The organism is Agrococcus sp. TSP3-2-1, from assembly GCF_049897585.1.
Classification (GTDB): domain Bacteria; phylum Actinomycetota; class Actinomycetes; order Actinomycetales; family Microbacteriaceae; genus Agrococcus.
The window spans coordinates 1-55,155 of sequence record NZ_JAFCWN010000007.1; the positions used below are offsets into that span (position 1 = coordinate 1).

At 72.5% G+C, this 55,155-nt stretch carries 54 protein-coding genes; 20 read left to right on the plus strand and 34 right to left on the minus strand.

The annotated features are described in order from the left end of the window. Nucleotides 1-160 precede the first annotated feature (160 nt). Nucleotides 161-403 carry a PspC domain-containing protein gene (locus tag ACP7BI_RS10735; protein WP_425846051.1) on the plus strand — a complete coding sequence of 81 codons (243 nt, stop codon included), beginning with the start codon at nucleotides 161-163 and terminating at the stop codon, nucleotides 401-403. Between the two features lie 6 nt (nucleotides 404-409). Here the strand turns inward: ACP7BI_RS10735 and dinB are convergent, their stop codons facing one another. Continuing rightward, a complete protein-coding gene (gene dinB, locus ACP7BI_RS10740) occupies nucleotides 410-1,654 on the minus strand; it encodes a DNA polymerase IV (protein ID WP_425846054.1) in 1,245 nt (414 codons plus the stop codon). Between the two features lie 83 nt (nucleotides 1,655-1,737). Here dinB and ACP7BI_RS10745 point away from each other — a divergent pair, with 83 nt between their 5' ends. After that, nucleotides 1,738-2,550, plus strand: coding sequence for an SGNH/GDSL hydrolase family protein (locus tag ACP7BI_RS10745; RefSeq protein WP_425846057.1), 813 nt, complete (start codon nucleotides 1,738-1,740; stop codon nucleotides 2,548-2,550). Here ACP7BI_RS10745 and ACP7BI_RS10750 read toward each other — a convergent pair. Together ACP7BI_RS10750 and ACP7BI_RS10755 are read right to left on the minus strand one after the other, a co-directional pair. Next, nucleotides 2,547-3,806, minus strand: coding sequence for a D-alanyl-D-alanine carboxypeptidase family protein (locus tag ACP7BI_RS10750; protein ID WP_425846059.1), 1,260 nt, complete (start codon nucleotides 3,804-3,806; stop codon nucleotides 2,547-2,549). The two genes, ACP7BI_RS10745 and ACP7BI_RS10750, sit on opposite strands and share 4 nt — an antisense overlap. After that, nucleotides 3,803-4,600 carry a TrmH family RNA methyltransferase gene (locus ACP7BI_RS10755; RefSeq protein ID WP_425846061.1) on the minus strand — a complete coding sequence of 266 codons (798 nt, stop codon included), beginning with the start codon at nucleotides 4,598-4,600 and terminating at the stop codon, nucleotides 3,803-3,805. Before ACP7BI_RS10755 ends, ACP7BI_RS10750 begins: the two co-directional genes overlap by 4 nt. Before the next feature lie 54 nt (nucleotides 4,601-4,654). On the opposite strand from ACP7BI_RS10755, the gene ACP7BI_RS10760 reads away from it, so the two are divergent. Further along, nucleotides 4,655-5,467, plus strand: a complete 813-nt coding sequence (locus tag ACP7BI_RS10760) for a Sir2 family NAD-dependent protein deacetylase (protein ID WP_425846062.1) — start codon at nucleotides 4,655-4,657, stop codon at nucleotides 5,465-5,467. A 21-nt stretch (nucleotides 5,468-5,488) separates the two neighbouring features. Here the strand turns inward: ACP7BI_RS10760 and ACP7BI_RS10765 are convergent, their stop codons facing one another. Beyond that, the gene (locus ACP7BI_RS10765; protein WP_425846064.1) at nucleotides 5,489-6,568 is read right to left on the minus strand and encodes a glycosyltransferase family 4 protein; all 1,080 of its coding nucleotides are present in this window, start codon (nucleotides 6,566-6,568) and stop codon (nucleotides 5,489-5,491) included. After that, entirely contained in the window at nucleotides 6,568-7,464 is an 897-nt protein-coding gene (locus tag ACP7BI_RS10770) for an alpha/beta fold hydrolase (protein ID WP_425846067.1), read from the minus strand. The genes ACP7BI_RS10765 and ACP7BI_RS10770 overlap by 1 nt, the downstream gene beginning before the upstream one ends. A gap of 48 nt (nucleotides 7,465-7,512) precedes the next feature. Between ACP7BI_RS10770 and ACP7BI_RS10775 the strand changes: the two genes are divergently transcribed. Further along, nucleotides 7,513-8,250, plus strand: a complete 738-nt coding sequence (locus ACP7BI_RS10775; protein ID WP_425846070.1) for an exonuclease domain-containing protein — start codon at nucleotides 7,513-7,515, stop codon at nucleotides 8,248-8,250. A 334-nt stretch (nucleotides 8,251-8,584) separates the two neighbouring features. Here the strand turns inward: ACP7BI_RS10775 and ACP7BI_RS10780 are convergent, their stop codons facing one another. From ACP7BI_RS10780 to glgA, 3 genes are all read right to left on the minus strand, one after another. Beyond that, entirely contained in the window at nucleotides 8,585-8,833 is a 249-nt protein-coding gene (locus ACP7BI_RS10780; protein ID WP_021009443.1) for a type B 50S ribosomal protein L31, read from the minus strand. 91 nt (nucleotides 8,834-8,924) lie between these two features. Next, nucleotides 8,925-9,710 carry an ABC transporter ATP-binding protein gene (locus tag ACP7BI_RS10785; protein WP_425846073.1) on the minus strand — a complete coding sequence of 262 codons (786 nt, stop codon included), beginning with the start codon at nucleotides 9,708-9,710 and terminating at the stop codon, nucleotides 8,925-8,927. A gap of 10 nt (nucleotides 9,711-9,720) precedes the next feature. Continuing rightward, entirely contained in the window at nucleotides 9,721-10,920 is a 1,200-nt protein-coding gene (gene glgA / locus ACP7BI_RS10790) for a glycogen synthase (RefSeq protein WP_425846075.1), read from the minus strand. 80 nt (nucleotides 10,921-11,000) lie between these two features. Here glgA and glgC point away from each other — a divergent pair, with 80 nt between their 5' ends. Both glgC and serB read left to right on the plus strand, forming a co-directional pair. Beyond that, on the plus strand, nucleotides 11,001-12,236 hold the full coding sequence (gene glgC, locus ACP7BI_RS10795) for a glucose-1-phosphate adenylyltransferase (protein WP_425846077.1): 1,236 nt from the start codon (nucleotides 11,001-11,003) through the stop codon (nucleotides 12,234-12,236). Next, on the plus strand, nucleotides 12,233-12,877 hold the full coding sequence (gene serB, locus ACP7BI_RS10800; RefSeq protein ID WP_425846079.1) for a phosphoserine phosphatase SerB: 645 nt from the start codon (nucleotides 12,233-12,235) through the stop codon (nucleotides 12,875-12,877). Before glgC ends, serB begins: the two co-directional genes overlap by 4 nt. A 26-nt stretch (nucleotides 12,878-12,903) precedes the next feature. Here serB and fabG read toward each other — a convergent pair whose 3' ends face one another. Continuing rightward, nucleotides 12,904-13,611, minus strand: coding sequence for a 3-oxoacyl-ACP reductase FabG (fabG, locus tag ACP7BI_RS10805; RefSeq protein ID WP_425846081.1), 708 nt, complete (start codon nucleotides 13,609-13,611; stop codon nucleotides 12,904-12,906). A 95-nt stretch (nucleotides 13,612-13,706) separates the two neighbouring features. On the opposite strand from fabG, the gene ACP7BI_RS10810 reads away from it, so the two are divergent. From ACP7BI_RS10810 to ACP7BI_RS10820, 3 genes are read left to right on the plus strand one after another with little or no spacing between them, the layout of a single operon-like run. Further along, nucleotides 13,707-14,081, plus strand: coding sequence for a DUF3099 domain-containing protein (locus ACP7BI_RS10810; protein ID WP_425846083.1), 375 nt, complete (start codon nucleotides 13,707-13,709; stop codon nucleotides 14,079-14,081). Beyond that, complete coding sequence (locus ACP7BI_RS10815) at nucleotides 14,078-14,329, plus strand: hypothetical protein (RefSeq protein WP_249295831.1); 252 nt, start codon at nucleotides 14,078-14,080, stop codon at nucleotides 14,327-14,329. Before ACP7BI_RS10810 ends, ACP7BI_RS10815 begins: the two co-directional genes overlap by 4 nt. Then, entirely contained in the window at nucleotides 14,329-15,126 is a 798-nt protein-coding gene (locus tag ACP7BI_RS10820; RefSeq protein WP_425846086.1) for an SURF1 family protein, read from the plus strand. The genes ACP7BI_RS10815 and ACP7BI_RS10820 overlap by 1 nt, the downstream gene beginning before the upstream one ends. A gap of 21 nt (nucleotides 15,127-15,147) precedes the next feature. On the opposite strand, the gene ACP7BI_RS10825 is transcribed toward ACP7BI_RS10820, so the two are convergent. From ACP7BI_RS10825 to ACP7BI_RS10835, 3 genes are all read right to left on the minus strand, one after another. Continuing rightward, nucleotides 15,148-15,810 carry a trimeric intracellular cation channel family protein gene (locus ACP7BI_RS10825; RefSeq protein WP_425846087.1) on the minus strand — a complete coding sequence of 221 codons (663 nt, stop codon included), beginning with the start codon at nucleotides 15,808-15,810 and terminating at the stop codon, nucleotides 15,148-15,150. Between the two features lie 29 nt (nucleotides 15,811-15,839). Beyond that, entirely contained in the window at nucleotides 15,840-17,450 is a 1,611-nt protein-coding gene (locus ACP7BI_RS10830; protein ID WP_425846090.1) for an ABC-F family ATP-binding cassette domain-containing protein, read from the minus strand. 112 nt (nucleotides 17,451-17,562) lie between these two features. Further along, nucleotides 17,563-18,318 carry an isocitrate lyase/PEP mutase family protein gene (locus ACP7BI_RS10835; RefSeq protein ID WP_425846092.1) on the minus strand — a complete coding sequence of 252 codons (756 nt, stop codon included), beginning with the start codon at nucleotides 18,316-18,318 and terminating at the stop codon, nucleotides 17,563-17,565. 37 nt (nucleotides 18,319-18,355) lie between these two features. Here ACP7BI_RS10835 and ACP7BI_RS10840 point away from each other — a divergent pair, with 37 nt between their 5' ends. Next, nucleotides 18,356-18,976, plus strand: coding sequence for a biotin transporter BioY (locus tag ACP7BI_RS10840; protein WP_425846095.1), 621 nt, complete (start codon nucleotides 18,356-18,358; stop codon nucleotides 18,974-18,976). Between the two features lie 30 nt (nucleotides 18,977-19,006). On the opposite strand, the gene pnuC is transcribed toward ACP7BI_RS10840, so the two are convergent. Beyond that, entirely contained in the window at nucleotides 19,007-19,705 is a 699-nt protein-coding gene (pnuC, locus tag ACP7BI_RS10845) for a nicotinamide riboside transporter PnuC (RefSeq protein WP_425846097.1), read from the minus strand. Between the two features lie 51 nt (nucleotides 19,706-19,756). On the opposite strand from pnuC, the gene ACP7BI_RS10850 reads away from it, so the two are divergent. Both ACP7BI_RS10850 and ACP7BI_RS10855 read left to right on the plus strand, forming a co-directional pair. Next, on the plus strand, nucleotides 19,757-21,547 hold the full coding sequence (locus tag ACP7BI_RS10850) for a DEAD/DEAH box helicase (RefSeq protein ID WP_425846099.1): 1,791 nt from the start codon (nucleotides 19,757-19,759) through the stop codon (nucleotides 21,545-21,547). After that, a complete protein-coding gene (locus ACP7BI_RS10855; RefSeq protein ID WP_425846102.1) occupies nucleotides 21,544-21,900 on the plus strand; it encodes a tryptophan synthase subunit alpha in 357 nt (118 codons plus the stop codon). The genes ACP7BI_RS10850 and ACP7BI_RS10855 overlap by 4 nt, the downstream gene beginning before the upstream one ends. Nucleotides 21,901-22,103: 203 nt before the next feature. Here ACP7BI_RS10855 and ACP7BI_RS10860 read toward each other — a convergent pair whose 3' ends face one another. From ACP7BI_RS10860 to sufB, 5 genes are read right to left on the minus strand one after another with little or no spacing between them, the layout of a single operon-like run. Then, a complete protein-coding gene (locus ACP7BI_RS10860) occupies nucleotides 22,104-22,436 on the minus strand; it encodes a metal-sulfur cluster assembly factor (RefSeq protein ID WP_211449163.1) in 333 nt (110 codons plus the stop codon). Beyond that, the gene (gene sufC / locus ACP7BI_RS10865) at nucleotides 22,436-23,194 is read right to left on the minus strand and encodes a Fe-S cluster assembly ATPase SufC (RefSeq protein WP_211449161.1); all 759 of its coding nucleotides are present in this window, start codon (nucleotides 23,192-23,194) and stop codon (nucleotides 22,436-22,438) included. Before sufC ends, ACP7BI_RS10860 begins: the two co-directional genes overlap by 1 nt. A gap of 31 nt (nucleotides 23,195-23,225) precedes the next feature. Then, nucleotides 23,226-23,552, minus strand: a complete 327-nt coding sequence (locus ACP7BI_RS10870) for a non-heme iron oxygenase ferredoxin subunit (RefSeq protein WP_211449159.1) — start codon at nucleotides 23,550-23,552, stop codon at nucleotides 23,226-23,228. Continuing rightward, entirely contained in the window at nucleotides 23,549-24,763 is a 1,215-nt protein-coding gene (sufD, locus tag ACP7BI_RS10875; RefSeq protein ID WP_425846107.1) for a Fe-S cluster assembly protein SufD, read from the minus strand. Before sufD ends, ACP7BI_RS10870 begins: the two co-directional genes overlap by 4 nt. A gap of 1 nt (nucleotide 24,764) precedes the next feature. Continuing rightward, nucleotides 24,765-26,183 (minus strand): Fe-S cluster assembly protein SufB, encoded by a 1,419-nt coding sequence (sufB, locus tag ACP7BI_RS10880; protein ID WP_425846109.1) that lies wholly within the window; start codon nucleotides 26,181-26,183, stop codon nucleotides 24,765-24,767. Between the two features lie 184 nt (nucleotides 26,184-26,367). On the opposite strand from sufB, the gene ACP7BI_RS10885 reads away from it, so the two are divergent. Together ACP7BI_RS10885 and ACP7BI_RS10890 are read left to right on the plus strand one after the other, a co-directional pair. Further along, nucleotides 26,368-27,282 (plus strand): COX15/CtaA family protein, encoded by a 915-nt coding sequence (locus ACP7BI_RS10885; protein ID WP_425846111.1) that lies wholly within the window; start codon nucleotides 26,368-26,370, stop codon nucleotides 27,280-27,282. Next, a complete protein-coding gene (locus tag ACP7BI_RS10890; RefSeq protein ID WP_425846113.1) occupies nucleotides 27,279-28,253 on the plus strand; it encodes a Ppx/GppA phosphatase family protein in 975 nt (324 codons plus the stop codon). Before ACP7BI_RS10885 ends, ACP7BI_RS10890 begins: the two co-directional genes overlap by 4 nt. A 78-nt stretch (nucleotides 28,254-28,331) precedes the next feature. Here ACP7BI_RS10890 and ACP7BI_RS10895 read toward each other — a convergent pair whose 3' ends face one another. Then, entirely contained in the window at nucleotides 28,332-29,276 is a 945-nt protein-coding gene (locus ACP7BI_RS10895) for a heme o synthase (RefSeq protein ID WP_425846115.1), read from the minus strand. Between the two features lie 177 nt (nucleotides 29,277-29,453). Here ACP7BI_RS10895 and tkt point away from each other — a divergent pair, with 177 nt between their 5' ends. From tkt to pgl, 6 genes are read left to right on the plus strand one after another with little or no spacing between them, the layout of a single operon-like run. Next, entirely contained in the window at nucleotides 29,454-31,568 is a 2,115-nt protein-coding gene (gene tkt / locus ACP7BI_RS10900; RefSeq protein WP_425846118.1) for a transketolase, read from the plus strand. 23 nt (nucleotides 31,569-31,591) lie between these two features. Further along, on the plus strand, nucleotides 31,592-32,707 hold the full coding sequence (tal, locus tag ACP7BI_RS10905; RefSeq protein WP_425846121.1) for a transaldolase: 1,116 nt from the start codon (nucleotides 31,592-31,594) through the stop codon (nucleotides 32,705-32,707). Continuing rightward, entirely contained in the window at nucleotides 32,704-34,299 is a 1,596-nt protein-coding gene (locus tag ACP7BI_RS10910; RefSeq protein ID WP_425846122.1) for a glucose-6-phosphate isomerase, read from the plus strand. The genes tal and ACP7BI_RS10910 overlap by 4 nt, the downstream gene beginning before the upstream one ends. Then, complete coding sequence (gene zwf, locus ACP7BI_RS10915; RefSeq protein WP_425846125.1) at nucleotides 34,296-35,855, plus strand: glucose-6-phosphate dehydrogenase; 1,560 nt, start codon at nucleotides 34,296-34,298, stop codon at nucleotides 35,853-35,855. Before ACP7BI_RS10910 ends, zwf begins: the two co-directional genes overlap by 4 nt. Further along, on the plus strand, nucleotides 35,852-36,790 hold the full coding sequence (locus ACP7BI_RS10920) for a glucose-6-phosphate dehydrogenase assembly protein OpcA (RefSeq protein WP_211449141.1): 939 nt from the start codon (nucleotides 35,852-35,854) through the stop codon (nucleotides 36,788-36,790). Before zwf ends, ACP7BI_RS10920 begins: the two co-directional genes overlap by 4 nt. Continuing rightward, the gene (gene pgl / locus ACP7BI_RS10925) at nucleotides 36,787-37,482 is read left to right on the plus strand and encodes a 6-phosphogluconolactonase (RefSeq protein WP_425846127.1); all 696 of its coding nucleotides are present in this window, start codon (nucleotides 36,787-36,789) and stop codon (nucleotides 37,480-37,482) included. The genes ACP7BI_RS10920 and pgl overlap by 4 nt, the downstream gene beginning before the upstream one ends. A gap of 145 nt (nucleotides 37,483-37,627) precedes the next feature. On the opposite strand, the gene ACP7BI_RS10930 is transcribed toward pgl, so the two are convergent. The 15 genes from ACP7BI_RS10930 to ACP7BI_RS11000 form a co-directional block, all read right to left on the minus strand. Continuing rightward, nucleotides 37,628-37,984: an RNA polymerase-binding protein RbpA gene (locus ACP7BI_RS10930; RefSeq protein WP_211449137.1), complete on the minus strand. Its 357-nt coding sequence runs from the start codon at nucleotides 37,982-37,984 to the stop codon at nucleotides 37,628-37,630. Beyond that, nucleotides 37,984-38,232 carry a preprotein translocase subunit SecG gene (gene secG, locus ACP7BI_RS10935; protein ID WP_021009476.1) on the minus strand — a complete coding sequence of 83 codons (249 nt, stop codon included), beginning with the start codon at nucleotides 38,230-38,232 and terminating at the stop codon, nucleotides 37,984-37,986. The genes ACP7BI_RS10930 and secG overlap by 1 nt, the downstream gene beginning before the upstream one ends. A gap of 104 nt (nucleotides 38,233-38,336) precedes the next feature. Beyond that, entirely contained in the window at nucleotides 38,337-39,122 is a 786-nt protein-coding gene (gene tpiA, locus ACP7BI_RS10940) for a triose-phosphate isomerase (RefSeq protein WP_425846130.1), read from the minus strand. Then, entirely contained in the window at nucleotides 39,116-40,327 is a 1,212-nt protein-coding gene (locus ACP7BI_RS10945; protein ID WP_425846132.1) for a phosphoglycerate kinase, read from the minus strand. The genes tpiA and ACP7BI_RS10945 overlap by 7 nt, the downstream gene beginning before the upstream one ends. Next, the gene (gap, locus tag ACP7BI_RS10950; protein WP_425846135.1) at nucleotides 40,327-41,334 is read right to left on the minus strand and encodes a type I glyceraldehyde-3-phosphate dehydrogenase; all 1,008 of its coding nucleotides are present in this window, start codon (nucleotides 41,332-41,334) and stop codon (nucleotides 40,327-40,329) included. Before gap ends, ACP7BI_RS10945 begins: the two co-directional genes overlap by 1 nt. A 76-nt stretch (nucleotides 41,335-41,410) precedes the next feature. Further along, on the minus strand, nucleotides 41,411-42,034 hold the full coding sequence (locus ACP7BI_RS10955) for a superoxide dismutase (RefSeq protein ID WP_425846137.1): 624 nt from the start codon (nucleotides 42,032-42,034) through the stop codon (nucleotides 41,411-41,413). A gap of 93 nt (nucleotides 42,035-42,127) precedes the next feature. After that, entirely contained in the window at nucleotides 42,128-43,108 is a 981-nt protein-coding gene (whiA, locus tag ACP7BI_RS10960) for a DNA-binding protein WhiA (protein WP_021009481.1), read from the minus strand. Nucleotides 43,109-43,122: 14 nt separating this feature from the next. Continuing rightward, complete coding sequence (gene rapZ, locus ACP7BI_RS10965; RefSeq protein ID WP_425846139.1) at nucleotides 43,123-43,986, minus strand: RNase adapter RapZ; 864 nt, start codon at nucleotides 43,984-43,986, stop codon at nucleotides 43,123-43,125. A 13-nt stretch (nucleotides 43,987-43,999) separates the two neighbouring features. Further along, complete coding sequence (gene uvrC / locus ACP7BI_RS10970; protein ID WP_425846141.1) at nucleotides 44,000-45,898, minus strand: excinuclease ABC subunit UvrC; 1,899 nt, start codon at nucleotides 45,896-45,898, stop codon at nucleotides 44,000-44,002. Further along, nucleotides 45,895-48,771: an excinuclease ABC subunit UvrA gene (gene uvrA, locus ACP7BI_RS10975; RefSeq protein ID WP_425846144.1), complete on the minus strand. Its 2,877-nt coding sequence runs from the start codon at nucleotides 48,769-48,771 to the stop codon at nucleotides 45,895-45,897. The genes uvrC and uvrA overlap by 4 nt, the downstream gene beginning before the upstream one ends. A 66-nt stretch (nucleotides 48,772-48,837) precedes the next feature. Then, nucleotides 48,838-50,550 carry an acetyl/propionyl/methylcrotonyl-CoA carboxylase subunit alpha gene (locus ACP7BI_RS10980; RefSeq protein WP_425846328.1) on the minus strand — a complete coding sequence of 571 codons (1,713 nt, stop codon included), beginning with the start codon at nucleotides 50,548-50,550 and terminating at the stop codon, nucleotides 48,838-48,840. Nucleotides 50,551-50,555: 5 nt separating this feature from the next. Next, nucleotides 50,556-52,130: a 5-oxoprolinase/urea amidolyase family protein gene (locus ACP7BI_RS10985; RefSeq protein WP_425846147.1), complete on the minus strand. Its 1,575-nt coding sequence runs from the start codon at nucleotides 52,128-52,130 to the stop codon at nucleotides 50,556-50,558. Further along, nucleotides 52,127-52,945, minus strand: coding sequence for a putative hydro-lyase (locus tag ACP7BI_RS10990; protein ID WP_425846149.1), 819 nt, complete (start codon nucleotides 52,943-52,945; stop codon nucleotides 52,127-52,129). The genes ACP7BI_RS10985 and ACP7BI_RS10990 overlap by 4 nt, the downstream gene beginning before the upstream one ends. After that, nucleotides 52,945-53,712: a LamB/YcsF family protein gene (locus tag ACP7BI_RS10995; protein ID WP_425846150.1), complete on the minus strand. Its 768-nt coding sequence runs from the start codon at nucleotides 53,710-53,712 to the stop codon at nucleotides 52,945-52,947. Before ACP7BI_RS10995 ends, ACP7BI_RS10990 begins: the two co-directional genes overlap by 1 nt. 9 nt (nucleotides 53,713-53,721) lie before the next feature. Then, entirely contained in the window at nucleotides 53,722-55,020 is a 1,299-nt protein-coding gene (locus tag ACP7BI_RS11000) for an NRAMP family divalent metal transporter (RefSeq protein WP_425846152.1), read from the minus strand. Nucleotides 55,021-55,155 lie beyond the last annotated feature (135 nt).

Consider the following 55,155-nt stretch of genomic DNA (forward strand, 5'->3'; position numbering starts at 1 on the left):
GGACGACGAGTTGCTCGCGTTCGGCACGGTTAAGGGTGCCGGAGCAAAGCACGCCCCGAACTCGCCCGAGATTCCGCGGCTAGATCAGGATCCCATCCACACGTTTTGGCCTATAACCCTCTCCCTCCCGCCGTCCAGCCGGCGCGGCTAGCGTGAGACCATGGCCTCCATCTTCGAATCCATCCGCCGGGCTGGCTTCCGCCGCGGCCCGCAGCGGATCCTCGCCGGCATCTGCGGCGGCATCGCCGCGAAGACGCACGTCAACGTGTGGATCGTGCGCCTCATCACGCTGCTGCTGTTCGCGCTGCCGGTCGTCGGCTGGGGCCTCTACGCGGTCGTGTGGGTGCTGACGCCGAACCACCGCGGCTCGATCCCGCTCGAGCGCTGGCTCGGGCGGGGCTGACCCGGCTCAGTCACCGCCGGAGGGGCCCGTGTCGTCGCGCTTCCGCTCGCGGCGCAGCATGCTCGCCGGCGCGACCGCCGCGGCGCCGAAGCGGTCGTGCACGGCGTCCATCGCGCGCTCCGCGCTCCCCCACGTCTCGGTGTCGTCCCACAGCAGCCCGTGATCGGCGGCGTCCTGCACCGAGCTCGCCCGCACGCCGAGGAGCCGCACGGGCGGGAGCTCGCCGAGCGCGTCGAGCAGCGACCACGCCGTCTCGACGAGCACGCGCGTGACGTCGGTCGCCTCCGGCAGCGTGCGCGAGCGCGTGATGGTGCGGAAGTCGTGGAACCGCACGGTGAGCGTCACGGTGCGCGCCTGCACGCCCGCGTCGCGCAGGCGCCGGCCGACGCCCGTCGCGAGCCGCAGGATCTCGCCCTGGAGCTCCGTGCGATCGACGACGTCGTGCGAGAACGTGTGGTTGTGGCCGAAGGTCTTCTCGTGACCTCGCTCGCGCACATCGCGCGGATCCCGCCCCCACGAGAGCTCGTGCAGGTGGCGGCCGGTCGCCTCGCCGAACCACGCCTCGAGCCGCTCGAGGGACGTGCGGGCGACGTCGCCGACGGTGTGGAGCCCGTAGCGCGCGAGGCGCTCCTGCTGCTTCGGCCCCACGCCCCAGATGGCGCTCGCGGGCTGCGGGTGGAGGAAGTCGAGCACGTGCTCGTCGGGCACGACGAGCAGCCCGTCGGGCTTCGCACGACCGGAGGCGAGCTTCGCGACGTGCTTCGTGCTCGCCGCGCCGACGGAGGCGACGAGACCGGTCTCGGCCCGGATGCGCTGCCGGAGCGCCGGTCCGATGCGGTTCGCGCCGCCCGAGAGGCGACGCAGGCCCGCGATGCCGACGAAGGCCTCGTCGATGCCGAGCCGCTCGACGTCGGGCGAGACGTCGTCGAGGATGCCCATCACGTGCTTCGAGAGGCGCGAGTAGAGGTGGAAGTCGGGCTCGAGCACGATCGCGTTCCGGCACAGCCGCAGCGCCCGCCCCATCGGCATCGCGGAGTGCACGCCGTACTTGCGGGCCTCGTAGGTCGCGGCGGTGACGACCGAGCGCGTCGAGTCGTGGCCGATCACGACCGGGAGCCCGACGAGGTCGGGCCTCGCGAGCAGCGACGCCGAGGCGAAGAACGCGTCGAGGTCGACGTGCAGGATCGTCGCGGTCGAGTCGTCGACGTCGGGGCCCGAGACGAGCCGGTTCGACCCATCCTGCTTGCTCACGCATCCATCGTCCCACGCACCGGCGACACGGCTCCGAGACAACGCTCGATCGACGACGGCGGGACGCACGGCAGGATGGAGGCATGCAGCACCCAGGCCTCGAGCACCCGTTCACCCGCTACGTCGCGCTCGGCGACAGCTTCACCGAAGGAGTGGGCGACGAGGAGCCGAACCTGCCGAACGGCGTGCGCGGGTGGGCCGACCGGGTCGCGGAGGAGCTCGCGCGCTCGCGGCCCGACTTCGAGTACGCGAACCTCGCGATCCGGGGCCGGCTGCTGCAGCAGATCGTCGACGAGCAGCTCGAGCCGGCGATCGCGCTGCAGCCCGACCTCGTGACGATCTCGGCAGGCGGCAACGACCTCATCCGGCCTGGCGGGGACCCCGACGTGCTCGCCGTGAGGCTCGACGAGGTGGTCGGCCGGCTCCGCGCGACGGGCGCCGAAGTCGTGCTCTTCAACGGTCCCGACATCGCGATGACGCCGGTGCTGCGCGCGATCCGGGGGAAGGTCGGCATCTACAACGCCAACCTGCACGGCGTCGCGGCGAAGCACGGCGCGGTGATCGCCGACATGTGGTCGGCGCGGCAGCTGCAGCAGCCGCAGATGTGGGCTGCCGACCGGCTGCACTTCTCGGCACTCGGCCACCACGCGATCGCGATCATCGTGCTCGACGCGCTCGGCGTGCAGCACGCGCTCGAGCCCATGGCACCCGAGCCGCTGCCCGTGCGCACGTGGCAGCGCATGCGGCGCGACGACCTGCAGTGGGCGCGCGAGCACCTCGCGCCGTGGGTGCTGCGGCGGCTGCGCGGCCAGTCCTCGGGCGACACCATCTCGCCCAAGCGACCGACCGCGGGGCCGGTGCTGCTCCCTCACGGCGACGAGAGCGCTCGCGACTAGTCGAAGTACCAGCCGAGCACGAGCGGGGCGTTCGTGAGGCGCCACCACGCATCCGGGGGCGTCAGCAGGCTCGCGGTGCGCACGGGCACCGCTTCGTCCCCGCGCTCGAGCGACACCTCGCCGACCGTCTGCGGCACGGCGCCCGGCTCGATCGGCTCGACGGTCGCGCTCCAGTCCGGGACGTCGTCGGCGAAGACGTGCGCGTCGAGCGGGCCGGTCGCGACCGCCCGGGTCGCCGCTCCCCACGGCGTCCGGTACTCGGCGACGACGGTGCCGGCCTCGACGATCGTGCGGGAGGCGAAGTTCGGCCAGACGCTCTCGAGCAGCGCGACCATCGCCGCGTCGGTCTCGTCGGCGGCGATCGTGCCCATGACGATCCCGACGACGCGGCGCGCCTCGCCGTCGACCTCCCTGATGGCGGTGACGAAGAGGTTCCTCCCCCACACCTTGAGCGTGCCGGTCTTGCCGCCGTCGATGTCGTGCTCGCCGAGGATGCGGTTGGTGTTCGGGGCGACGCCGATGCCGGGGATGCGCACCGACTCGAGCTGGATGGTGGAGAGCACGACGGGGTCGCCGACGGCCATGAGCGCCATGCGCGTGAGGTCGCTCGCGCTCGAGACCGAGCGGGCGTCGAGCCCGGCCGGATCGGCGAGCACGGTGTCGTCGAGCCCGTGCCGGTCGGTCCACGCCGCGGCGGCAGCGGCGAAGCCGTCCATGCCGCCGAACGCCCAGCTCGCGAGCGACCAGATGGCGTTGCCGGCCGAGTCGACGAGCGACCACTCGATGAGGTCGCGCTGCGTGACCTGCATGCCGTCGAAGACGGGCGCGATGGGCGCGTTCTCGCGCACCGCCCTCGCCTGCGCGTCGACGTCGTCGCGATCGAGCGTGATGAGCGCGCCGCGCGAGTCGCCCTCGATGGGGTGCGCGTCGAGCACGATGAGCACCGTGACGAGCTTCGCGACGCTCGCCATCGGATGCGCCTCCTCGCTCCCCCACGCCTGCCAGACGTCGGCGCCGCCGTCGATGCCCACGACGCCGTAGCCGGCGGCGCGCGCCGACTCCGGCCACTCGACCTGCGCGGCGGGCAGCTCGGCGGCAGGGGCCTCCACGGGCTCGCCCGCGATCGCCGGGGCCGGCGCCACGAGCACGGCGGCAGCGAGCGCGACGGCAGCGACGAGCGCGATGACGAGGAGCGATCGCAGCAGCACGACGAGCGGATGCGTGCGCCTGGCCGTCGCCGGAGCGCGCGAGCTCACCGCAGCGCCCACATGGCGACAGCGGCCGACGCGGCGACGTTGAGCGAGTCGACGCCGTGGTGCATGGGGATGCGCACGACCCGGTCGGCGGCGGCGATCGCGCGGGCCGTCAGGCCCGGTCCCTCCGAGCCGAACACGAGGGCGACGCGGTCCGCGGGCGCCGCCGCGTACTCGTCGAGGTCGACGGCGTCGTCGCGCAGCGCCATGGCGACGACTTCGAAGCCCGCGCCGTGGAAGACGGGGATGGCGCCCTCGAGCGAGTCGATGCGCGTCCACGGCACCTGCAGCACGGTGCCCATCGAGACGCGCACGCTCCGCCGGTAGAGCGGGTCGGCGCACGTCGACGTGACGAGCACGGCGTCGCCGCCGATGCCCGCCACCGAGCGGAAGGCGGCGCCGACGTTCGTGTGGTCGACGAGGCCGTCGAGCACGACGACGCGACGAGCGCGCTCGAGCAAGGCCGACGCATCCGGGAGCACCGGTCGGTGCATCGAGGCGAGCGCCCCGCGGTGGAGGTGGAAGCCCGTGATCTGCTCGAGCACGCCCTCGTCGCCGACGAAGACCGGCACGTCGAGGCCGTCGACGAGCCGCTCGACGTCGGGCAGCCAGCGCGGCGCGACGAGGACGGAGCGCGGCTCGTGGCCCGCGCGGAGCGCGCGCTCGAGCACCGTCTGCGACTCGGCGATGTAGAGGCCGCGCTCGGGCTCGGTGCGACGCCGCAGCGCGACGTCGGTGAGGCCGACGAAGTCCTCGAGCCGAGGGTCGGCGAGCGAGTCGATCGTCACGACCTGCATGCGCTCCCAGCCTTCCCCCGTCGGGTTCGAGGATACCGGGGCTAGGGTTTCACCGTGCTCGACACAGCCATCGACCTGCTGCGCGGACGCCGCATCGCGGTCGTGACGGGCGCGGGCATCTCGACCGACTCGGGCATCCCCGACTACCGCGGCGAGGGTGCGCCACCGCGCACGCCCATGCAGTTCTCGACCTTCCTCGAGAGCGTCGACGCGCGTCGGCGCTACTGGGCCGGCAGCCATCTGGGCTGGCAGCGGTTCGCCGCGGTGCAGCCCAACGAGGGCCACCGGGCGCTCGCGCGGCTCGAGCGCGCGGGGCTCACGACCGGGATCGCGACGCAGAACGTCGACGACCTGCACGAGCGCGCCGGCTCGACGAACGTCACGCACGTGCACGGGCAGCTGCACACCGTCTCGTGCCTCGATTGCGGCACGACGTTCGACCGGCATCGCATCGCCGACGAGATCGAGCGCCTGAACCCCTGGATCCGCATGCCGGAGCAGGTGCGGCTGCAGCCCGACGGCGACGTCGAGATCGACGCGTCGCAGCGCTTCGAGGTGCCCGCGTGCGCCGTGTGCGGCGGCATCCTGAAGCCCGACGTCGTGTTCTTCGGCGAGCTCGTGCCCGTCGACGTGTTCGCGGCGGCGCGCGACATCGTCGCGGCGGGCGAGGTCGTGCTCGTCGCCGGCTCGTCGCTCGTCGTGAACTCCGGCACGCGGCTGCTCGAGGTCGCGCGGCGCGACGACGTGCCGATCGTGATCGTCAATCGCGGACCGACGAAGTGGGACGGCCGCGCGGCGGCGCGCGTCGAGGGCGGCACGAGCGAGTCGCTCACCGCGATCGCCGACGCGCTCGGCGCCCCCGCCTGAGCCGCGCGGCGGTCGCGCGCGTCAGCGCGAGCCCTTGCGCGGCGACGCCGCGGCGACCTCCGCGAGGAAGGCGCCGAGCCGCTCGGCCGAGGCGCGCCAGCTGAAGCGGGCGGCCTGCTCGAGGGAGGCGCGCGAGACGGCCGCCCACTCGCCCTCGAGGGCGCGCACGGCGCGCGCGAGCGCATCCGCGTCTCCCACCGGGAAGTAGCGCGCCGCATCGCCGCCGACCTCGCGGAAGATCGCCGTGTCGGCGACGACCGCGGGCACGCCGAGGCTCATCGCCTCGAGCAGCGGGATGCCGAACCCCTCCTCGCGCGAGGCGTGCACGAGCGCGGTCGCGCTGCGCAGCAGCTCGGCGTACTCGGCGTCCGTCACGCCGTCGTGGAAGACGACGGATGCGCCTGCCGCGAGCCGGGCGAGCCGCTCGCGCGTCGCGGGATCGATGCGGCTGCACAGGTGGAGCTCGTGCTCGGGCAGCAGGCGGGCGGCGGCGACGAGCGTCTCGACGTCCTTGTAGGGCATGAAGGAGCCCATGTAGACGAGCCGCCGCGTCGGCGGCTCGGCGTGCGCGACGGGCTCGCCGAGCGGCGCGAACGCGTTCGGCACGACCGCGACCGGGCGGCGCGTGAGCCGGTGCCGCTCGATGAGGCCGCGGGTCGTCTCCGAGACCGTCGCGACGCCGTCGACGGCGTTCAGCAGCATCCGCTGCGGAGCGAACGAGCGGTGGTAGAGCCGCCACAGCAGCCGCACGGGCGCCGGCAGGCTCGGCGGCGGCGTCGGGTGGCGGTAGTAGATGAGGTCGTGCACGGTCGTCACGAGCGGCCACGCGCGACCGATCGAGCCGATCGTCTGCATGGGCGAGAACGCGACGTCGGCCCGCACGCGCCGCAGCCGCCACGCGGCGAGCGGCTCGAGCGGGCCGGTCGGCGAGGGGCCGAGCACGTGCGGGAGCCGCGGGAGCATCGCGAGCTGCCGCTCGTCGCTCACGAGCATCGTGACGTCGTGGTCGCGCGCGAGCTCGGCGACGAGCTCGGCCGAGAAGCGCGAGATGCCGTCGTGCCGCTCGAGGCGCACGTAGCGGCAGTCGAACAGGACGCGCATCAGCGCGCGGCGCCCTCGCCGAGGAAGCGCCGGATGACCGCGGCGGCCTCGCGCGGCTGCTCGTAGTGCACGAGGTGGCCGGTGCCGTGGAGCACCGCGAGGCGCGCGTCCGGGAAGCGCGAGCGCAGCCGGTGCTGCTCGCGCAGCGGCGTGATGTCGTCGCGATCGGCGGCGATGAGCTGCACGGGCTGCGCGATGCGGGCGGCGACCTCGCCGACCGTGTGGCGGATGGATGCGTCGAACGCCTCGAGCACCGACTGGCGCGAGGCGTAGCTCGAGAAGTACGCGTCGTGCTGGCCGTGGATCCAGGCGCGCAGGTCCCGGTCGCGCGTCTTGGCCATGAACGCGCTCATGCCGCGCACGATCGGCGGGGCACCGAGCAGCGCGAGACCCGCGCGCTCCGGCAGGGCGGCCGCGGCGCGGTAGTAGCCGAGCGCGAGCGCCGAGCCGAGCCGGTTGGGGCCCGAGAGCGCGGGCGTCGCGATGGGGTTGACGAGCACGATGCGGCTCGCGTCGAGCCCGCTCGCGGCGGCGTGCGCGACGACGATCGAGCCGAACGAGTGGCCGAGCACGGCCGCGCCGGGCGCCTCGCTCGCGACGAGCGCGCGGAGCCACGCCGCGTAGGCGTCGATGGATGCGGTGGGCAGGGCGTCGGAGGCGCCGAAGCCGGGGAGGTCTGGGGCGATGACCCGCAGGCCGGGCAGGTGCGCCGCGATCGGCTCGAGCCCGTGGTGGTCGCCGCGGAAGCCGTGCACGAAGACGATCGGGGCCGCATCCGGCTCGCCGTACTCGAACACGGCCGTCGCTGTGCCGTCCACCTCGACGACGCGCTCGCGCTGCGGGAGCGCGTCGAGCAGCGCCCGGTAGGGCGACGGCGCTCCGCTTTCCACTGGCACCGGTCGAGCCTACCGGCGGGTGTGGGCGGTGCGGGCTACCGTGGGCGCATGACGGAGACGCGCGTGCAGCTGCGACGGCCGATCCTCGAGGTGAGTCCCGAGGCGCCCGATCGCTGGATCGACCGGCTCGCCGTCTTCGACCTCGAGACGACGGGCATCGATCCCGCGCAGTCGCGCATCGTGACCGCGTTCGTCGGCGTGCTCGATGCGAGCGGCGCCGTCATCGAGGGCCGCTACTGGATCGTCGACCCGGGCGTCGAGATCCCGGCCGCGTCGACCGCCGTGCACGGCGTCACGACCGAGCGGGCGCGCGCCGAGGGCGCGCAGGCGCCGCTCGCGGTGCAGGAGATCCGCGAGGAGCTCGCGCGCCACTTCGCCGCGGGGCTCGCGGTGTGCGCGTTCAACGCCGCCTACGACTTCTCGCTCCTCGCCGCCGAGTGCCGCCGCTACGGCATCGAGCCGCTCGACGCCCGCCCGGTCATCGACCCGATGGTCATCGACCGGCAGGTCGACCGCTACCGCCGCGGCAAGCGCACGCTCTCGGTCGCGGCGGAGGTGTACGGCATCGAGCTCGTCGATGCGCACGACGCGAGCGCCGACGCGATCGCCGCGGGCCGGCTCGCGCAGGTGATGACCGTCCGCTACCCCGAGCTGCGCATCGACCCCATCTCGCTCCACGAGCTGACCGAGCGGTGGGCCGACGAGCAGGCGGCGGGCTTCGAGGAGTTCAAGCGCCGCAGCGACCCCACGTTCAGCGCGGGCCGCGGCTGGCCGCTCCGCGCCTGACGTCGTCGCGGCGCAGAGTGCCGCGCACTCTGCGGCCTGCGAGCACCGTCAAGGCAGAGTTCCGACACTCCGCGCGGACGCGGATCGCGGTGCGCTGCCGCGTCAGCGCCTGCCCACCGAGCGGCTCCGCGGAGCCGTTCGCAGAGTTCCGGCACTCTGCGGTTCGCGGACGCCGTCAGCGCAGAGCTCCGGCACTCTGCGGTCCGCGAGGGCGATCGGCGCAGAGGCGCGGCACTCTGCGCGCGGACCGCGTCGAGACTCGGGGCGTCGCTCCCGCGGACAAGCGAGAGGGCGACGAGCCGAAGCCCGTCGCCCTCTGTGCGTGCCGCTGCGATCAGCCGCCGAAGCCCTTGTAGCGGTTCTTGAACTTCTCGACGCGGCCGGCCGAGTCCATGATGCGCTGCTTGCCCGTGTAGAACGGGTGCGACGCCGACGAGATCTCGACGTCGATGACGGGGTAGGTCTCGCCGTCGAGCTCGATCGTCTTATCGCTCGTGATCGTCGAGCGCGTGAGGAACGTCTCGCCCGAGGCGAGGTCGCGGAACACGATCGGGCGGTAGTCGGGGTGGATCTCGGTCTTCATGGGTTTCCTTGGTCGCTCGGGCGCGGAAGTCTTCGGTCGGCGTGCGGGCCGACAGACGAGTGTATCAGGTGGGGACGAGGCCCGGCGAGGCTCAGCGACTCGCGCGCGCCGACCAGCGGCCGCCCTCGTGCGCGACCTCGAGCGGGATGCCGAAGGTCTCGGTGAGGCGCGCATCCGTCAGCACATCGTCGAGCGGCCCCGCCGCGACGATGCCGCCCTCGCGCAGCAGCATCGCGTGCGTGAAGCCCGGCGGGATCTCCTCGACGTGGTGCGTGACCATGACGATCGCCGGCGCGAGCGGGCTCGACGCGTACTCCTCGAGCGAGGCGAGCAGCGACTCGCGCGCGCCGAGGTCGAGGCTGCCGGCGGGCTCGTCGAGGAGCATGAACTCGGGATCCGTCATGACGGCTCGGGCGATCTGGACGCGCTTCCGCTCCCCGTCGGAGAGCGTACCGAACTGGCGCGTGGCGAGGGAGCTCAGGTCCCACGCGTCCATGACCTCGGCGGCGCGCTCGAGGTCGAGCGACTCGTACTGCTCGCGCCAGCGGCCCGTCACCGCGTAGGCCGCGGTGAGCACGACGTCGCCGACCCGCTCGGCGGCCGGGATGCGGCGCGCGAGACCCGTCGCCGCCAGGCCGATGCGCGTGCGGAGCTCGAAGACGTCGACCTTGCCGATGCGCTCGCCGAGCACGTGCACCTCGCCGGTCGTCGGGTGCGTCGCGGCGGCCGCGAGCTGCAGGATCGTCGACTTGCCGGCGCCGTTCGGGCCGAGGATCACCCAGCGGTCGGCCTCGTCGACGCTCCAGGAGATGCCATCGAGGATCCGATTCCCGTTCCGGACGAAGGAGACATCGCGGAGCTCGAGCACGTTCGCCATGCCAGCGAGCCTATCGACCGGCGCGCTCGGCGATGACGCGCTCGTAGACCTCGCGCGTCTCGGCCGCGATGCGGTGCCAGTCGAAGTGCTCGGCCGCGCGCGCACGGCCCGCCTCGCCCATCCGGTTGGCCGACTCGGGATCGGCGACGATGCGCGTGAGGGCCTCGGCGAGGTCGGCGACGAAGCGATCGGGGTCGGTCGGTGTGCCGGTGCCGTCCTGCACCTGGTCGATCGGCACCAGGTAGCCGGTCTCGCCGTCGACGATGACCTCGGGGATGCCGCCGGTCGCGCTCCCGACGACGGGCGCGCCGCACGCCATCGCCTCGAGGTTGACGATGCCGAGCGGCTCGTAGACGCTCGGGCAGACGAAGGTCGTCGCGTGGCTCAGCAGCACGCGCACGTCGTCGCGCGGCAGCACGTCGTCGATCCATACGACGCCACCGCGCGCGGAGCGCAGCTCCTCGACGAGCCCCTTGACCTCCGCGAGGATCTCCGGCGTGTCGGGAGCGCCCGCGACGAGCACGAGCTGCACGTCCTCCGGCAGCGCCCTCGCGGCGCGCAGCAGGTGCGGCAGACCCTTCTGCCTCGTGATGCGGCCGACGAAGACGACGGCCGGCAGGTCGGGGTCCATGCCGAGCTCGCGAGCGCGGTCCGCGTCGGGCAGCGGCGCCCACGCCTCGAGGTCGATGCCGTTGTGGATCGTGACGACCCGCTCGGGGTCGAGCGACGGGTAGGAGCGCAGGATGTCGGCGCGCATGCCGTCGGAGACGGCGATCACGCGATCGGCCGCCTCGTAGGCGCGCCGCTCGATGTCGCTCGAGATGCGGTAGCCGCCGCCGAGCTGCTCCGCCTTCCAGGGGCGCAGCGGCTCGAGCGAGTGCGCGGTGACGATGTGCGGGATGCCGTGCAGCTCCTGGGCGAGCCGGCCCGCCTCGTTCGCGTACCAGGTGTGCGAGTGCACGAGATCGGCGTCGGCGACCGCGTCGGCGATCTGCAGGTCGACGGCGAGCGTCTGGAGCGCACCGTTCGCGTCGGCGAGCTCGGCCGGCACGTCGAAGGCGGTCACGCCCTCCTCGTCGCGCGGGGCGCCGAAGCAGCGCACGCGCACGTCGATCGACTCCCGCAGGGCCTTCACGAGCTCGGTGACGTGCACCCCCGCTCCCCCGTAGACGTCCGGCGGATACTCCTTCGTGAGCAGGTCGACGCGCATGCCCTCACAGTACGCCAGCGCATCCGCACCCGCCGTTGGGCTCCTGGTCAGCGTGCAGACAAGAACCGTAGTGTGAACCCATGGACAAGAAGGTCTTCGGGATCGTGCTCGCAGGCGGCGAGGGCAAGCGGCTCATGCCCCTCACCGCCGATCGGGCGAAGCCGGCCGTGCCGTTCGGCGGCGCCTATCGCCTGATCGACTTCGCGATCTCGAACCTCATCAACTCGAGCCTGCGGCAGATCGTCGTGCTCACGCAGTACAAGTCGCACTCGCTCGACCGCCACGTCTCGCAGGTCTGGCGCATGTCGTCGATGCTCAACTCCTACGTCACCTCGGTGCCCGCCCAGCAGCGCACCGGCAAGCACTGGTTCGCCGGCTCCGCCGACGCGATCTTCCAGTCGCTCAACCTCATCGCCGACGAGAAGCCCGACATCGTCGTCGTCGTGGGCGCCGACCACGTCTACCGGATGGACTTCCGCGACATGATCGAGGCGCACATCGCCTCGGGGGCGCGCGCGACCGTCGCGGGCATCCGCCAGCCGATCGAGCTCGCGAACCAGTTCGGCGTCATCGAGGAGGACGACGAGAAGGCGGGCTTCATCCGCGCCTTCCACGAGAAGCCCGCCGACGCGACCGGCTTCGCCGTCGCCCCCGGCGAGGTGCTTGCCTCGATGGGCAACTACGTCTTCGACGCCGACGCGCTCGTCGAGGCGGTCATCGCCGACAACGAGCTCGAGGACTCCGACCACGACATGGGCGGCGACATCATCCCGTGGTTCGTCGAGCGCGGCGAGGCCGCGATGTACGACCTCAAGAACAACACCGTGCCTGGCGCGACCGAGCGCGACAAGTACTACTGGCGCGACGTCGGCACGATCGAGTCGTTCTTCGACGCGCACATGGACCTCATCTCGGCGCTGCCGATCTTCAACCTCTACAACCGCGAGTGGCCGATCTACACCCAGACCGTCAACGCGCCGCCCGCGAAGTTCACGAGGGATGCGTGGGGTCGCGCGGCCGACGTCAACGAGGCGATCGTGGGCGCGGGATCCGTCGTCCAGGGTGCGAGCGTCGTGCGCAGCGTCGTCTCGCCGTGGTGCACGATCGACGCGGGAGCGACGGTCTCGGACGCGATCCTGTTCGACCAGGTGCACGTCGGCGCAGGCGCCGTCGTGCGCCGCGCGATCATCGACAAGGCGGTCGAGATCGGCCCGGGCGTGCAGATCGGCGTCGACCACGACGCGGATCGCGCGCGCGGCTTCTCGATCTCGGCCTCCGGCATCGTCACGGTGCCGAAGGGCTCGACGATCCTGTGACGGGGGCATCGCTGCTCGTCGTCACCGACGTCGACTCGACCCTCATCCGCGACGAGGTCATCGAGCTGCTCGCGCGCGCGGTCGGCCCCGACGCCGAGCGGCACGTCGCGGCGGTCACCGAGCGCGCCATGCGGGGCGAGCTCGACTTCGCCGCCTCGCTCGCCGAGCGCCTGCTCATGCTCGAGGGGCTGCCCGTCTCGGTGCTCGACGCGGCCCGCGAGCAGGTGACGGTCACCGACGGCGTGCCCGAGCTCATCGCCGAGGTGCACGCGCGCGGCGGCCGCATCGCGGCCGTCTCGGGCGGCTTCCACGAGGTGCTCGACCCGCTTGCGGCCGGGCTCGGCATCGACCACGCGCGCGCGAACCGGCTCGAGGTCGCGGATGGGCGGCTCACAGGCCGCTCGATCGGTCCCGTCATCGACGGCGCGGCCAAGCGCGACACGCTCGAGTCGCTGCGGCTGAACCTCGGCGTGCCGCGCGAGCGCGTCATGGCGGTCGGCGACGGCGCGAACGACGTGCTCATGATGGAATCGGCCGGCATCTCGGTCGCCTTCTGCGCGAAGCCGCTCGTGCGCGAGGTCGCGACCAACGTCGTCGACGTGCCCGACTTCCGCGAGCTCATCGCGATCCTGCCGGGCTGACGCGCCCCTGCGCGTCGACGGCCGCGCTAGTGGCCCATGCCGAGGCCGCCGTCGACGGGGATGACGGCGCCCGAGATGTAGGCGGCGTCGTCGCCCGCGAGCCAGCGCACGACCCCGGCGACCTCCTCCGCGCTGCCGTAGCGCGCCGCGGGGATCGCCTGCTTGTACTCCGCCTGCGTCTTCTCGTCGAGCTCGGCGGTCATGTCGGTCGCGATGAAGCCGGGCGCGACGACGTTGGCCGTGATGCCGCGGGCGCCGAGCTCGCGCGTGATCGAGCGGGCGATGCCGACGAGGCCGGCCTTCGAGGCGGCGTAGTTGACCTGGCCGGGGCCGCCGTAGAGGCCGACGACGCTCGAGATGAGGATGACGCGACCCCACTTGGCGCGCAGCATGCCCTTCGAGGCGCGCTGCGCGACGCGGAAGGCGCCGCCGAGGTTCGTGTCGACGACGGTCGCGAAGTCCTCCTCGCTCATGCGCATGAGCAGCGTGTCGCGCGTGATGCCCGCGTTCGCGACGACGACCTCGACCGGGCCGAGCTCCTGCTCGATGCGCGTGAAGGCCGCGTCGATCGACGCCGCGTCCGTGACGTCCGCCGCGACCGCGAGCGCGCCCTCGGGGCCGGAGCCGTCGCGGGAGGTGATCGCGACGCGGTGGCCGGCGTCGAGGAAGGACTGGGCGATCGCGCGGCCGATGCCGCGGTTGCCGCCGGTGACGAGAACGGTGCGAGAGGTCATGCGAGCCAGCCTAGAAGACCGGGCCATCCGAGCAGGCAGGGCGAGCCCGAAAGACAGGGCTGGCGCAAAGGGCACGCGCGTAGAGTGGTGCAGCCATGCGAGCAAGGTCCGCGTCGATCACCGACCTCCCGATCTCCCCAGACGAGGATCGTGAGAGGCGCTTCCGCACGTACCTGTACATGATGCTCGTGCGGGTCGGCTGCCTCGGCATCTTCTTCGTCGTGCCCGGCTGGTGGAAGCTCGCGCCCGCGCTCGTCGCCGTGCTCATCCCCTACTTCGCGGTCGTGGTCGCGAACGTCTCGACGCACGCGCCCGGCGAGGTGCGCGAGGCACCGAACGCGCTGCCCGCCGGTCCGTCGGCCGCGAGCGGCGACGCCGATGACGACCGCGTGTGGCGGGGCGGCGCCACGCCCGACCCGCTCGACGGCACCGCGCCCGCCGAGCGCGACGGACCGGGCGCGGCTCGATGAGCCTGCTCGGCATGCTCGACGGCGGCGCCGGCGCGCCGAGCCCGTCGGCGGTGTGCTCGTCGGCCGGGTGCTCGGCAGCGGCCGCCCACGCGCTGCACTGGCGCAACCCGCGCATCCACGACGCGGACCGCGTCAAGACGTGGGCGGCTTGCCCCGAGCACCGCGAGAGCCTCGCCGCGTGGCTGCGCTCGCGCGGCTTCCCCGTGGTCGAGACCGCCTTCGGCGAGACGGTGGAGCGAGTCGCCTGATGCTCACCCTCCTCCGCCAGCCGCGCTGGCTCGGCTACGTCGCGCTGGCGACGATCTTCGCGATCGCGTGCTGCCTGTTCGGCGTCTGGCAGTGGAACCGCCGCGAGGAGGCGCTCGCCGCGATCGAGCGGCTCGAGTCGAACTACGACCGCTCGCCGGCCGCGATCGCCGAGGTCATGCCCGACCCCGCGGCCTTCGACCCCGCGAAGCAGTGGACGCCCGTCGTGCTCGAGGGCGAGTACCTGCTCGATGAGCAGGTGCTGCTGCGGGGCCGCTGGCGCGGGGGCGAGGTCGGCTTCGACGTCATCGCACCGTTCCGGACGACCGACGGCACCGTCTTCGTCGTCGACCGCGGCTGGATAGACCAGGCCTCCGGCGCCGAGCGGCCCGTGACCGACCCAGAGACCCCCGCGGGGCCGACGACGGTCGTCGCCCGACTGCGTCCGAACGAGGGCGACATCCCCGGCCGCGGCGCACCCGAGGGACAGATCGCATCCGTCAACCTCCCCTCGCTCGCGGAGGGCATCGATGGCGAGACGTACGTCGGCGCCTACGGGCTGCTCGTGAGCGAGGACGGCGCCGCGCCCGCCGACGTCGCGATCGCCACGCGCCCCGTGCTCGACGAGGGCCCGCACCTCTCCTACACGCTGCAGTGGTTCGTCTTCGCGCTCTTCGGCTACGCCGCCGTCGCGTGGGGGATGCGCGAGGAGCTGCGAGGCGATGCTCCCCCGCCGAGGCCGAAGCGCGAGCGGCCCTCCGATGCGGACGTCGAGGACGACATCCTCGACCGCGCTTGAGCGCTCCGGATCGTCGCGGCGTCAGTCGCGGATCGTCGGGATCGCCTGCGTCCCCAGCGACGGCACGCGCCAGTCGAGCAGCTCGCTCGCGATGCGGAGCGCGCACACGACGAAGGCGATGCCCGTGAGCACGGCCCAGTGCCCCCAGCCGAGCCACTCGGCGGCCGCGGCAGCGCTCGAGCCGAGCAGCGCGGGCAGCAGGTAGAGCCGCGAGTCGCGCCGGAACACGGCGGGGATGTCGTTCGCGAGGGCGTCGCGCAGGATGCCGCCGCCGGTGCCGGTGAGCATGCCGACGAACGCCGCGCCGACGGGGTCGACGCCGTGGTGCACGGCCTTCGTCGCGCCCGCGACGACGAAGATGCCGAGACCGATCGCGTCGAAGATGAGCACCGGCCGGTCGAGCTTGTCCATCCACCGGTGCAGGAGGAAGACGGCGAGCGCGCCGAGCAGCGCGGCGCCGATCATCCACCACTCGCGCAGCACCGCGACGGGCGTCGCGCCGATCAGCAGATCGCGCAGCATGCCGCCGCCGGTAGCGGTGACGACCGCGAGCCCGGCCATGCCGACGAGGTCCATGCGCTTCTGCACCGCGAGCAGCGCGCCGGAGATCGCGAACGCGACGATGCCGATCGCGTTGAGCGCGCCGCCGACCGCCGACAGCCAGCCGACCGGCTCATCGAGCATGCGGGCCTCCCTCGCGACCTGCCGTCACGCTAGGCCAGGCCGATGAGGTCGAGGTACTCGGGGCTCCAGAGGTCCTCGGTGCCGTCGGGCATGATCAGCACGCGCTCGGGGTCGAGCGCCTCGACGGCGCCCTCGTCGTGGCTCACGAGGATGACGGCGCCCTCGTACGCGCCGAGCGCGCCGAGGATCTCCTCGCGGCTCGCGGGATCGAGGTTGTTCGTGGGCTCGTCGAGCAGCAGCAGGTTGGCGCTCGAGACGACGAGCATCGCGAGCGAGAGTCGGGTCTTCTCGCCGCCCGAGAGCACGCGCGCGGGCTTGTCGGCGTCGTCGCCCGTGAACAGGAACGAGCCGAGCACGCGGCGCGCTTCCGTCGAGGTGATCTCGGGCGACGCCGAGAGCATGTTCTGCAGCACCGAGCGCTCGACGTCGAGCGTCTCGTGCTCCTGCGCGTAATAGCCGACGCGCAGTCCGTGGCCGCGCTCGATCTCGCCCGTGTCGCTCTCGGACACGCCCGCGAGGATCCGCAGCAGCGTCGTCTTGCCCGCGCCGTTGAGGCCGAGGATGACGACCCGCGAGCCGCGGTCGACGGCGAGGTCGACGGCGGTGAAGATCTCGAGCGAGCCGTACGACTTCGACAGGTCGCGCGCCATGATCGGGGTCTTCCCCACCGGGGCCGGCTTCGGGAAGCGCAGCTTCGCCACCTTGTCGACCGCGCGCACGTCCTCGAGCCCGGAGCGCATCCGCTCTGCTCGCCTCGCCATCTGCTTCGACGCGACGGCCTTCGTCGCCTTCGCGCCCATCTTCGCCGCCTGCAGCTCGAGCTGCGTCGCCTGCTTCTCGACGTTCGCGCGCTCGCGCTTGCGACGCTCGGCGTCGGCCTCGCGCTGGCGCAGGTAGAGCTTCCACGACATGTTGTAGATGTCGATGACCTGGCGGTTCGCGTCGAGGTAGAAGACGCGGTTCACCGTCTCCTCGACGAGCTCGACGTCGTGGCTGATGACCATGAGGCCGCCGGAGTAGCCCTTCAGGAACTCGCGCAGCCACGTCACCGAGTCGGCGTCGAGGTGGTTCGTCGGCTCGTCGAGCAGCATCGTGTCGGCGCCCGAGAAGAGGATGCGCGCGAGCTCGATGCGGCGGCGCTGGCCGCCCGAGAGCGTCTCGAGCGGCTGGTCGAGGATGCGGTCGGGCAGCTGCAGGTTCGACGCGATCGCGGCGCCCTCGGCCTCTGCCGCGTAGCCGCCGAGCGCGAGGAAGCGGTCCTCGAGGCGGCCGTAGCGGCGCATCGCCTCGTCGGCGACCGAGCCGCCCTCGCCCATCTGCTCGGTCGCGAGGCGCATGCCCTCGACGAGCTCGCCGAGGCCGCGGGCGTCGAGGATGCGTCGGCGCGCGGTCTGCTTCGGGTCACCCGAGCGCGGGTCCTGCGGCAGGTAGCCGATCTCGCCCGAGCGCTCGATGCGGCCCGAGAAGGTGTGGCCGTCGCGGTCGTCGCTCACGCCCGCGAGCACCTTCGTCATGGTGGTCTTGCCGGCGCCGTTGCGGCCGACGAGGCCGATCTTGTCGCCCGCGTCGATGCGGAACGAGACGTCGCTCATGAGGGTGCGGGGGCCCACCGAGAGCTCGAAGCCTGACACGGCGATCATGCGCGCGGGAGCCTCTCTGGATGGGGGTGGGGGTGGGCCCGACGTGCGGACCAGCCCACCAGCCTACCAGCGACCGGTGCCCGGGCTCAGCGCCCGGCCTCAGCGCCCCGGCTCAGCGCCAGGGGCGCGCGAGCTCCCCGATCAGGTCGGTGAGCGCCGCCTGCAGCAGCGGTCCGAAGCTCACGCGGCGCGCGCCGCCCTCGCGCGTGGCGGCGAGGTCGCCGAGGAGCGAGCCGCGCACGGGGTGCGCCGTGACGTTGACCGGGAGCGAGACGCGCTCGAGGATCGCGCGGAGCGCCGCGCGATCCGTCGGCTTGACCGGGTAGAGGCAGCGCGCGCCGGCCCGCTCCATGAGCTCGCAGCGCGCGATCGCCTCGTCGAGCGGATCGCGACCGTGCAGCTCGGGGCGGGCGAACGCATCCGTGCGTGCATTGATGACGAGGTCGACGCCCGAGGCGTCCGCGGCGGCGCGCAGCCCCGCGATGTAGTCGGCGTGCTCCTGCGGCTCGCGCATGCGGCCCTCGGCGTGCACGGTGTCCTCGACGTTGAGCCCGACGGCTCCGGCCTCGAGCAGCCGCTCGATGAGCTCGGCGGGCTCCGCGCCGTAGCCCGACTCCATGTCGGCGCTCACGGGCACATCGACGGATGCGGTGATGCGCGTGATGCCCTCGAGCGCGTCGTCGAGGCTCATGCCCTCGTTGTCGCGCTGACCGCGCGACTCCGCGAGCGGGTGGCTGCCGATCGTGAGCGCCTCGAAGCCGGCGTCGACGAGGGTGCGGGCCGACCACGAGTCCCACGCGGTCGGGAGCACGACGAAGCCGTCGTGCATGGTGAGGAGGGCGGTGGCCTTGCCGGCGAGATCGCTCATGCCGGGATCCTACGAGCCGCGGCCCTATGGTGGTTCCATGACCGCTGTCGCTCTCCCGCTCCCCCGCCGCACCGTCCTCGCCGACGCGCTCGTCGGGCACCGCTCGCTCATCAAGGACGTCCTGCTCGTCGCCGCCGGCATCACCGTCGTCGCGGCGCTCGCGCAGCTCGAGATCCCGATGTGGCCCGTGCCCGTCACGGGGCAGACGCTCGGGGTCATGCTCGTCGCCGCGTCGCTCGGCTTCCGCCGCGGCGTCGCCGCGATGGTCGGCTACCTCGCGCTCGGCGTCGCCGGGGCGCCCATCTTCGCCGGCTTCACGGGCGGCCTGCTCGCGGTCGGCAAGCCGAGCTTCGGCTTCATCATCGGCTTCATCGCGACCGCGGCGGTCGTCGGCTGGCTCGCCGAGCGGCGCTGGGACCGCCGCCCGCTGCTCGCGATCGCGCTCTTCGGCCTCGCGAGCCTCATCCCTTTCGCCTTCGGCATCCCCTACATGGCGGCGGTGCTCGCGGCGATGGGCACGCCCGTCGGGCTCGCGGGCGCGCTGCAGCTCGGCTTCGTGCCGTTCATCGTCGGCGGCATCGTGAAGTGGGCGCTCGCGGCCGCGATCATGCCCGCCGCGTGGGCCGGCGCGCGCCGCATCGACCGCTCGATCGACTGACGACGACCGTCCCGGCTCGACGCCGCAGCGTCAGCGGTCGGCGCGCTCGACCCGCGGATCCGGCAGCAGCACCTCGACCGAGGGCTTCCGGCGCGCCCGGGCCCAGACGACGAAGCCCCACACGGTGAACCCGCCGTAGAAGGCGTACATCGCCGCCGTCGCCCAGTAGCCGGCCGAGAGCAGCAGCGGCACGCCGACGAGGTCGACGAGCACCCAGATGAGCCAGAACTCCGTCCAGCCGCGTGCCATCCCGTAGGTCGCGAGGAGCGAGCCGACGAAGGTCCAGGCGTCGGCCCACACGGGCTCGTAGGAGCCGAGCGCCGCGAAGAGCGGCGTGAGGGCGACCGTGCCGACGACGAGCACGACGGCGAGTCCGGTGCGCTGCCGCCACGTGGCCCAGCGCGGAACGATCTGCCCGTCGGCGGCGCGCGCCTTCCGCCAGCGCACCCAGCCGTAGACCGCGAGCGCGATGAACATCACCTGCCGGCCGGCCTGGCCGAGCAGCGTTGGCAGGGTGTGGGCCGGTTCGAGGATCGCGCCGAGGAAGACCGTGAGCAGCAGCACGTTGCCGACGATGCCCACGGGCCATGCCCAGACGCGCCGCAGCATGCCGCCCACGGCGCTCCCGAGCCCGAAGGCGTTCCCCACGACCTCGCGCAGCAGCAGCTCCTGCCCTCCGCCCACGGGGATCGTCGCGCCGTAGATCGCGGCGAGCCAATCGAGGTCCATCCCACGAGCGTAGGTCCGCGCGAGGCTCGCGCAGCGCGTAGCGTTGGAGGCATGACCGACACGCAGACCGCGCCCGACACCGACGACGAGGGCGATCGCGCGACGTTCGCCGCACTGGGCCTGCCGCCCGAGATCCTGCGCGCGCTCGACGACGTCGGCTACGAGACGCCCTCCGCGATCCAGGCCGAGACGATCCCGCTCCTGCTCGAGGGACGCGACATCATCGGCCTCGCCCAGACGGGCACGGGCAAGACGGCCGCCTTCGCGCTGCCGGTGCTCGCGGCGATCGACGTCGCCCGGCGCGAGCCGCAGGCGCTCGTGCTCACCCCGACGCGCGAGCTCGCTGTGCAGGTGTGCGAGGCATTCGAGCGCTACGCGGCGCATCTCGGCGGCGTGCACGTGCTGCCGATCTACGGCGGCCAGGGCTACGGCGTCCAGCTCTCCGCGCTGCGCCGCGGCGTGCACGTGGTCGTCGGCACCCCGGGCCGCATCATGGACCACCTCGCGAAGGGCACCCTCGACCTCTCGAGCCTCAGCCACGTCGTGCTCGACGAGGCCGACGAGATGCTCCGGATGGGCTTCGCCGAGGACGTGGACGAGATCCTCCAGCAGACGCCCGGGGAGAAGCAGGTGGCGCTCTTCTCGGCGACGATGCCGCGGCAGATCCGGGCGATCTCGCAGCAGCACCTGCGCGAGCCCGCCGAGGTCACGGTGCGCGCGAGCACGACGACGGCCCCGAGCATCACCCAGCGAGCGCTCATGGTCTCGTACCAGCAGAAGCTCGAGGCGCTCACGCGCGTGCTCGAGGTCGAGCCGTTCGAGGCGGCGATCGTCTTCACCCGCACGCGCAACGAGACCGAGACGGTCGCGGAGCGCCTGCGCGCGCGCGGCTACGCGGCGACCGCCATCTCGGGCGATGTGGCACAGCCGCAGCGCGAGAAGACGATCGATCAGCTCCGCTCTGGCGACCTCGACGTGCTCGTCGCGACCGATGTCGCCGCGCGCGGCCTCGACGTCGAGCGCATCAGCCACGTCATCAACTACGACCTGCCGATCGACACGGAGTCGTACGTGCACCGGATCGGCCGCACCGGCCGCGCGGGTCGCACGGGCGACGCGATCAGCTTCGTCACGCCGCGCGAGCGGCGGATGCTGAGCGCGATCGAGAAGGCGACGCGCGGCACGGTGGAGATCATGCCGATGCCGAGCGCGGGCGAGGTGAACGCCACGCGGCTCACGCGCTTCGACGACGCCATCACCGCCGCCCTCGGCGAGACGGAGCGCATCGAGCGCTTCCGCGAGATCATCGCGCACTACGTCGCGCACCACGACGCGCAGCAGGAGGACGTCGCAGCCGCGCTCGCCGTCGTCGCGCAGGGCGACACGCCGCTGCTGCTCGATGCGGAGGCGGACCGCGCGCTCCAGGCGCCCAAGGAGCGCGCCCGCGACCGCGATCGCGACGCGGGCGGCGACCGTCCCGAGCGCAGCTCGCGCCGCGGCCCGTCGGACGCGACGACCTACCGGCTCGCCGTGGGAAGCAAGCGCGGCGTTGAACCGCGGCAGATCGTCGGCGCGCTCGCGAACGAGGGCGGACTCGGCCGCGACGACTTCGGGCGCATCACCATTCGCTACGACTTCACGCTCGTCGAGCTGCCGGAGCTCTCCCCCGGTCAGCTCGAGCGGCTCTCGCAGACGCGCATCCTCGGCGTGCCGATCGACATCCGCGTCGACACCGGCCGTCGCGAGCGCGACGAGCGCGGTCCGCGCCGCGACGATCGGGCGCCCCGCCGGGAGCGCGACGAGCGGCCGCCGCGCAAGCCGCGCCACGGGCGCGATCGGTGACTCCGGAGGCCACCGCCGACCCCTCGCCCCGCAGGCGGGCGAGCCTCGAGGTGCTGCGCGCCGAGGCCGCGGACGAGCGCTCGGTGCTCGTCGAGGAGCGCTTGCGCTCCGGTGAGGACCCCTGGGACTTCATGTCGCAGCTGCCGAGCGTCGACGAGATCGTCGTGCTGCTCCTGCGATCCGAGCGGATCCTCCCGCCGCGCGCCGTGCGCCCCGGTCACGAGGTGAGCGACCGAGTACTCCGGCGCATCGTCGACGACTACCCGCAGCTCGCGCCGACCGTCTGGTCGATGCTCGAGCCGGCCGAGCCGGAGCGGGCGTGGGCGCCGCGCGTGCGGCGCGACGCCGCGTGACCACCCCCGCCGACCGCCCTCTGGAGGAATCTTCAACCGGATAGCCGGTGGGACGCGACACATATCGGCTCGCCCTACCGGCTACCCGGTTGAAGACCGCTCAACTGCCCCGGAGCGCGACGAGGCCCCAGATCGCTCGCTTCCGCTCGCGACGGCGCTCGGCCGGACGGTCCACAGGACCGTCCGCACGATCTGACCGGAGGTCAGATCGTGAAGCCGAGCGCCCTCATCATCTCGCGGCCGTCCTCGGTGATGCGCTCCGGGCCCCACGGCGGCATCCACACCCAGTTGATGCGGAACTGCTGCACGATGCCGTCGAGCTTCTCGGCGATCTCCGACTCGATGACGTCGGTGAGCGGGCAGCCCGCCGACGTGAGCGTCATCGAGATGACGAGCGCGTCCTGCTCGTCATCCCACGCGAGGTCGTAGACGAGGCCAAGGTCGACGATGTTGACGTCGAGCTCGGGGTCGACGACGTCCTTGAGCGCGTCGGTGACCGCGTCGAACTTCGCCGCGTCGATCTCGACGAGTGCCATCAGACGCCTGCCTTGAGGTAGCGGTCGTAGCCCTCCTCCTCGAGCCGGTCGGCGAGCTCGCGGCCGCCCTGCTCGGCGATCCGTCCGTTCACGAACACGTGCACGTGGTCGGGCTGGATGTAGCGGAGGATGCGGGTGTAGTGCGTGATGAGGAGCACGCCGAGGCCCGTCTCTCCCTTGATGCGGTTGACGCCCTCGGAGACGACGCGCAGCGCGTCGACGTCGAGGCCCGAGTCGGTCTCGTCGAGCACCGCGAAGCGCGGGCGGAGCAGCTCCATCTGGAGGATCTCGTGGCGCTTCTTCTCGCCGCCCGAGAAGCCCTCGTTGACGTTCCGCTCGCCGAACGACGAGTCCATGCGCAGCTTCTCCATGGCGCCGCGAACGTCGCCGATCCACTCGCGCACGCGCGGGGCCTCGCCCGAGATGGCGGTCTTCGCGGTGCGGAGGAAGTTCGAGACGGTCACGCCGGGGATCTCCACCGGGTACTGCATCGCGAGGAAGAGGCCCGCGCGAGCGCGCTCGTCGACGCTCATCTCGAGGACGTCCTCGCCGTCGAGCGTGATGGAGCCGCCGTCGACGGTGTAGCGGGGGTGGCCCGCGAGCGTGTACGCGAGGGTCGACTTGCCGGAGCCGTTCGGCCCCATGATCGCGTGGATCTCGTCGGAGTTGATGGTGAGATCGACTCCGCGGAGGATCTCCTTGCTGCCCTGCTCGGTCTCGATCGAGACACGCAGGTCCTTGATGTCCAGGACGCTCATCGCGCTTCCTTCCTTCGCGGCTGCCGCCGCGCTACAGCTTCACGGGGTTCTGGACGTCGACGAGCACGTCGTCGCCGTCGATGGTCACGGGGAAGACCGGCACCGGCTCGTAGGCCGGCAGGTTCTTCGGCTTGCCGGTGCGCAGCTCGAACTGCGAGCCGTGCGCCCAGCACTCGATGGCGTCGTCCTCGACGAAGCCCTCCGAGAGCGAGATCTCGCCGTGGGTGCAGGTGTCGCCGATCGCGTGGATCGCGCCGGCCGAGTCCTTGACGATCGCGATCGCGATGCCGTCGAGCTCGACCCGCACGGCCGCGCTCACGGCGACGTCATCCACGCCGCATGCTCGCTGGGCGGTCATGCCCCCGCCTTCGAGGCCGGAGCGAGGCCGGCACCGCGGCGGAGCTCCTCCTCGATCGCGTCGGCGAGCCGCTCCTCGATCTCGGGCACGCCGATCTTCTGGACGATCTCCATGAGGAAGCCGATCACGACGAGGCGACGGGCCTCCTCCTCCTCGATGCCGCGCGACTGCAGGTAGAAGAGCTGCTCGTCGTCGAAGCGGCCGGTCGCGGAGGCGTGGCCGGCACCGGCGATGTCGCCGGTCTGGATCTCGAGGTTCGGGATGCTGTCGGCTCGCGCGCCGTCGGTCAGCACGAGGTTCTGGTTCTTCTCGTAGCTGTCGGTACCCGTCGCGTCCTGCCCGATGAGCACGTCGCCGATCCACACCGAGCGCGCGCCCTCGCCCTGCAGCGCGCCCTTGTAGAGCACGTCGCCGCGGGTCTCGACGCCCTCGTGGAACATGAAGACCTGGCTCTCGATGTGCTGGCCGCTGTCGGAGAAGGACAAGCCGAACATCTCGCCCTCGGCGCGGTGGCCCGCGAGGCGCATCGACGGGTTGACCCGCACGACGCCGCCGCCGAACGAGACGACCATGTGCTTCAGGTACGCCCCGTCGCCGACGACCGCCTGGTGGGCCGACGCGTGCACCGCGTCGTCCTGCCAGTCCTGCACCGAGATGAGCGTGAGCCGCGCGCCCTCGCGCACGATGACCTCGACGTTCTGCGCGTAGCGCGCGGAGCCCGAGTGGTGCAGCACGATCGTGCCGACCGAGCCGGGCATCGCCTCGACGACGATGTGCGCGTTCGCGTGGCGGTCGGCGCCCGTGCCGTGGAGGCGGGCGATCACGGCCTCCTCCTGCACCTTCCCCTCGGGGAGGCGGATGTGCAGAGCGTTCTCGCAGCGCTTCCACGCGATCGCGCTCACGACGTCCTCGGGGCGGAAGATCTCGCCGCGCGGGGCGGCGTCGTGGCCGGTCGACTCGACGAGCATGCCGGCGGCCTCGAGCTCGGCGAGGCCGTACTCGATCGCGCGCTCGGCGCCCGTCTCGGTCTCCTCGTCGACCAGCAGCGGCGCGAGCCGCTTGAGGTCCGAGAGGCGCCAGTTGACCTCGCGGCCGGTCGGCGTGCCGAAGTCGGCCGGGTCGAACGAGGTCGGCCGCTCCGATCGGGTCTGGATCGGGACGAAGCGGTCCTCCGTCGCGAGGTGGGCGGGGGTGGTCTCAGTCGCGGTCATGTCAGCCGACGGATCCTTCCATGCTCATCTCGATGAGCTTGTTGAGCTCGAGCGCGTACTCCATCGGCAGCTCGCGGGAGATGGGCTCGATGAAGCCGCGCACGATCATCGCCATCGCCTCGGTCTCCTCGAGACCGCGCGACATCAGGTAGAACAGCTGCTCCTCGCTCACCTTCGACACCGTCGCCTCGTGGCCGAGGACGACGTCGTCGACGCGGATGTCGATGGCCGGGTAGGTGTCGGAGCGCGAGATCGTGTCGACGAGCAGGGCATCGCACACGACGCTGTTCGCCGAGTGGTGCGCGTTCGCGTCGACCCGCACCTCACCTCGGTAGCCCGAGCGGCCGCCGCCGCGCGCGATCGACTTCGAGACGATCGACGACGTCGTGTACGGCGCCATGTGGATCATCTTCGCGCCCGCGTCCTGGTGCTGGCCGGGGCCGGCGAACGCGACCGAGAGGGTCTCGCCCTTCGCGCGCTCCCCCACGAGGTAGATCGAGGGGTACTTCATCGTCACCTTGGAGCCGATGTTGCCGTCGATCCACTCCATCGTCGCGCCCTCCTCGGCGATGGCGCGCTTGGTGACGAGGTTGTAGACGTTGTTCGACCAGTTCTGGATCGTCGTGTAGCGAACCCGGGCGTTCTTCTTCACGACGATCTCGACCACGGCGGAGTGCAGCGAGTCGCTCGAGTAGATCGGCGCCGTGCAGCCCTCGATGTAGTGCACGTACGAGCCCTCGTCGGCGATGATGAGCGTGCGCTCGAACTGCCCCATGTTCTCCGTGTTGATGCGGAAGTAGGCCTGCAGCGGGATCTCGACGTGGACGCCCTTCGGCACGTAGACGAACGAGCCGCCCGACCACACCGCCGTGTTGAGCGCGGCGAACTTGTTGTCGCCCGTCGGGATCACGGTGCCGAAGTACTCCTCGAAGAACTCCGGGTGCTCCTTGAGCGCCGTGTCGGTGTCCATGAAGATGACGCCCTGCGCCTCCAGGTCCTCCTGGATCTGGTGGTAGACGACCTCCGACTCGTACTGCGCGGCGACGCCGGCGACGAGGCGCGAGCGCTCGGCCTCGGGGATGCCGAGCCGGTCGTAGGTGTTGCGGATCTCCTCGGGGAGGTCCTCCCACGTCTGCGCCTGGCGCTCGGTCGAGCGCACGAAGTACTTGATGCTGTCGAAGTCGATGCCGGAGATGTCGGCACCCCACGTCGGCATCGGCTTGCGCTCGAACAGCTGCAGCCCCTTGAGGCGGCGCTCGAGCATCCACTCTGACTCGTTCTTGAGCGCGGAGATCTCGCGCACGACTTGCTCGTTCAGACCACGCTTCGCCGTGGCTCCAGCCTCGTCGGAGTCGTGCCAGCCGAACTCGTACTGACCCAGGCTCTCGAGCTCGGGCCGGTCGATCAGGACATCGGACATCGCTCCCCCTTCCATCCACGGATTGCAACCCAGCGGTGCTCCTCGGCATTCCGCGCGACTCGCGAACCGCCGCGTTCGGCCATACTTGAAGGGCCGTCGCACACGCCTCGCCGAAGACCGGCGCAGGGGTTCGGAGCCGATGGGCTCCCCACGATCCTACCGCGAACGGCATGAGAGGTGCACTGTGCTGGAGCGCTCGCGCGGCCTGATGGCCGCCGCCTGGGCCACCCTGGTCTCGCAGATCGTCATCGTCGGCACGGGCGGCGCCGTGCGCCTGACGGGCTCGGGGCTCGGATGCACGACCTGGCCCAACTGCGAACCGGGCTCGTTCGTGCCCGTGCCCGAGCAGGGCATCCACGGGATCATCGAGTTCACGAACCGCGTCTGGGGCGCGGTCGTCGTGGCGATCGCCGTGGTCATGCTCGTGATGGCGATCCGCCGCCGCGTCGACCGCTCCATCGTGTGGCTCGCGGGACTCGTGCTCGGCCTGAGCGTCGCGCAGGCGCTCATCGGCGCCGTCGTCGTGTGGATGGAGCTGCGGCCCGACACCGTCGGCGTGCACTTCTTCCTCTCGGTCATCCTCGTCGCGCTCTCGGCGGTGCTGGTCTGGAAGGTCGTCGTCGGCCGCTCGGGCCCGCGCGTCGTGCCCCGCTGGCAGGCGGCGCTCGTGCACCTCATGACGTTCGTGCTCGTCGTGGTCGTGGTGGTGGGGGTGCTGACGACCGGCTCCGGTCCGCACGCGGGCGACGGGGGCGTGGCCCGGAACGGCCTGGACCCCGCGGTGATGCAGCACGTGCACGCCTGGCCCGGCTACGCGCTGCTCGCGCTCACCGTCGCCGTCGCGGCCGTCGCCTGGCGGCGCGGCCCGCGACTCCACCTGCGCTGGTCGCTCGCCATGCTCGGCGTCATCCTCGCCCAGGTCGTCGTCGGCGTCGTCCAGTCGCGCCTCGGCCTGCCGATCGCGCTCGTCGGCATCCACATGGTGCTCTCGGTCGTCTCGGCCGCGATCGGCGCCGCCGTGGTGCTCTCGCTCCGCCCGCCGCAGCCGACGGACGCGCAGACGACGCGCGCCGACGCATCCGCCGTCGTGCGCGCATGAGCGGCGACCGCCCGGTCGACGGCTCGCTCGGCGACGTGCAGCACGGCGCCAGGCTGGGGGTGCTCGACATCGGCTCGAACACCGTGCACCTGCTGCTCGTCGACATGCGACTCGGCGGCCGGCCGGTGCCGACGCGCTCGCACCGGCTGACGCTGCGGCTCATGCGCTACCTCGACGAGGACGGCGCGATCACCGACGAGGGCGTCGAGGCGCTGCTCGCCGCGATCCGCGAGTGCGTCACGATCGCGCGCGGCGAGCCGCTCGACGACTTCGTCGTGATGGCGACGAGCGCGCTGCGGGAGGCGGCGAACGGCGAGGCGGTCGTCGCGCGCATCGAGCGCGAGGCCGAGGTGACCCTCGACATCCTCTCGGGGCCCGACGAGGCGCGGCTGACGTTCCTCGCGGTGCGGCGCTGGTTCGGCTGGGCGGCCGGGCGCATCCTGCTGCTCGACATCGGCGGCGGCTCGCTCGAGATCGCCATGGGCGACGACGAGGAGCCGGCGATCGCGCTCTCGGTGCCGCTCGGCGCGGGGCGGTCGACGGTCGGCTTCTTCCGCTCCGACCCGCCGTCGCTCGCCGACCAGCGGGCGCTGCGCATCTACGCGAAGGCCGTGCTCGACGACGCGGTCGCACAGGTGCAGCCGTACGGGCGCCCCGACCACGTGATCGGGTCGTCGAAGACGATCCGCTCGCTCGCGCGGCTCGCGGGCAACGCGCTCCCCGGCGTCGGCGACGGCGACCGGGCCGTGCTGACGCGCCGCCAGCTCGACGACTGGGTGCCGCGCATCGCGCGCATGGATGCGGCGTCGCGCACGGCGCTGCCGGGCATCACGACCGACCGGACGTTCCAGATCGTCGCGGGCGGCATCGTGCTGTCGGAGGCCATGCGCGCGTTCCGCGTCAAGGAGCTCGACGTCAGCCCGTGGGCGCTCCGCGAGGGGCGCCTGCTGCAGATGCTCGACCGGGTCTGAGGCTTCGACGCGCTCGGCGCGCTGCGCGCGCGGAGCGGCGGACCCTGAGCCCGTCGAGGGGCTCGCACCGGCTGCGGGTCAGAAGGGCAGCAGCGGGTCGACGCCGACCGCGAGGAAGATGAGCGTCAGGTAGGTGTTCGAGGCGTGGAAGACGCGCATCGCGCGCACCTCCCGCTCGCCCTTGATCGCGCGGTGGTAGAGCCCGTGCGACTCCCCCACGAACCACGCGCCCGCGATGACCGCGACGCCCGAGTAGAGCCAGCCCATCCCGCCCACGGGGATGAGCAGCAGGGTGCACGCGAGCGAGGCCCACGCGTAGAGGATCACTTGGATGCCGACCATCGGCCGGCCGCGCACGACCGCGAGCATCGGCACGTCGGCCGCCTCGTAGTCGTCGCGGTACTTCATCGACAGCGGCCAGTAGTGCGCGGGGGTCCAGAGGAAGACGAGCGTGAAGAGGATCCACGCGGGCCAGTCGAGCGTGCCCGTCACGCCGGCCCAGCCGATGACGACCGGGAAGCAGCCGGCGATGCCGCCCCAGACGATGTTCTGCTCGGTGCGGCGCTTGAGCAGCATCGTGTAGACGAGCACGTAGAAGGCGATCGCGGCGACCGAGAGCGCTGCGGCGAGCCAGGTCGCGAAGAGGCCGAGCACGAGCGTCGAGACGACCGCGAGCGTCCACGCGAACACGCGCGCCTCGCGCACCGAGAGGGTGCCGGTCACGAGCGGCCGGTGCTGCGTGCGGTGCATGACGCGGTCGATGTCGCGATCGAGGATCATGTTGAACGCGTTCGCGCTCCCGGCGCTCAGGAAGCCGCCGACGAGGGTCGCGACGAGCGCTCCGAGCGGGGGCACGCCGCCGGCGGCGAGGAACATCGTCGGGAGGGCGGTGACGAGCAGCAGCTCGATCACGCGCGGCTTCGTCAGCGCGACGTACGCGCCCGCCTTGACCTTCAGGGTCGCCCGTCCGGGAGCCTCCGGCGCCGCGGGGGCCGAGACGCCTGACGAGGTCGCATTCGACATGCAGCGGGGTCCTGTTCGAGTGATCGGGAGCGGGCGAGGGCCAACGGCCACCCTATCTGACTCGCGACGTCACTCGCGGGAATCGCCCGGGACCCGCATGCGCTCGCTCACTATGCTGGGGAGGACGCCCACCGCCCGCATCGCCGCGGCTCCGCGCCGCCGGAAGAAGGAGCCGCCTTGGCATTCGAATGGACCACTGACGACCAGCGCGCCGTCGACACCGCCCGCCTGCTCGCGGCGGACGCCGTCGAGAAGGTCGGCAACGGCCACCCGGGCACGGCGATGAGCCTCGCGCCCGTCGCGCACCTGCTGTACCAGCACGTCATGGACCGCGATCCGGCCGACGACCGTTGGCTCGGTCGCGACCGCTTCATCCTCTCGGTGGGCCACTCGTCCCTCACGCAGTACGTGCAGCTCTACCTCACGGGCTCCGGCCTCGAGAAGAGCGACCTCGAGGCCCTTCGCACGTGGGGCTCCCTCACCCCGGGGCACCCGGAGTACCGCCACACGAAGGGCGTCGAGATCACGACCGGCCCGCTCGGCCAGGGCCTCGCATCCGCGGTCGGCTTCGCCTACGCGCAGCGCTTCGAGCGCGAGCTGCTCGACCCCGGGACGCCCGACGGCGAGAGCCCCTTCGACCACTACACCTACGTGATCGCCGGCGACGGCGACCTGCAGGAGGGCGTCACGAGCGAAGCCGGCTCGCTCGCGGGCCACCAGCAGCTCGGCCGCCTCATCGCGATCTACGACTCGAACGCGATCTCGATCGAGGACGACGTCGACATCGCCTTCAGCGAGGACGTGCGGGCGCGCTACGAGGCATACGGCTGGCAGGTGCTCGAGGTCGCGTGGCGGCAGGGCGACGCGCCGACGGCCGACGAGTACGTCGAGGACGTCGAGGCGCTGCACGCCGCGATCGAGGAGGCGAAGGCCGAGACGGGCAAGCCCTCCCTCATCATCCTCAAGACGATCATCGGGTGGCCCGCGCCGACGAAGCAGGGCACCGGCAAGGCGCACGGCGCGAAGCTCGGCGCCGACGAGATCGCGGCGGTCAAGGAGGTGCTCGGCTTCGACCCGGAGCGCTCCTTCCACGTCGACGACGCCGTGCTCGAGTACACGCGGCAGCACGCCGCGCAGCGCGCCGAGCACGCGCGCGACGCGTGGCAGCGCCGCTTCGACCTGTGGGCGAGCGCCAACCCCGAGCGCAAGGCGCTGCTCGACCGGCTGCTCTCCGGAAGCCTGCCGGACGGCATCGAGGATGCGCTGCCCACGTTCGAGGCGGGCACCGAGGTCTCGACCCGGGCCGCGTCGGGCAAGGTGCTCAACGCCCTCGCGGACGTGCTGCCCGAGCTGTGGGGCGGCTCCGCCGACCTCGCGGAGTCGAACAACACGACGCTCGAGGGCAAGGGCTCGTTCGCGCCCGCCGAGCGCTCGACGACGTCGTGGCCCGAGGCATCGCCCCGCGGCCGCACGATGCACTTCGGCATCCGCGAGCACGCGATGGCCGCGATCCTCAACGGCATCGCGCTGCACGGCCCGACGCGCGCGTACGGCGGCACGTTCCTGATCTTCAGCGACTACCAGCGCCCGGCGCTGCGGCTCGCGGCGCTCATGGGGGTGCACCCCATCCACGTCTGGACGCACGACTCCGTCGCGCTCGGCGAGGACGGCCCGACGCACCAGCCGATCGAGCAGCTCGCGACGCTCCGCGCGATCCCGGGCTTCGAGGTCGTGCGCCCCTCCGACGCGAACGAGACGGCGTGGGCGTGGAAGACGGTCCTGGAGCGGCGCGACCAGCCGGTCGGCATCGCCCTCACCCGCCAGAACATCCCGGTGCTCGAGCGCGGCGACGGCGAGGCGACCGAGGAGACCCTCGCGCACGCGTCGAACGTGGCGAAGGGCGCGTACGTGCTCGTCGAGGCGGCGGGCGGCTCCCCCGACGTCATCCTCATCGCGACCGGCTCCGAGGTGCAGCTCGCCCTCCAGGCGCGCGAGCAGCTGCAGGCCGACGGCGTCGCCGCCCGCGTGGTGGCAGCCCCGTCGCTCGAGTGGTTCGCCGAGCAGCCCGACGAGTACCGCGAGTCGGTGCTGCCGGCCGCGGTGCGCGCGCGCGTCTCGGTCGAGGCCGGCTCGCCGCTCACGTGGCACCCGATCGTCGGCGACGCAGGTCGCTCGGTCGCGATCGACCACTTCGGCGCGAGCGCCGACTGGAAGACCCTGTTCCGCGAGTTCGGCATCACGGCGGAGGCCGTGGTCGAGGCCGCTCGCGCATCCATCGAAGCGGCCCGCTGAGCGGGCCGGCAGGAGGCAAGGACATGAACGAGAACACCCGGGCGCTCTCCGAGGCGGGCGTCAGCATCTGGCTCGACGACCTCTCGCGGCAGCGCATCGAGAGCGGCACGCTCGCCGCGCTCATCACCGAGCGCGACGTCGTCGGCGTCACGACGAACCCGACGATCTTCGCGAACGCGATCGCCCAGGGCGAGTCGTACGAGGCGGCGATCCACGAGCTCGCGGCGGACGGCGCGAGCGTCGACGAGGTCATCACGGCGCTCACGACCCGTGACGTCGCCGACGCGTGCGACCTCTTCGCCGACCTCTACGCATCCACCGACGGCTTCGACGGGCGCGTGTCGATCGAGGTCGACCCCGGCCACGCGCGTGACACCGAGGCCACCGTCGCGCAAGCGGCCGAGCTGCACCGCCTCGTCGGTCGCGAGAACGTGCTCATCAAGATCCCCGCGACGCAGCAGGGCCTCGAGGCGATCGCCGCGACGATCGCGGCGGGCATCAGCGTCAACGTCACGCTCATCTTCTCGCTCGAGCGCTACCGCGACGTCATCAACGCCTACCTCACGGGGCTCGAGCGCGCGCAGCAGGCGGGGCTCGACCTGTCGAAGATCCACTCGGTCGCGTCGTTCTTCGTCTCGCGCGTCGACTCCGAGATCGACAAGCGGCTCGAGGCGATCGGCACCGACGAGGCGCTCGCGCTCAAGAGCAAGGCCGGCCTCGCGAACGCCCACCTCGCCTACCGCGTCTGGCAGGAGTCGTTCGACTCCGAGCGCGCGAAGGCGCTGCTCGACGCGGGTGCGAACACGCAGCGGCCGCTGTGGGCGTCGACGGGCGTCAAGGACCCGTCGCTGCCCGACACGCTCTACGTGACCGAGCTCGTCGCTCCGCACACGGTCAACACGATGCCGGAGAAGACGCTCGAGGCGCTCGCCGACCACGGGCGCATCGAGGGCGACCGGGTCTCGGGCCGCGGTGACGAGGCGGATGCGGTGCTCGAGTCGCTCGAGCGCGTGGGCGTCTCCTACACCGAGGTCGTCGAGCTGCTCGAGACCGAGGGCCTCGAGAAGTTCGACGCGTCGTGGGCCGAGCTCGTCGAGACCGTGCGCGGCCACCTCGAGCAGGCGGGAGCGGAGGCATGACGTTCACGATCACCGCCTCGGGCGCCGCGGCGGAGGCGATCGAGCGGGTCGTGCCGCAGCTCGTCGTCGACGGCGTCGCCGGGAGGCTCGTCTCGGGCGACGCGACGCTGTGGGGCGAAGCGGCCGAGCCCGAGGCCTCCGTGCGGCTCGGCTGGGTCGACGCCGCGGCGTCGACCGCAGGGCTCGTCGACGACATCGAGGCGCTGCGCAAGCAGCTTCGGCAGCGCGGCGTCGACCGCATCGCGCTCGCCGGCATGGGCGGCTCGTCGCTCGCACCCGAGGTCATCACGCGCACCGCGGGCGTGCACCTCACGGTGCTCGACTCGACCGAGCCGGGCCAAGTGCGCCGAGCGCTGCGCGACGGGCTCGCGCGCACGGCGCTCGTCGTCTCGTCGAAGTCGGGCTCGACGCTCGAGACCGACAGCCAGCGCCGCGCCTTCGAGCAGGCGTACCGCGATGCGGGCATCGACCCGGTCGAGCGCATCGTCGTCGTGACCGATCCGGGCTCGCCGCTCGACCAGGATGCGCGTCGCGCTGGCTATCGCGTGTTCAACGCCGACCCGAACGTGGGCGGCCGCTACTCGGCGCTCACCGCCTTCGGCATCGTGCCCTCGGGCCTCGCGGGCGTCGACGTGCGCTCGCTGCTCGAGGAGGCGATCGCGGCGCTGCCCGAGATCACCGAGGACGCCGACGACAACCCGGGGCTCCGGCTCGCCGCCGCGATCGCGGGCACGCGGCCGCTGCGCGACAAGCTCGCGTTCGTCGCCGACGGCACCCACATCGTCGGCCTCGGCGACTGGGCCGAGCAGCTCATCGCCGAGTCGACGGGCAAGGACGGCGTCGGGATCCTGCCGGTCGTGCTCGAGAAGCACGCCCCAGAGCTCTCCGCCGACCTGCCGGACCTGCAGGTCGTGCGCCTCGTCGGCTCCGCGCGCGAGGCGCAGCACGTCGAGCCGGGCGAGATCGAGGTCGCCGGCACGCTCGGCGCGCAGTTCCTCGTCTGGGAGTTCGCGACCGCCGTCGCCGGCAGGCTGCTCGGCATCAACCCGTTCGACCAGCCCGACGTCGAGTCGGCGAAGGTCGCCGCGCGCGGACTGCTCGACGCGCTCGAGCCGCCCGCGGCCGCCGAGCACGTCGACGCGGGGATCGAGCTGCGCGGCACCGCCGGCGTCGTGCACGGCTCGCTCGAGGCCTCCGTCGACGCCCTGCTCGCCCAGCTCACGGGCGAGGGCTACCTCGCGATCCACGCGTACCTCGACCGCATCGGGCAGCCGCGCTTCGAGCGCTTGCGCGAGGCGTTCGCCGCGCGCACCGGCCGACCCGTCACCTTCGGCTGGGGCCCGCGCTTCCTGCACTCGACGGGGCAGTACCACAAGGGCGGCACGCCGAACGGGGTGTTCCTGCAGCTGCTCGGCCAGCCGCACGAGGACCTCGAGATCCCTGGCCGCTCGTTCACGTTCGGGCAGCTGCTGCAGGCGCAGGCGTCGGGCGACGCGAGCGTGCTCGCCGAGCACGGCAGGCCCGTGCTCACGCTCACGCTCGACGACCTCGACGAGGGGCTCGACCGGCTCCTCGCGGCCGCTCGGCGATGACCGTGGTGCCGGCTCCGGCCGTCACGATCGCGGCGGGCCGGAACCCGCTGCGCGACCCGTCCGACCAGCGCCTCACGCGCATCCCGGGTCCGAACGCGATGACCTTCTTCGGCGTCACGGGCGACCTCGCGCGGAAGAAGCTGCTGCCGGCGGTCTACGACCTCGCGAACCGCGGCCTGCTGCCGCCGGGCTTCGGCCTCGTCGGCTTCGGCCGTCGCGGCTGGGACGACGAGGGCTTCGCGCGCATGGTGCGCGAGTCGGTGCAGCAGCACGCGCGCACGGCCTTCCGGGAGTCGGTGTGGCGGCAGCTCGCCGAGGGCATCCGCTTCGTGCAGGGCGACTTCGACGACGACGCGGCCTTCGACCGGCTCGCCGAGGTGCTCGCCGAGCTCGACCGCACGCGCGGCACGATGGGCAACCACGCCTTCTACCTGTCGATCCCGCCGAACGCGTTCCCGGTCGTCACGCAGCAGCTCAAGCGCTCCGGCCTCGCCGAGGGCGAGGGCGACCGCTGGCGACGCGTGGTGATCGAGAAGCCGTTCGGGCACGACCTCGAGTCGGCGCGCGAGCTCAACCAGGTCGTCGAGTCGGTGTTCCCGGCCGACAGCGTCTTCCGGATCGACCACTACCTCGGCAAGGAGACGGTGCAGAACATCCTCGCGCTGCGCTTCGCGAACGCGCTGTGGGAGCCGATCTGGAACGCCAACCACATCGACCACGTGCAGATCACGATGGCCGAGGACATCGGCGTCGGCGGCCGGGCCGGGTACTACGACGGCATCGGCGCAGCGCGCGACGTCATCCAGAACCACTTGCTGCAGCTCTTCGCGCTCACCGCGATGGAGGAGCCCGTCTCGTTCGACGCCGCCGACCTGCGGGTCGAGAAGGAGAAGGTGCTGCGCGCCGCGCGCGTGCCGCTCCCCCTCGAGCACTCGAGCGCACGCGGGCAGTACGACGCCGGCTGGCACGGCGGCACGCACGTGAAGGGCTTCCTCGAGGAGGACGGCATGCGGGCCGACTCGGCGACCGAGACCTACGCGGCGATCAAGCTCGAGGTCGACACCCGGCGCTGGTCGGGCGTGCCCTTCTACCTCCGCGCGGGCAAGCGCCTCGGCCGCCGCGTCACCGAGATCGCGATCGTCTTCAAGCGCGCCTCGCAGTACCTCTTCGAGGAGTCGGACATCCGCACGATGAGCGAGAACGCGCTCGTCATCCGCGTGCAGCCCGACGAGGGCGTCTCGATGCGCTTCGGCTCGAAGGTGCCGGGGCACGGGATGCACGTGCGCGACGTCACGATGGACTTCGGCTACGGCCATGCCTTCACCGAGGAGAGCCCAGAGGCCTACGAGCGCCTCATCCTCGACGTGCTGCTCGGCGATCCGCCGCTCTTCCCCCGGCACGAGGAGGTCGAGCTCTCCTGGAAGATCCTCGACCCGATCGAGGAGCACTGGGAGGCGCAGGGCGGCCCGGTCGACCAGTACGAGCCCGGCTCGTGGGGACCGCGGAGCGCGCACGAGCTGCTCGCCCGCGACGGACGGCACTGGAGGCGACCGTGATCATCCGACTCTCCCGCACCACGACCGCCGAGGTGCAGCGGCGGATGCTCGAGATCCGCGAGGAGGGCGGCGTCGTCGCCCTCGGTCGCGTGCTCACACTCGTCATCCACACGCAGATCGGCGGCGAGGAGGAGGCGATCCGCGCCGCGAACCAGGCCTCGCGCGAGCACCCGATGCGGGTCATCGTCGTCTCCCGCAACCCCGACCACGTGAACGCCGACGAGGAGCCGCGGCTCGACGCCGAGCTGCGCGTCGGTGCCGACGCCGGCGCGAGCGAGGTCGTGCTGCTGCAGTGCTACGGCGAGCTCGGCTCCCACTTGCTCGGCATCGTGCAGGGACTGCTGCTGCCGGATGCACCGGTCGTCGCGTGGTGGCCGAGCTTCATGCCAGAGACCCCCTCGGCGTCGCAGCTCGGGCAGATCTCCCAGCGCCGCATCACCGACTCGGGCAAGCAGCCTGACCCGCACGCCGCGATCATGACGCTCGCCGGCTGCTACCAGCCCGGCGACACCGACCTCGCGTGGACTCGGCTGACGAACTGGCGCGCGCACCTCGCGGCGCTCCTCGACCAGCCGCCCTTCGAGCCGGTCCACGGGGGCGTCGTCTCCGGCGACCTCACGAACCCGAGCGTGCACCTCATGGCGGCGTGGCTGCAGCTGCGGCTGCGAGTGCCGATCGACAAGGTCGAGGCCGGCGACACGCCGACCGGCTCGAGCGGGCTCCACGCCGTCGAGCTGCACCGCTCGAGCGGCGACTCGTCGCTCACGCGCGTGCGCGACTCCGTCGGCATCCTCCGCCAGCCCGGCCAGCCCGAGCACCACGTCGCACTCTCGACGCGCGGCCTCGAGGACCAGCTCGCCGAGGAGCTGCGGAAGCTCGCGCCCGACGACATGTACCGCCAGGTGCTCGCATCGACTCTCGAGGAGGCAGCGTGAAGCCCGTCATCCACGCCGATCGAGCGGCGCTCGTCGCGACCGTCGCCGACGCGATCGAGTCCCTCATCGCGGAGCTCGCCGAGCGGCAGGGCCGCGCGACGATCGCGCTCACCGGCGGCTCGGTCGGCACCGAGCTGCTCGCCGCGCTCGCCGATCGCCCGATCGACTGGCAGCGCCTCGTGCTCACCTGGAGCGACGAGCGCTTCGTCGAGGCAGGCTCGAGCGATCGCAATGCGACGCAGGCGCGCGAGGCGCTCATCGACCGCGTCGCGATCCCGAGCACGAGCGTGCACGAGCTCCCGGCGGCCGACGACGGTTCGCTCGACGCCGCGGCAGAGGCCGCGACCGCGATGCTGCGCGAGCTCGGCCCCATCGACCTGACGCTGCTCGGAATGGGACCCGACGCGCACGTCGCGTCGCTCTTCCCCGGGCTGCCGGGCGTGCACGTCGGCGGGTCCGCCGTGATCGCGGTGCGCGACTCCCCCAAGCCGCCGCCCGAGCGCTTGAGCTTCACGCTCGAGGCGATCAACGCATCCGACCGGGTCTGGCTCGTGGTCGCGGGCGCCGACAAGGCGGATGCGGCGGCCCGCGTGCTCGGCGGAGCCGACCTCGCCGAGGCGCCCGCGGTGGGCGTCGCGGGGCGGCTCGAGACGCTCATGCACCTCGACGCCGAGGCCGCCGCGCAGCTCTAGCGGCTGAGTGGCGCCCGCGGCAGCCCCCCTCACCTGCGGGAGGCGCCACTCACCTGCGGCGGGCGGCGGCGCGAGAGCGGCCGCCCTGCTGAGCAGGACGGCCGCTGGGGTCTCGGTGCGCCTTCGGCGCGGCTCGATCAGAGCGTCAGCCGCGGCCCTCGGCGGAGCGGAGCTTCTGGAGCGCCTCCTCGAGCAGCTCGGCTGCCTCCTCCGGCGTGCGGCGCTCCTTCACGTAGGCGAGGTGCGTCTTGTACGGCTCGTTCTTGGCGACCTGGGGCGGGCTGGCCTTGTCGCGGCCGGCCGGGAGCCCGGTCGACGGCGAGTCGATGACCTCGGGGATCTCGTCCTCGGGGAGGTCGGCCGCGAAGTAGCGGACCGTCTCGTTGCCCATCGCGTCCCAGTAGGAGACCGCCACGCGCTCGGCGTGGAAGCCCCGGTCCTGCTCGCCCATGGGGCCCGCGCCGACGCGCGAGCCACGGATCGCACTGCCTCCGGAAGCCATCAGATGCCTGCAAACTTGGTGATCAGGCCGAGCACGACGATGGATGCGACCCACGTCAGGCTGACGGCGACGGTGATGGTGTTGAGGTTGCGCTCCGCGACGCCCGACGAACCGAGCGACGAGCCGACCCCGCCGCCGAACATGTCGGACAGGCCGCCGCCGCGGCCCTTGTGCAGCAGGATGAACAGCGTCAGCAGCACGGATGTGACGCCGAGGATCACCTGCATGATGATCTGGAGAATCTCCACTAGCCCTCTTTCCGGTTTCGCGGCCCGGGCGTCGCCCGTCCACGAGAAGTCCAACGAGCATCCTACCGCAGGGATTCCCGCGGCGGACGGGCGACGCGACGGCGTCAGGTGCCGACGTGGTGCTGGAAGCGCGCGATCGCCGCGAACTCGGCCGCGTCGAGGCTCGCACCGCCGACGAGCGCGCCGTCGACATCGGGCTCGCGCATGAAGCCGGCGATGTTGCCCGACTTCACGCTGCCGCCGTAGAGGATGCGCGTGCTCGCGGCCGCCTCGTCGCCGCGGACCTCGGCGATCGCCTGCCGGAGTGCGTGCGCGACCTGCTGCGCCTGGTCGGCCGTCGCCGCCTTGCCCGAGCCGATCGCCCAGACCGGCTCGTACGCGACGACGATGTCGCCGGTCGCGGGCAGCTCGGCGAGCGCTTCGCGCAGCTGCTGCACCGGCACCGCCGAGGCGCCGTGCTGCTCGAGGTCGGCCTCCGTCTCGCCGACGCAGATGATCGGCGTCACGCCGTGGCGGATCGCCGCTGCCGCCTTGCGGCCGACGAGCGCGGAGCTCTCGCCGTGGTCCTGGCGGCGCTCGGAGTGCCCGACGATCGCGTAGGAGCACTCGAGCTTCGCGAGCATGGATGCGGCGACCTCGCCCGTGTGCGCGCCCGAGTCGTGCTCGGAGACGTCCTGGGCGCCGAAGCGCAGCTCGAACTTCTCCGCCGACACGAGCGTCTGCACGCTGCGCAGGTCGGTGAACGGCGGGAAGACCGCGACCTCGACCGCGGCGTGGTCGTGCCTCGCGTCCTGCAGCGTCCATGCCAGCTTCTGCACGAGCGCGATCGCCTGCAGGTGATCGTTGTGCAGCTTCCAGTTGCCCGCGATGAGCGGCGTGCGGTTCACCATCCGAGGACCTCCAGTCCAGGCAGTCGGGATCCCTCGAGGAACTCGAGGCTCGCGCCGCCACCGGTCGAGATGTGGCCGAACGCGTCGTCGTCGAAGCCGAGCTGCCGCACCGCGGCGGCGGAGTCGCCGCCGCCGACGACCGCGAGGCCGTCGGTCTCCGTGAGAGCGTGCGCGACCGCCTTCGTGCCGGCCGCGAACGCATCCATCTCGAACACGCCCATCGGCCCGTTCCAGAACACCGTGCGCGAGCCGCGGATCGCCTCCGCGAAGGCCGCAGCCGTGTCGGGGCCGATGTCGAGACCGATGCCCGAGCCCCCGAAGCGCGACGACTCGATCGCGTCGGCGGCGACCGTCTCGTGCTCGGCGTCGGCGTCGAAGCGCTCGGCGACGACCACGTCGGTCGGCAGCAGCAGCTCGACGCCGCGCTGCTCGGCGTCGGCGATGTAGCCGCGCACGCGCTCGACCTGATCCTGCTCGAGGAGGCTCGAGGCGACTCCGAGCCCCTTCGCGGCGAGGAAGGTGAAGAGCATGCCGCCGCCGATGAGCAAGCGGTCGACGCGCGGCAGCAAGTGCTCGATGACGCCGAGCTTGTCGCTCACCTTCGAGCCGCCGAGCACGACCGCATAGGGGCGCTCGGGCGATTCGGTGAGGCGAGAGAGCACCTCGAGCTCGCGCTGCACGAGCAGGCCGGCGGCGCTCGGGAGCGCTTGCGCGATCTCGAACACGCTCGCCTGCTCTCGGTGCACGACCCCGAAGCCGTCGGAGACGAAGGCGTCGGCGCCCGCGGCGAGCTCCGCCGCGAACGTCGCCCGCTCGGTCGCGTCCTTGCTCGTCTCGCGCGGGTCGAACCGCAGGTTCTCGAGCAGCGCGAGCTGCCCGTCCTCGAGCGCGATGCGCACGCGGTGCGCGTCCTCCCCCACCGTGTCGGCGGCGAAGGCGAGCTCCGCACCCAGCAGCTCGCCGAGCCGCTCGGCGACCGGCGCGAGCGAGTACTGCGGGTCGGGCTCGCCCTTCGGCCGGCCGAGGTGCGACATCGCCACCACCTTCGCGCCCTGCTCGAGCAGGGCGCGAAGGGTGGGCAGCGACGCGACGATGCGGCCCTCGTCGGCGATCCGACCGTCCGCGAGCGGCACGTTGAAGTCGCACCGGATGAGGACGGTCCTGCCGGCCAGGTCGCCGAGCGAGTCGAGCGTGCGCAGGGTCATCAGAGCTGCGAGCCCACGTGCTCGGCGAGGTCGACGAGGCGGCAGGAGTAGCCCCACTCGTTGTCGTACCACGCGGAGACCTTGACCTGGTCGCCGATCACGCGCGTGAGGCCGGAGTCGAAGATCGACGAGAACGAGTTGCCGACGATGTCGGCCGACACGATCGGGTCCTCGGTGTACTGGAGGTAGCCCTTGAGCGGGCCCGACTCCGCGGCCGCGCGGTAGGCGGCGTTGATCTCGTCCACCGTGAGCCCGTCGCGCGTCGTGATCGTGAGGTCGGTGATCGAGCCGGTCGGCGTCGGCACGCGCAGGGCGTAGCCGTCCAGGATGCCCTTGAGCTCGGGGATGACGAGGCCGATCGCCTTCGCCGCGCCCGTGCTCGTCGGGATGATCGAGAGCGCCGCGGCTCGCGCGCGCCGCAGGTCGCTGTGGGGACCGTCCTGCAGGTTCTGGTCGGCGGTGTAGGCGTGCACCGTCGTCATGAGGCCGCGCTCGATGCCGAAGGTGTCGTGGAAGACCTTCGCGAGCGGGGCGAGGCAGTTCGTCGTGCACGAGGCGTTCGAGATGACGTGGTCGGTCTCGGGGTTGTAGTCCTCGTGGTTGATGCCCATCACGAACGTCGGGGCGGGGCCCTTCGCGGGCGCGGAGAGGATGACCTTCTTCGCGCCGGCGGCGATGTGGGCGGATGCGTCCTCGACCTTGGTGAAGCGGCCGGTCGACTCGATGACGACGTCGATGTCGAGCTCGCCCCACGGGAGCTTCGACGGGTCCTTCTCCTCCAGCACGCGCAGCTGGTCGCCGCCGACCGTGATCGTGCCTTCGTCGAAGGTGACGGGAGCATCGATCGGTCCGGCGACGGAGTCGTACTTGAGGAGGTGGGCGAGGGTCTTGTTGTCGGTGAGATCGTTGACCGCGACGATGTCGATGTCAGCGCCCTGGGCAAGCGCTGCACGGACGAAGTTGCGGCCGATCCGGCCGAAGCCGTTGATGGCGACCTTCAGTGTCATGGTTTGGGGTTCCTGCCTGTCGGGTGGAGGGACCCCGGGCACGTGCCCGGGGTCCCGGTCACGGGGTGACGATTCGCTAGCGGAGGATCAGACCAGAGGTCTGCGAGCGGGCGGCCTCGAAGCGCGCCTGCGCGTCCTGCCAGTTGACGATGTTCCAGAACGCCTTGACGTAGTCGGCCTTGACGTTGAGGTAGTCGAGGTAGAAGGCGTGCTCCCACATGTCGAGCATGAGCACGGGGTGCGTGCCGACCGGCACGTTGCCCTGCTGGTCGAAGAGCTGGAAGACGTTGAGGCGCGCGCCGATCGAGTCCCACGCGAGCACCGACCAGCCGGAGCCCTGGATGCCCGTGGCGTTCGCGGTGAAGTGCGCCTGGAACTTCGAGAAGTCGCCGAAGAACTCGGCGATCGCGGCCTGCAGCTCGCCCTCGGGCTCGCCGCCGCCGTCGCCTGCGAGGTTGTTCCAGAAGACGGTGTGGTTCGTGTGCCCGCCGAGGTTGAAGGCGAGGTCCTTCTCGAGCTTGTTGACGTTCGCGAGGTCGCCCGAGTCGCGCGCCTCGGCGAGCTTGTCGAGCGCGGTGTTCGCGCCGTCGACGTAGGTCTTGTGGTGCTTGCTGTGGTGCAGCTCCATGATCTTCGCCGAGATGTGGGGCTCGAGCGCCGCGTAGTCGTACGGCAGCTCCGGCAGGGTGTAGACGGCCATGGCTGGCTCCTCTCTCGCGCGCTGCGCGCGCCGATGGGTCGTCTCGATCCTATCCACGGCGGCCTGATCGCGAGCAGGGTCGCGACGGCCGGCTCAGACGTCGTCGATGTCGTCCGGCACCGCATCCTCGGTGCTCGGGATGCCGCGCTCCTGCGCGGCGCGATCCGCCATCGCGAGCAGTCGCCGGATCCGCCCCGCGACCGCGTCCTTCGTCATCGTCGGCTGCGCGAGGTGGCCGAGCTCGTCGAGGCTCGCGTCGCGGTGCTCGAGGCGCAGCCGGCCCGCGTACGCGAGGTGCTCCGGCACCTCGGGACCGAGGATGTCGAGCGCCCGCTCGATGCGCGCGCACGCCGCGACGGCGGCCTGGGCGCTGCGGCGGAGGTTCGCGTCGTCGAAGTTCACGAGCCGGTTCGCGGTCGCTCGCACCTCGCGGCGCTGCCGCAGCTCGGCCCACGCCTGCACGGTGTCGAGCGCGCCCATGGTCGTGAGCATCCGCGAGATCGGCTCGCCCTCGCGGATGACGACGCGGTGCGCGCCGCGCACCTCGCGCGACTTGGCCGGCACGCCGAGCCGACCGGCCGCGCCGACGAGCGCCATCGCGGCCTCGTTGCCCGGACAGGCGATCTCGAGCGCGGCGGAGCGGCCCGGGTCCGAGAGCGAGCCCTGCGCGAGGAACGCCCCTCGCCACACGCCCGCGAGGTCCTCGAGCGAGCCGGTGGTGACCTTGTTCGGGAGTCCGCGCACCGGCTTGCGGCGCGCATCCATGAGCCCTGTCTGCCGCGCGAGCGTCTCGCCCTCGGCGATGACGCGCACGAGGTAGGCGCCGCTCGAGCGGCTCGACGACGACGAGATGCGGGCGATCTCGGCCTTGACGCCGTAGAGCTCGAGGATGCTGCGCGCGAGCCTGCGCGCGGCGGCCGCGGAGTCGAGCTCGCTCTCGACCGCGACCCGGTTCGAGATGACGTGCAGACCGCCGGCGAAGCGCAGCAGGGTCGCGACCTCGGCCGCCTTCGTCTGAGGTCGCGTGACGCGCACGCGCGCGAGCTCCTCCTTGACGTCGTCGGTCAGTGTCACGCCGGTTCCTCTCGTCATTCGCGTCCCAGATCCCTGTGCTTGACCGCGACCCGCACGCCCGGGTGCTCCGAGAGCCGCGAGGCGAGGTACTGCGCCATCGCGACCGATCGGTGCTTGCCGCCGGTGCAGCCGACGCCGAGCACGGCGTGCAGCTTGTTCTCGCGCGCGAAGCCCGAGAGCACCGGCTCGAGCGCCTCGACGTAGCGGTCGGCGAACTCGCGCGCCCCCTCCTGCTCGAGCACGAAGTCGGAGACGACCTCCTCGGTGCCGTTGTGACCGCGCAGGTCGGGGTTCCAGAACGGGTTCGGCAGGAAGCGCATGTCGGCGATGAGGTCGGCGTCGACCGGGAGCCCGTACTTGAAGCCGAAGCTCATGACCGTGAGCACGACCTCGAGCTCGCCGCCGGGCGCGAAGCTCTCCCCCACGCGCGTCGTGAGCTGATGCGGGTTGAGGCCCGTGGTGTCGAGCAGCTGGTCGGCCATGCCGCGCAGCTGCTCGAGCCGGTGGCGCTCCATGCGGATGCCGTCGAGGATCGTGCCGTCGCCCTGCAGCGGGTGCGGCCTGCGCACCTGCTCGTAGCGGCGCACGAGCTCTGCGTCGCTCGCCTCGAGGAACAGCACGCGCACGGAGTGCTCGTTGCGCAGCATCTCGACGAATCGCTTCGCGTCGTCGAACAGCACGCCGCCGCGCACGTCGACGACGATCGCGAGCTTCGCCTCCGTCGCGTCGCCCGCCGCAGCCGTGCGCACGAGCGCGCGCAGCATGCTCGGCGGCAGGTTGTCGACCACGAACCAGCCGAGATCCTCGAGCGCGTTCGCGACCGTCGTGCGTCCTGCACCAGACATGCCGGTGATGATGACGATCTCTCTCGCGTTCACAGCCTGCCGTTCCTCACCCTTGCGTGTCGGCCTCCATCGTATCGGCGCGCAGAGCGCGTGCGATGGCCTCCGCCAGCGCAGGCCCCACGCCGGGCACCTCGCGCAGCTCCTCGGGGGACGCTGCGCGCACGCGCTTCGCGGAGCCGAAGTGCTTGAGCAGCGCGCGCACGCGCGACGGCCCGAGCCCGGGGATGCCGCTCAGCTGCGACTGGATCGCGCTCGAGCGCTTCTGCCGCTGGTAGCTGATCGCGACGCGATGGGCCTCGTCGCGCAGCCGCTGCACGAGGTAGAGCGCCTCGCTCGAGCGCGGCAGGATCACCGGGAACTCGTCGTCCGGCAGCCACAGCTCCTCGAGGCGCTTCGCGATGCCGGCGAGCGCGACGCCCGTGACGCCCTGCTCGTCGAGCGCGCGCTTCGCCGCCTGCACCTGCGGCCGGCCGCCGTCGACGAGCAGCAGCTGCGGCGCGTAGGCGAAGCGGGTCGACGACGCGTCGGGATCCCCCTCGACGAGGTGCTTCGCCCGGCGGGTGATGACCTGGTGGATGGAGTCGGTGTCGTCGGTCGTCTGCGCGATGCCGAACCGGCGGTACTGGTCCTTGCGCGGCAGCCCGTCCTCGAACACGACCATCGAGGCGACGACGCCCTGCCCGCCGAGGTGCGAGACGTCGAAGCACTCGATGCGCAGCGGCGCCTCGGCCATGCCGAGCGCCTCCTGCAGGTCGGCGAGCGCTTGCGAGCGCGTGACGTAGTCGCTCGTGCGCTTCGTGCGCGCGACCTGCAGCGCGTGCGCGGCATTGACGGTGGCGGAGTCGGCGAGCTTGCGCTTCTCGCCGCGCTGCGGCACCCGCACCTCGACGCGCCCGGGCAGCCCGTGGTCGACGCGGCGGTCGGTGAGCCACGCCTCGACCTCGGCGACGGCGTCGGGCGGCTTGGGCAGCAGCACCTCGCGCGCGGGCGGGTCGCCCTCGTCGTACGCGATGCGCAGGATCTGCGTCGCGAGCTCGCTGTCGTCGAGGTCGATCTCGGTGTCGACGACCCACGACTTCGTGCCCCGGATGCGTCCTCCCCGCACCGCGAACAGGTGCACGGCGGCGCTCAGCTCGTCGTGCACGAGCCCGAACACGTCGGCGTCGACGCGATCGGAGAGCACGACGCTCGTGCGCTCGAGCACCGACTCGAGGGCGACGAGCTGGTCGCGCAGCCGCGCGGCGCGCTCGAACTCGAGCCGCGCGCTCGCGCGCTGCATCTCCTCCCGCACGCGGTCGACGAAGTCCTGGTCGCCGCCGTTCATGAACGCGACGAGGTCGCGGGCGATCTCGCGATGCTCCGCGTGCGTGACGCGGCCGACGCACGGCGCGGAGCACTTGCCGATGTCGCCGAGCAGGCACGGCCGCCCGGAGCGCTCGGCGCGGTCGTAGACCGACTGGCTGCACGAGCGCATCGGGAAGGCCTTCAGCAGCAGGTCGAGCGTCTCGCGGATCGCCCACACCTTCGTGTAGGGGCCGAAGTACCGTGCCCCGCGGATGCCGCGATTGCGCGTGATGAGCGCTCGCGGCACGTCCTCGCCCATCGTCACCGACAGGTACGGGTACGACTTGTCGTCGCGGAACTGCACGTTGAACGGCGGCTCGTACTCCTTGATCCAGGTGAACTCGAGCTGCAGCGCCTCGAACTCGCTCGCGACGATCGTCCACTCGACGCGGACGGCCGTGAGCACCATGCGGCGCGTGCGCTCGTGCAGCGCCTCGAGCGGCTGGAAGTAGTTCGAGAGGCGCTGGCGCAGGTTCTTCGCCTTGCCGACGTACAGCACCCGCTCGTGCTCGTCGCGGAACCGGTAGACGCCGGGCGCCGTCGGGATCGTCCCGGGCGCCGGCTTGTACGGGACGGTCCGCGGCGCGCGTGCCGCGGTCATCGCACTCCCGCGCCCAGGATCTCCTTGAGGAAGGCTCCCGTGTGGCTGCCCTCGACCTCGGCGACCTGCTCGGGCGTGCCCGTCGCGACGATCGTGCCGCCGCCCGAGCCGCCCTCGGGGCCGAGGTCGATCACCCAGTCCGCGCTCTTGATGACGTCGAGCGAGTGCTCGATCGTCAGCACGGTGTTGCCCTTCTCGACGAGCCCGTCGAGCACCTCGAGCAGCTTGCGCACATCGTCGAAGTGGAGTCCGGTCGTCGGCTCGTCGAGCACGTAGATGGCGCGGCCCGACGTGCGCCGCTGCAGCTCGGTCGCGAGCTTGACGCGCTGCGCCTCGCCGCCCGAGAGCGTCGTCGCCGACTGGCCGAGCCGCACGTAGCCGAGGCCGACGTCGACGAGCGTCTTGAGGTAGCGGTGGATCGACGAGATGGGCGCGAAGAAGTCGGCGGCCTCCTCGATCGGCATCTGCAGCACGTCGGCGATCGACTTGCCCTTGTAGTGCACCGAGAGCGTGTCGCGGTTGTAGCGCGCACCGTGGCACACCTCGCACTCGACGTAGACGTCGGGGAGGAAGTTCATCTCGATCTTGAGCGTGCCGTCGCCCATGCACGCCTCGCAGCGCCCGCCCTTGACGTTGAACGAGAAGCGGCCGGCGAGGTAGCCGCGCGCCTTCGCCTCCGCCGTCTCGGCGAACAGGTTGCGGATCTTGTCGAACACGCCCGTGTAGGTCGCCGGGTTCGAGCGCGGCGTGCGCCCGATCGGGCCCTGGTCGACGTGGATGACCTTGTCGAGGTGGTGGAGGCCCGTCACGCGCGTGTGCCGCGCGGGCACCTGCCGGGCGCCGTTGAGCGCGTTCGCGAGCACCTTGTGGAGGATGTCGTTCACGAGCGTCGACTTGCCCGAGCCCGAGACGCCGGTGACGGCGACGAACACGCCGAGCGGGATGTCGACGTCGAGGCGCTTGAGGTTGTTGGCGCGCGCGCCCTCGACCCGCAGCATCCGCTCGGGGTCGACGGGTCGCCGCTCGGTCGGGGTCGGGATCGACTCGCGGCCCGAGAGGTACTTGCCGGTGAGCGAGGTCGGGTGCTCGAGCAGCTCCTCGAAGCCGCCGGAGTGCACGACCTCGCCGCCGCGCTCCCCCGCACCCGGGCCGATGTCGACGATCCAGTCGGCCGTGCGGATCGTGTCCTCGTCGTGCTCGACGACGATGAGGGTGTTGCCGAGGTCGCGGAGCGCCTCGAGGGTGCCGATGAGCTTGCGGTTGTCGCGCTGGTGGAGGCCGATCGACGGCTCGTCGAGCACGTACAGCACGCCCGTGAGGCCCGCGCCGATCTGCGTGGCGAGGCGGATGCGCTGGGCCTCGCCGCCCGAGAGGGTCGCGGCGGCGCGCGAGAGCGAGAGGTAGCCGAGCCCGACGCGGATGAGGAAGTCGAGCCGCGCGCGGATCTCGCGCAGCACCGCCGCCGCGATCGTCGCCTCGCGCTCGTCGAGGTCGAGGCCCTCCATGTAGGCGTGCGCGTCGTCGAGGCTCATGTCGGAGACCGTCGCGATCGACGAGCCGTGCACGAGCACGCTCAGCACCTCGGGCTTGAGCCGCGCGCCGCCGCACTCGGGGCACGGCACCTCGCGCAGGAACTCGCCGTGCTTCGCGCGCACCCAGTCGCTGTCGGCCTCCTCGTGCTTGCGCTGGATGTAGGGCATGACGCCCTCGTAGCCGGTCGCGTACTTCAGCTGGCGCCCGTAGCGGTTGCGCCACTGCACCATGACGTTGCCGTCGGTGCCGTGCAGCACCACTTGGCGCACCTCGGTCTCGAGGTCGCGCCACGGGGTGTCGAGCGAGAAGCCCATCTCGCGCGCGAGGCCCCCGAGGAGCCGCTCGAAGTAGGTGTAGAGGCCCTTGCCCGACTGCGTCCACGGCAGGATCGCGCCCTCGCGGATCGAGAGCGCCTCGTCGGCGATCACGAGCTCGGGGTCGGCCGACATCTTCGTGCCGATGCCGGTGCACTCGGGGCAAGCGCCGAACGGCGCGTTGAACGAGAAGGTGCGCGGCTCGATCTCGGTGAGCGAGACGGGGTGGCGGTTCGGGCACGAGAGCTTCTCGCTGAACGTGCGGGTGCGCTCGGGGTCGCTCGACTCGAGGTCGACGTAGTCGATCGTCGCGAGCCCGTCGGCGAGCCGCAGCGCGGTCTCGAGCGAGTCGGTGAGCCGCGAGAGCATGCCGGGCTCGGCGACCATGCGGTCGACCACGACCGAGATGTCGTGCTTGTTCTGCTTCTTGAGCGCGGGTGCCTCGGCGAGCTGCACGAGCTCGCCGTCGATGACGGCGCGCGAGTAGCCGGTTGCGACGAGGTTGCGCAGCAGGTCGGCGAACTCGCCCTTCTTCTGCTGCACGACCGGTGCGAGGATCTGGAAGCGCGTGCGCTCCGGCAGCTCCATGAGCTCGTCGGCGATCTGCTGCACCGTCTGGCGCTGGATGCGCTCGCCGCAGATCGGGCAGTGCGGCACGCCGATGCGCGCCCACAGCAGGCGCATGTAGTCGTGCACCTCGGTGATCGTGCCGACCGTCGAGCGCGGGTTGCGGTTCGTCGACTTCTGGTCGATCGAGACGGCGGGGCTCAAGCCCTCGATGAAGTCGACGTCGGGCCGGTCGACCTGGCCGAGGAACTGGCGCGCGTAGGCGGAGAGCGACTCGACGTAGCGGCGCTGCCCCTCGGCGAAGATCGTGTCGAAGGCGAGCGACGACTTGCCGGATCCGGACAGCCCGGTGAACACCACGAGCGAGTCGCGCGGGATGCGCAGGTCGACGTCCTTGAGGTTGTGCTCGCGGGCGCCGCGGACGTGCAGCTCGGCGGTGTTCGTGGTCGTGGATGTCACCGAAGAAGCCTACGACCGGCCGCTGACACGCATCCCTCGGCTTCGCTGAGGGCGCACTCGGATCCGCTAGCCGATGCGCGCGATCGTCTCCCCCACCGAGGCCGCCGCGCCCTCCTCGAGGACCCGCGAGACGGTGCCCGCGCGGTGCGCGAGTGCCTTCGTCTCCATCTTCATCGCGTCGAGCACCGCGAGCTCCTGGCCCTCGGCGACCTCGGCGCCGTCGTCGACGAGCCACCGCACGAGCGTGCCCGGCACCGGCGCCTCGACGGCCGCCTCGTCGCGCGCCGGCGCCGCGGGCGCTCCGCCGCCCGCTCCCGCCGCGGCCGCGAGGAGCGTGTCGGGCAGGCCGAGCACCACGCGGCGCCCGTCGACCTCGATCGCGACGCGGCGGAGCGCGTCGGCGGGCGCGGGGGCCGGGCGCAGCTGCGGCTCGAGGCGCGGCATGAGCTCGGCCTCGATCCACTGCGTCGACACGGCGAAGCCCTCGGTCGAGAACGCGGGCTCGTCGAGCACGGCGAGCGCGAACGGCGCGACCGTGGCGACGCCCTCGACCTCGAGCTCGCCGAGCGCGCGGCGGAGCCGCACGAGGGCCGCGTCGCGGTCGGGCGCGTGGACGATCAGCTTCGCCGCGAGCGAGTCGAACGCCGCCTCGACGCGGTCCCCCGCCTCGACGCCGGCGTCCCAGCGCACGCCGGGACCGCCGGGGACCCGCAGGCCCGACACCGCCCCGGGGCTGGGCAGGAAGCCGCGGCCCGGGTCCTCGGCGTTGACGCGCAGCTCGATCGCGTGGCCGGACGGCGCGGGCGTCGCGTCGAACGAGATGCCGCGGCCCTCGGCTATGCGCAGCTGCTCGCGCACGAGGTCGACACCGGTCACCATCTCGGTGACGGGGTGCTCGACCTGCAGCCGCGTGTTCACCTCGAGGAAGGCGATCGTGCCGTCGGCGGCGAGCAGGAACTCGACCGTGCCGGCGCCTCGGTAGTCGACGGCCGCGCAGATGTCGCGCGCGGCGGCGTGGATGCGCGCGCGCTGCTCGTCGGTGAGGCCCGGCGCGGGCGCCTCCTCGAGCAGCTTCTGGCTGCGACGCTGGAGCGAGCAGTCGCGGTCGCCCACGACGACGACGCGGCCGGCGCCGTCGCCGAGCACCTGCGCCTCGACGTGGCGGGGGTGCTCGAGGTAGCGCTCGACGAAGCACTCGCCGCGGCCGAAGGCGCCGACGGCCTCGCGTGAGGCGGCCTCGAAGGCCTCCGGCACCTCCTCGAGCGTCCTGGCGATGCGCATGCCGCGCCCGCCGCCGCCGAACGCGGCCTTCACGACGATCGGCAGGCCGTGCTCCTCGGCGAAGGCGACGGCCTCGTGCGCGCCCTCGAGCGGGCGGTCGATGCCGGGCGCGAGCGGCGCGCCGGCCTCGATCGCGATGCGCCGGGCGGAGACCTTGTCGCCGAGCGCCTCGATGCTCGCGGGCGCCGGCCCGATCCAGGTCAGGCCCGCTTCCTCCACCGCGCGCGCGAACGCGGCGCTCTCGGAGAGGAAGCCGTAGCCGGGGTGCACGGCGTCGGCGCCCGATGCGCGCGCCGCCTCGAGCAGCGAGGGGATGTCGAGGTACGTCTCGGCCGCGGTCGAGCCGCCCAGGGCGACGGCGGCGTCGGCCGCCCGCACGTGCATCGCGTCGACGTCCTGGTCGGCGTACACGGCGACCGAGCGGATGCCCGCCTCGGCGCACGCGCGCGCGACCCGAACGGCGATCTCGCCGCGGTTGGCGATGAGGACGGTCTGGATGCGGGTCATGCGGAGGCTCCGAGGTCGATCAGGGGGTCGTCGGCGAGGACGAAGCGGATGCGGGCACCGGGCGGCAGCTGGCCGGCGAGGTCGAGGTCGGCGTCGACGACGGCGCCGACGATCGGGTACCCGCCCGTGAGCGGGTGGTCGGGCAGGAACAGCACGGGCTGGCCGTCGGGCGGCACCTGGATGGCGCCCGTCACGGCGCCCTCGCTGGGCAGCTCGCCGTCGCGCGCGCGCTCGAGCGGCGCGCCCTCGAGCCGGACGCCGACGCGGTCGGAGCGCGGCGTGACGAGCCAGGCCTGGGCCGTGAGCGCCTCGAGCGCGGCAGGCGTGAACCAGTCGGAGCGCGGGCCGAGCACGATGCGCAGCGGCACCTCCTGCCCGGGCGCGGGCGGCGAGGCGAGGGGCTCGGGCACGGGCTCGACGGCGTGGGGCGCCGCCGCGGGACCGTGGAGCGGCACCACGTCGCCCGCGGCGAGCGGCTCAGGGCCGAGGTCGGCCAGGGTATCGGTCGCGAGGCTGCCGAGCGCGGGCTCGAGCGCGATGCCGCCGCGCACGGCCACGAGGGCGCGGAGGCCCGCAGTGACCGCGCCGATCCGGAGCTCGTCGCCGTCGTCGAGGGCGACGGGCGCGCCGGGGACGACGGCCGCGGTGCCGGCAGGCCCCTCGACGGTCGCCTCGACGGTGCCGCCCGCGATCGCGACGACGGCGGGGCCGCGGGCGCGGAGCACCGCGCCGCCCCCCGCGAGCTCGAGCGCGGCGGTGCCCGGCGGGTTGCCCACCGCGCGGTTCGCGGCGCGCAGCGCCGTCCGGTCGGCGGTCCCGGAGGCGCTCACGCCCGTCGCGGCCATGCCGGGCCGGCCGAGGTCCTGCACGAGCAGCTGCAGGCCGGGGCGCACGACCTCGAGCGCGTGCGCGCTGTCGACGGCGGGCCGCTCGGCGGACGCCGCCTCGACGAGCTCGCGCTCGACGCGCTCGAAGCGCACGGCGGTGCCGGGCGCGAGGAGCGCCGCGGGCTCGCGGCCGAGGTCCCACATGCGCGCGTCCGTGCGTCCGATGAGCTGCCAGCCGCCGGGGCTCTCGCGCGGGTACACGCCCGAGAAGGCGCCCGCGAGGCCGACCGAGCCGGCAGGGATGCGCGTGCGCGGGCTCGAGCGGCGCGGCACCTGGAAGAGCGCGTCGTCGCCGACGAGGTAGCCGAAGCCGGGCGCGTAGCCGGTGAAGGCGACGCTCCACGCGGCGGCCTGGTGGCGCGCGATGACCTCCTCGGCCGAGACGCCGAGCAGCCCGGCGACCTCGTCGAGGTCCTGGCCGTCGTAGCGGACCGGGATGGTGACGGCGGCGTCGCTCGCCGCGCGCTCGGCGGCCGGCTCGATCGCGAGCAGGCGCTCGGCGAGGTCGGAGCCCTTGACGGCGCGGGGGTCGAACCGCACGAGGATGGTGCGGGCGGCGGGAACGAGCTCGGTCACGCCCGGCAGCGCCGCCTCGCGCAGCCGCGGCAGCAGCCGCATCGACTCGTCGAGGTCGGCCGCCTCGAGCAGCAGCGCCGTGTCGGCCGCGGTGACGACGCGCGTCATGCGGCGTAGGCCGAGTCGGGCACGTCGAGCACCATCATGTGGCCGGGCGCGTGGGTGATCGCGAACGGGGGTCGCGAGGCCATGATCGCCGCCTGCGGCGTGACGCCGCACGCCCAGAACACCGGCACCTCTCCCTCGCGCAGCTCCGGCGCGTCGCCGAAGTCGGGCGCGCCGAGGTCGGCGATGCCGAGCGAGCCGGGGTCGCCGATGTGCACCGGAGCCCCGTGGACCGCCGGGAAGCGGCCGGAGATGGTCACCGCATCGGCGACGCGGTCGGCGGGGATCGGCCGCATCGAGACGACGAGCTCGCCCGAGAGCCGGCCCGCGGGCTCGCACTGCCGGGACGTGCGGTACATCGGCACGTTCGTGCCGAGCTCCTGGTGCCGGATGGGGATGCCGGCGTCGGCGAGGCCCGCCTCGAAGGTGAAGCTGCAGCCGATGAGGAAGGCGACGAGCGGCTGCTCGGCCCACGCCGGGGTCGCGTCGGCGACCTCCGCGACGAGCTCTCCGTCGCGCCACACGCGGTAGGCGGGGATGTCGGTGCGCAGGTCGGCGCCGGGCGCGAGGCGCGGCTCGACGCGGCCGTCGGCCGAGGGCTCCACGACCTCGAGCACGGGGCACGGCTTCGGGTTGCGCTGCGCGAACAGCAGGGTCTCGAACGCCCAGTCGGCGGGCACCGCGATGAGGTTGGCCTGCACGAGCCCGTGGGCGACGCCGCTCGTGGGGGCCACGAGGCCGCCGCGGTACGCCGCGCGCGCCTCGCGCGCGGCGGCGAGCTGCTCGGCGGTCGCGACGGGCGCGTGCGGACCGAGCATCAGCGCGCTCCCGCGAACGGGGCGATCGCGACGCCGGCGGCCTCGAGCGCCGCGCGGGTCGCCTCCGCCATCGCGATGGCGCCGGGGCTGTCGCCGTGCACGCAGATCGACTCGGCGCGCACGCGGATCGTCGTGCCGTCGATCGCCTCGAGCACGCCCTCCTGCGCGAGGCGCACCATCCGCGCCGCCACCGCCTCCGGGTCGTGCAGGACCGAGCCCGGCTGCCTCCGCGACACGAGCAGGCCCTCGGGCGTGTACGCGCGGTCGGCGAACGCCTCGGCGGCGGTGTCGAGGCCCGCGGCCTCGGCGACGTCGAGCATCACCGAGCCCGCGAGCCCGAGCAGCACGAGCGACGGGTCGACGGCGCGCACCGCCGCGACGACGACGCGCGCGTGCGCCTCGTCGTGCGCGATGCGGTTGTAGAGCGCGCCGTGCGGCTTCACGTAGACCATCGGGCCGCCCGCCGACGTCGCGAGGGCGCCGAGCGCGCCGAGCTGGTACTCGACGTGGGCCTGCAGCGTCGCGTCGTCGATGTCGACGTCGTCGCGGCCGAAGCCCTCGTAGTCGCGGTACCCGGGGTGGGCGCCGATCGCGACGCCGCGCGCGGCCGCCTCCGCGAGGGTCGCCCGGATGCCCTCCGGGCTCCCCGCGTGGAAGCCGCACGCGACGTTCGCGCTCGTGACGACCCGCAGCATCGCCGCGTCGTCGCCGACGATCCGCTCGGGGACGTTCTCGCCCAGGTCGGAGTTGAGGTCGATGGTCGCCACGGGCGCCTCCTACGCGCCGACGCCGAGGAAGGCGAAGATCGGGACGATCGACTGCGAGCCCATGTACCAGGTGAGCGCCGTCGCGAGCGTGCCGACCACGAGCAGCCACACGGGGTACCGGTAGCCGCCGAGCACGTCGCGCTGCCGGAACCAGCCGATGTACATGAAGATCGTGAGGCCGATCGGCAGGATCAAGCCGTTGAAGCCGCCGACGAACACGAGCAGCGCCGCGGGTGCCGTGCCGATGAGCAGGTAGACGATGAGCGAGACGACGATGAACGCGACCGTCGCGAGCTGCAGCGGCCAGCCGCCCTTGAGTCGCGTCGAGAACACCGACATGAACGTCGCGGAGGTGAACGCGGCGCCGATGACGGACGTGATCGACGCGGCCCAGAAGATGAAGCCGAAGATCCGGATGCCGGCCTCGCCGAGCACGATGCCGAAGGCCTGCCCGGCGGGGTTCGCCGCCTGGCTCGAGAGGTCGAGCGCGACGCCCGAGGCCACGACGCCGAGGATGGCGAGGAACAGCACGTAGCGCATCACGCCGGTGACGAGGATGCCGTTCATCGAGGCGCGGTGCACGTCCTTGACGTGCTCCGGGCCCGTGAGGCCCGACTCGAGGTAGCGGTGGGCCCCCGCGTAGGTGATGTAGCCGCCGACGGTGCCGCCGACGATGGTGGTGATCGTCGCGAAGTTCAGCGTGTCGGGGAGGAAGGTCTGTCGCAGCGCCTCGCCGACGGGCGGGTTCGAGACGATCGCGACGTAGATCGTCATGGCGATCATGCCGACGCCGAGCACCATCACGACGATGTCGACGACGCGGCCGGCCTTCTTGAACAGGAAGATGCCGATCGCGAGGAGGCCGGTGAGGAGGCCGCCGATCTTCGCGTCGATGCCGAGCATCGCGTTGAGGCCGAGGCCGCCTCCGGCGATGTTGCCGATGTTGAACGCGAGGCCGCCGATGATGATGAGCACGGCGAGCACGTGGCCGGAGCCGCGGATGGCGCTGTTCGCGAGGTCGCCGGCGCGCTTGCCCGTGACGGTGATCATGCGCCAGATGTTCATCTGCACCGCGAGGTCGATGAGGATCGACACGAGGATGGCGAAGGCGAACGCGGCGCCGAGCTGCGCGGTGAAGGTCGCGGTCTGCGTGATGAAGCCTGGCCCGATGGCCGAGGTCGCCATGAGGAAGATCGCGCCGAGGATCGGTCCCCTGCGGCTCTTCGCGAAGGCCTTGGCGCGCTCCGCGCTCGTCGGCTCGTGCGCGCCTGCCGGCTGCGGCTGCGCCGTGTGCTGCGTGTCGGACATCTGTCTTCCCATCTCCGTCGGTGGGCTCGGGAGCGCGGGGTGCGCTGGAGGGGAGCCTAGCGGTCGTAGGACACGGTGGCAACGATTGTTGAACAATACGGGTCCGAAGTGTTTCCATCTTGTTGCGGATGCGCG

Bases quoted from the DNA above. Each gene is read 5' to 3' on its own strand.
- ACP7BI_RS10735 (WP_425846051.1), top strand. From the start codon at position 161: ATGGCCTCCATCTTCGAATCCATCCGCCGGGCTGGCTTCCGCCGCGGC.
- ACP7BI_RS10745 (WP_425846057.1), top strand. From the start codon at position 1,738: ATGCAGCACCCAGGCCTCGAGCACCCGTTCACCCGCTACGTCGCGCTC.
- ACP7BI_RS10755 (WP_425846061.1), bottom strand. From the start codon at position 4,600: ATGCAGGTCGTGACGATCGACTCGCTCGCCGACCCTCGGCTCGAGGAC.
- ACP7BI_RS10765 (WP_425846064.1), bottom strand. From the start codon at position 6,568: ATGCGCGTCCTGTTCGACTGCCGCTACGTGCGCCTCGAGCGGCACGAC.
- ACP7BI_RS10775 (WP_425846070.1), top strand. From the start codon at position 7,513: ATGACGGAGACGCGCGTGCAGCTGCGACGGCCGATCCTCGAGGTGAGT.
- ACP7BI_RS10780 (WP_021009443.1), bottom strand. From the start codon at position 8,833: ATGAAGACCGAGATCCACCCCGACTACCGCCCGATCGTGTTCCGCGAC.
- ACP7BI_RS10785 (WP_425846073.1), bottom strand. From the start codon at position 9,710: ATGGCGAACGTGCTCGAGCTCCGCGATGTCTCCTTCGTCCGGAACGGG.
- glgA (WP_425846075.1), bottom strand. From the start codon at position 10,920: ATGCGCGTCGACCTGCTCACGAAGGAGTATCCGCCGGACGTCTACGGG.
- glgC (WP_425846077.1), top strand. From the start codon at position 11,001: ATGGACAAGAAGGTCTTCGGGATCGTGCTCGCAGGCGGCGAGGGCAAG.
- fabG (WP_425846081.1), bottom strand. From the start codon at position 13,611: ATGACCTCTCGCACCGTTCTCGTCACCGGCGGCAACCGCGGCATCGGC.
- ACP7BI_RS10810 (WP_425846083.1), top strand. From the start codon at position 13,707: ATGCGAGCAAGGTCCGCGTCGATCACCGACCTCCCGATCTCCCCAGAC.
- ACP7BI_RS10815 (WP_249295831.1), top strand. From the start codon at position 14,078: ATGAGCCTGCTCGGCATGCTCGACGGCGGCGCCGGCGCGCCGAGCCCG.
- ACP7BI_RS10820 (WP_425846086.1), top strand. From the start codon at position 14,329: ATGCTCACCCTCCTCCGCCAGCCGCGCTGGCTCGGCTACGTCGCGCTG.
- ACP7BI_RS10825 (WP_425846087.1), bottom strand. From the start codon at position 15,810: ATGCTCGATGAGCCGGTCGGCTGGCTGTCGGCGGTCGGCGGCGCGCTC.
- ACP7BI_RS10830 (WP_425846090.1), bottom strand. From the start codon at position 17,450: ATGATCGCCGTGTCAGGCTTCGAGCTCTCGGTGGGCCCCCGCACCCTC.
- ACP7BI_RS10835 (WP_425846092.1), bottom strand. From the start codon at position 18,318: ATGAGCGATCTCGCCGGCAAGGCCACCGCCCTCCTCACCATGCACGAC.
- ACP7BI_RS10840 (WP_425846095.1), top strand. From the start codon at position 18,356: ATGACCGCTGTCGCTCTCCCGCTCCCCCGCCGCACCGTCCTCGCCGAC.
- pnuC (WP_425846097.1), bottom strand. From the start codon at position 19,705: ATGGACCTCGATTGGCTCGCCGCGATCTACGGCGCGACGATCCCCGTG.
- ACP7BI_RS10850 (WP_425846099.1), top strand. From the start codon at position 19,757: ATGACCGACACGCAGACCGCGCCCGACACCGACGACGAGGGCGATCGC.
- ACP7BI_RS10860 (WP_211449163.1), bottom strand. From the start codon at position 22,436: ATGGCACTCGTCGAGATCGACGCGGCGAAGTTCGACGCGGTCACCGAC.
- sufC (WP_211449161.1), bottom strand. From the start codon at position 23,194: ATGAGCGTCCTGGACATCAAGGACCTGCGTGTCTCGATCGAGACCGAG.
- ACP7BI_RS10870 (WP_211449159.1), bottom strand. From the start codon at position 23,552: ATGACCGCCCAGCGAGCATGCGGCGTGGATGACGTCGCCGTGAGCGCG.
- sufD (WP_425846107.1), bottom strand. From the start codon at position 24,763: ATGACCGCGACTGAGACCACCCCCGCCCACCTCGCGACGGAGGACCGC.
- sufB (WP_425846109.1), bottom strand. From the start codon at position 26,183: ATGTCCGATGTCCTGATCGACCGGCCCGAGCTCGAGAGCCTGGGTCAG.
- ACP7BI_RS10890 (WP_425846113.1), top strand. From the start codon at position 27,279: ATGAGCGGCGACCGCCCGGTCGACGGCTCGCTCGGCGACGTGCAGCAC.
- ACP7BI_RS10895 (WP_425846115.1), bottom strand. From the start codon at position 29,276: ATGTCGAATGCGACCTCGTCAGGCGTCTCGGCCCCCGCGGCGCCGGAG.
- tal (WP_425846121.1), top strand. From the start codon at position 31,592: ATGAACGAGAACACCCGGGCGCTCTCCGAGGCGGGCGTCAGCATCTGG.
- ACP7BI_RS10910 (WP_425846122.1), top strand. From the start codon at position 32,704: ATGACGTTCACGATCACCGCCTCGGGCGCCGCGGCGGAGGCGATCGAG.
- zwf (WP_425846125.1), top strand. From the start codon at position 34,296: ATGACCGTGGTGCCGGCTCCGGCCGTCACGATCGCGGCGGGCCGGAAC.
- ACP7BI_RS10930 (WP_211449137.1), bottom strand. From the start codon at position 37,984: ATGGCTTCCGGAGGCAGTGCGATCCGTGGCTCGCGCGTCGGCGCGGGC.
- tpiA (WP_425846130.1), bottom strand. From the start codon at position 39,122: ATGGTGAACCGCACGCCGCTCATCGCGGGCAACTGGAAGCTGCACAAC.
- ACP7BI_RS10945 (WP_425846132.1), bottom strand. From the start codon at position 40,327: ATGACCCTGCGCACGCTCGACTCGCTCGGCGACCTGGCCGGCAGGACC.
- gap (WP_425846135.1), bottom strand. From the start codon at position 41,334: ATGACACTGAAGGTCGCCATCAACGGCTTCGGCCGGATCGGCCGCAAC.
- ACP7BI_RS10955 (WP_425846137.1), bottom strand. From the start codon at position 42,034: ATGGCCGTCTACACCCTGCCGGAGCTGCCGTACGACTACGCGGCGCTC.
- uvrC (WP_425846141.1), bottom strand. From the start codon at position 45,898: ATGACCGCGGCACGCGCGCCGCGGACCGTCCCGTACAAGCCGGCGCCC.
- ACP7BI_RS10985 (WP_425846147.1), bottom strand. From the start codon at position 52,130: ATGACGCGCGTCGTCACCGCGGCCGACACGGCGCTGCTGCTCGAGGCG.
- ACP7BI_RS10990 (WP_425846149.1), bottom strand. From the start codon at position 52,945: ATGCTCGGTCCGCACGCGCCCGTCGCGACCGCCGAGCAGCTCGCCGCC.
- ACP7BI_RS11000 (WP_425846152.1), bottom strand. From the start codon at position 55,020: ATGTCCGACACGCAGCACACGGCGCAGCCGCAGCCGGCAGGCGCGCAC.